This is a genomic window from Flavobacterium myungsuense (genome assembly GCF_042677265.1).
GTDB classification, from domain to species: domain Bacteria; phylum Bacteroidota; class Bacteroidia; order Flavobacteriales; family Flavobacteriaceae; genus Flavobacterium; species Flavobacterium myungsuense.
In genome coordinates this window covers 1-57,671 of the sequence record NZ_JBHTIZ010000005.1, presented here as the reverse complement: position 1 = coordinate 57,671, position 57,671 = coordinate 1, and the positions used below count along the sequence as shown (strand labels likewise).

Annotated in this window: 43 protein-coding genes and 1 tRNA gene (1 of these 44 running past the window's edge); 10 read left to right on the top strand and 34 right to left on the bottom strand. The window is 32.4% G+C overall.

Annotation, left to right across the window (positions count from 1 at the left end; translation table 11 throughout):
- Positions 1-406, bottom strand: partial view of an aminotransferase class III-fold pyridoxal phosphate-dependent enzyme gene (locus tag ACFQ0S_RS00685; RefSeq protein WP_379755528.1) — the beginning only. Its footprint begins 947 nt before the window's first position; the window shows 406 of its 1,353 coding nt (coding positions 1-406); it begins with the start codon at positions 404-406; its stop codon lies beyond the left edge, outside the window.
- Between the two features lie 341 nt (positions 407-747).
- Complete coding sequence (locus tag ACFQ0S_RS00680) at positions 748-2,205, bottom strand: CoA-acylating methylmalonate-semialdehyde dehydrogenase (protein ID WP_379755531.1); 1,458 nt, start codon at positions 2,203-2,205, stop codon at positions 748-750.
- Between the two features lie 210 nt (positions 2,206-2,415).
- On the opposite strand from ACFQ0S_RS00680, the gene ACFQ0S_RS00675 reads away from it, so the two are divergent.
- Together ACFQ0S_RS00675 and ACFQ0S_RS00670 are read left to right on the top strand one after the other, a co-directional pair.
- Positions 2,416-2,901, top strand: coding sequence for an Lrp/AsnC family transcriptional regulator (locus tag ACFQ0S_RS00675; protein ID WP_379755534.1), 486 nt, complete (start codon positions 2,416-2,418; stop codon positions 2,899-2,901).
- 505 nt (positions 2,902-3,406) lie between these two features.
- Entirely contained in the window at positions 3,407-4,456 is a 1,050-nt protein-coding gene (locus ACFQ0S_RS00670; protein ID WP_379755537.1) for a porin, read from the top strand.
- 76 nt (positions 4,457-4,532) lie between these two features.
- Here ACFQ0S_RS00670 and ACFQ0S_RS00665 read toward each other — a convergent pair whose 3' ends face one another.
- The 4 genes from ACFQ0S_RS00665 to ACFQ0S_RS00650 form a co-directional block, all read right to left on the bottom strand.
- On the bottom strand, positions 4,533-4,988 hold the full coding sequence (locus tag ACFQ0S_RS00665; RefSeq protein WP_379755540.1) for a hypothetical protein: 456 nt from the start codon (positions 4,986-4,988) through the stop codon (positions 4,533-4,535).
- 210 nt (positions 4,989-5,198) lie between these two features.
- Positions 5,199-6,509 carry a 30S ribosomal protein S12 methylthiotransferase RimO gene (gene rimO, locus ACFQ0S_RS00660; protein WP_379755543.1) on the bottom strand — a complete coding sequence of 437 codons (1,311 nt, stop codon included), beginning with the start codon at positions 6,507-6,509 and terminating at the stop codon, positions 5,199-5,201.
- A 180-nt stretch (positions 6,510-6,689) separates the two neighbouring features.
- Entirely contained in the window at positions 6,690-8,216 is a 1,527-nt protein-coding gene (locus ACFQ0S_RS00655; protein WP_379755546.1) for an OmpP1/FadL family transporter, read from the bottom strand.
- Between the two features lie 73 nt (positions 8,217-8,289).
- On the bottom strand, positions 8,290-9,348 hold the full coding sequence (locus ACFQ0S_RS00650) for a hypothetical protein (RefSeq protein WP_379755549.1): 1,059 nt from the start codon (positions 9,346-9,348) through the stop codon (positions 8,290-8,292).
- Between the two features lie 99 nt (positions 9,349-9,447).
- On the opposite strand from ACFQ0S_RS00650, the gene proS reads away from it, so the two are divergent.
- The 3 genes from proS (at position 9,448) to rpsT (ending at position 11,465) form a co-directional block, all read left to right on the top strand.
- Positions 9,448-10,926, top strand: a complete 1,479-nt coding sequence (proS, locus tag ACFQ0S_RS00645; protein ID WP_379755552.1) for a proline--tRNA ligase — start codon at positions 9,448-9,450, stop codon at positions 10,924-10,926.
- 79 nt (positions 10,927-11,005) lie between these two features.
- Positions 11,006-11,077, top strand: a tRNA-Glu gene (locus ACFQ0S_RS00640).
- Positions 11,078-11,213: 136 nt separating this feature from the next.
- Complete coding sequence (gene rpsT, locus ACFQ0S_RS00635) at positions 11,214-11,465, top strand: 30S ribosomal protein S20 (protein ID WP_151107904.1); 252 nt, start codon at positions 11,214-11,216, stop codon at positions 11,463-11,465.
- A gap of 50 nt (positions 11,466-11,515) precedes the next feature.
- Here the strand turns inward: rpsT and ACFQ0S_RS00630 are convergent, their stop codons facing one another.
- Entirely contained in the window at positions 11,516-11,926 is a 411-nt protein-coding gene (locus tag ACFQ0S_RS00630; RefSeq protein ID WP_379755557.1) for a response regulator, read from the bottom strand.
- Positions 11,927-11,931: 5 nt separating this feature from the next.
- The gene (locus ACFQ0S_RS00625; RefSeq protein WP_379755560.1) at positions 11,932-13,644 is read right to left on the bottom strand and encodes a PAS domain-containing sensor histidine kinase; all 1,713 of its coding nucleotides are present in this window, start codon (positions 13,642-13,644) and stop codon (positions 11,932-11,934) included.
- Positions 13,645-13,809: 165 nt separating this feature from the next.
- Here ACFQ0S_RS00625 and typA point away from each other — a divergent pair, with 165 nt between their 5' ends.
- The gene (typA, locus tag ACFQ0S_RS00620) at positions 13,810-15,606 is read left to right on the top strand and encodes a translational GTPase TypA (RefSeq protein WP_379755562.1); all 1,797 of its coding nucleotides are present in this window, start codon (positions 13,810-13,812) and stop codon (positions 15,604-15,606) included.
- A 73-nt stretch (positions 15,607-15,679) separates the two neighbouring features.
- Here typA and ACFQ0S_RS00615 read toward each other — a convergent pair whose 3' ends face one another.
- The 8 genes from ACFQ0S_RS00615 to ACFQ0S_RS00580 form a co-directional block, all read right to left on the bottom strand.
- Positions 15,680-16,600: an alpha/beta hydrolase gene (locus ACFQ0S_RS00615; protein ID WP_379755565.1), complete on the bottom strand. Its 921-nt coding sequence runs from the start codon at positions 16,598-16,600 to the stop codon at positions 15,680-15,682.
- Between the two features lie 11 nt (positions 16,601-16,611).
- Entirely contained in the window at positions 16,612-18,453 is a 1,842-nt protein-coding gene (locus ACFQ0S_RS00610) for a glycoside hydrolase family 13 protein (protein WP_379755568.1), read from the bottom strand.
- A gap of 11 nt (positions 18,454-18,464) precedes the next feature.
- Positions 18,465-20,912, bottom strand: coding sequence for a T9SS type B sorting domain-containing protein (locus ACFQ0S_RS00605; RefSeq protein ID WP_379755571.1), 2,448 nt, complete (start codon positions 20,910-20,912; stop codon positions 18,465-18,467).
- 49 nt (positions 20,913-20,961) lie between these two features.
- Complete coding sequence (locus ACFQ0S_RS00600) at positions 20,962-26,073, bottom strand: T9SS type B sorting domain-containing protein (RefSeq protein ID WP_379755574.1); 5,112 nt, start codon at positions 26,071-26,073, stop codon at positions 20,962-20,964.
- 30 nt (positions 26,074-26,103) lie between these two features.
- On the bottom strand, positions 26,104-28,392 hold the full coding sequence (locus tag ACFQ0S_RS00595) for a T9SS type B sorting domain-containing protein (protein WP_379755577.1): 2,289 nt from the start codon (positions 28,390-28,392) through the stop codon (positions 26,104-26,106).
- A gap of 16 nt (positions 28,393-28,408) precedes the next feature.
- Positions 28,409-29,245, bottom strand: a complete 837-nt coding sequence (locus ACFQ0S_RS00590; RefSeq protein ID WP_379755580.1) for an ABC transporter permease — start codon at positions 29,243-29,245, stop codon at positions 28,409-28,411.
- Positions 29,246-29,332: 87 nt separating this feature from the next.
- Positions 29,333-30,226 (bottom strand): ABC transporter ATP-binding protein, encoded by an 894-nt coding sequence (locus ACFQ0S_RS00585; protein ID WP_379755583.1) that lies wholly within the window; start codon positions 30,224-30,226, stop codon positions 29,333-29,335.
- 68 nt (positions 30,227-30,294) lie between these two features.
- The gene (locus ACFQ0S_RS00580) at positions 30,295-30,534 is read right to left on the bottom strand and encodes a hypothetical protein (RefSeq protein WP_379755586.1); all 240 of its coding nucleotides are present in this window, start codon (positions 30,532-30,534) and stop codon (positions 30,295-30,297) included.
- Between the two features lie 259 nt (positions 30,535-30,793).
- On the opposite strand from ACFQ0S_RS00580, the gene ACFQ0S_RS00575 reads away from it, so the two are divergent.
- Positions 30,794-31,852 (top strand): hypothetical protein, encoded by a 1,059-nt coding sequence (locus tag ACFQ0S_RS00575; protein ID WP_379755589.1) that lies wholly within the window; start codon positions 30,794-30,796, stop codon positions 31,850-31,852.
- A 95-nt stretch (positions 31,853-31,947) separates the two neighbouring features.
- On the opposite strand, the gene ACFQ0S_RS00570 is transcribed toward ACFQ0S_RS00575, so the two are convergent.
- The 12 genes from ACFQ0S_RS00570 to ACFQ0S_RS00515 form a co-directional block, all read right to left on the bottom strand.
- Positions 31,948-32,247 carry a type II toxin-antitoxin system RelE/ParE family toxin gene (locus ACFQ0S_RS00570; protein ID WP_379755592.1) on the bottom strand — a complete coding sequence of 100 codons (300 nt, stop codon included), beginning with the start codon at positions 32,245-32,247 and terminating at the stop codon, positions 31,948-31,950.
- Positions 32,229-32,465, bottom strand: coding sequence for a hypothetical protein (locus ACFQ0S_RS00565; protein WP_379755595.1), 237 nt, complete (start codon positions 32,463-32,465; stop codon positions 32,229-32,231). Before ACFQ0S_RS00565 ends, ACFQ0S_RS00570 begins: the two co-directional genes overlap by 19 nt.
- 214 nt (positions 32,466-32,679) lie before the next feature.
- On the bottom strand, positions 32,680-33,579 hold the full coding sequence (locus ACFQ0S_RS00560; protein ID WP_379755598.1) for a CfrBI family restriction endonuclease: 900 nt from the start codon (positions 33,577-33,579) through the stop codon (positions 32,680-32,682).
- On the bottom strand, positions 33,576-34,955 hold the full coding sequence (locus tag ACFQ0S_RS00555) for a DNA methyltransferase (protein ID WP_379755601.1): 1,380 nt from the start codon (positions 34,953-34,955) through the stop codon (positions 33,576-33,578). The genes ACFQ0S_RS00560 and ACFQ0S_RS00555 overlap by 4 nt, the downstream gene beginning before the upstream one ends.
- A 176-nt stretch (positions 34,956-35,131) precedes the next feature.
- Positions 35,132-36,190, bottom strand: a complete 1,059-nt coding sequence (locus tag ACFQ0S_RS00550) for a nucleoid-associated protein (protein WP_151108248.1) — start codon at positions 36,188-36,190, stop codon at positions 35,132-35,134.
- A 106-nt stretch (positions 36,191-36,296) separates the two neighbouring features.
- A complete protein-coding gene (locus ACFQ0S_RS00545) occupies positions 36,297-36,836 on the bottom strand; it encodes an IS1096 element passenger TnpR family protein (RefSeq protein WP_379755604.1) in 540 nt (179 codons plus the stop codon).
- Positions 36,837-36,969: 133 nt separating this feature from the next.
- Positions 36,970-37,362 carry a hypothetical protein gene (locus ACFQ0S_RS00540; RefSeq protein WP_379755607.1) on the bottom strand — a complete coding sequence of 131 codons (393 nt, stop codon included), beginning with the start codon at positions 37,360-37,362 and terminating at the stop codon, positions 36,970-36,972.
- A gap of 144 nt (positions 37,363-37,506) precedes the next feature.
- Positions 37,507-39,927 (bottom strand): phenylalanine--tRNA ligase subunit beta, encoded by a 2,421-nt coding sequence (gene pheT / locus ACFQ0S_RS00535; protein ID WP_379755610.1) that lies wholly within the window; start codon positions 39,925-39,927, stop codon positions 37,507-37,509.
- Positions 39,928-39,977: 50 nt separating this feature from the next.
- Positions 39,978-42,092 carry an ATP-dependent DNA helicase RecG gene (gene recG / locus ACFQ0S_RS00530; RefSeq protein ID WP_379755612.1) on the bottom strand — a complete coding sequence of 705 codons (2,115 nt, stop codon included), beginning with the start codon at positions 42,090-42,092 and terminating at the stop codon, positions 39,978-39,980.
- Positions 42,093-42,402: 310 nt separating this feature from the next.
- On the bottom strand, positions 42,403-43,473 hold the full coding sequence (locus tag ACFQ0S_RS00525; protein ID WP_379755614.1) for a serine hydrolase domain-containing protein: 1,071 nt from the start codon (positions 43,471-43,473) through the stop codon (positions 42,403-42,405).
- 250 nt (positions 43,474-43,723) lie between these two features.
- The gene (locus ACFQ0S_RS00520) at positions 43,724-44,143 is read right to left on the bottom strand and encodes a DM13 domain-containing protein (protein WP_379755617.1); all 420 of its coding nucleotides are present in this window, start codon (positions 44,141-44,143) and stop codon (positions 43,724-43,726) included.
- An 11-nt stretch (positions 44,144-44,154) separates the two neighbouring features.
- Positions 44,155-45,069, bottom strand: a complete 915-nt coding sequence (locus ACFQ0S_RS00515; RefSeq protein WP_379755620.1) for a hypothetical protein — start codon at positions 45,067-45,069, stop codon at positions 44,155-44,157.
- Between the two features lie 213 nt (positions 45,070-45,282).
- Between ACFQ0S_RS00515 and ACFQ0S_RS00510 the strand changes: the two genes are divergently transcribed.
- Positions 45,283-45,858, top strand: a complete 576-nt coding sequence (locus ACFQ0S_RS00510; protein WP_379755623.1) for a DUF1697 domain-containing protein — start codon at positions 45,283-45,285, stop codon at positions 45,856-45,858.
- A gap of 23 nt (positions 45,859-45,881) precedes the next feature.
- Here the strand turns inward: ACFQ0S_RS00510 and ACFQ0S_RS00505 are convergent, their stop codons facing one another.
- The 3 genes from ACFQ0S_RS00505 to ACFQ0S_RS00495 all read right to left on the bottom strand — a co-directional run bounded on the left by ACFQ0S_RS00505 (position 45,882) and on the right by ACFQ0S_RS00495 (position 50,385).
- Positions 45,882-48,113, bottom strand: a complete 2,232-nt coding sequence (locus tag ACFQ0S_RS00505) for a cation:proton antiporter domain-containing protein (protein WP_379755626.1) — start codon at positions 48,111-48,113, stop codon at positions 45,882-45,884.
- Between the two features lie 114 nt (positions 48,114-48,227).
- Entirely contained in the window at positions 48,228-49,574 is a 1,347-nt protein-coding gene (gene purB, locus ACFQ0S_RS00500; protein ID WP_379755630.1) for an adenylosuccinate lyase, read from the bottom strand.
- A 124-nt stretch (positions 49,575-49,698) separates the two neighbouring features.
- Positions 49,699-50,385: an SIR2 family NAD-dependent protein deacylase gene (locus tag ACFQ0S_RS00495; RefSeq protein ID WP_379755633.1), complete on the bottom strand. Its 687-nt coding sequence runs from the start codon at positions 50,383-50,385 to the stop codon at positions 49,699-49,701.
- Positions 50,386-50,451: 66 nt separating this feature from the next.
- On the opposite strand from ACFQ0S_RS00495, the gene ACFQ0S_RS00490 reads away from it, so the two are divergent.
- Positions 50,452-51,114, top strand: a complete 663-nt coding sequence (locus ACFQ0S_RS00490; RefSeq protein WP_379755636.1) for a TrmH family RNA methyltransferase — start codon at positions 50,452-50,454, stop codon at positions 51,112-51,114.
- A gap of 12 nt (positions 51,115-51,126) precedes the next feature.
- Here the strand turns inward: ACFQ0S_RS00490 and ACFQ0S_RS00485 are convergent, their stop codons facing one another.
- From ACFQ0S_RS00485 to ACFQ0S_RS00475, 3 genes are all read right to left on the bottom strand, one after another.
- On the bottom strand, positions 51,127-51,891 hold the full coding sequence (locus ACFQ0S_RS00485; protein WP_379755639.1) for a carboxypeptidase-like regulatory domain-containing protein: 765 nt from the start codon (positions 51,889-51,891) through the stop codon (positions 51,127-51,129).
- Positions 51,892-52,032: 141 nt separating this feature from the next.
- A complete protein-coding gene (locus ACFQ0S_RS00480; protein ID WP_379755642.1) occupies positions 52,033-54,000 on the bottom strand; it encodes a DEAD/DEAH box helicase in 1,968 nt (655 codons plus the stop codon).
- 100 nt (positions 54,001-54,100) lie between these two features.
- Positions 54,101-54,673 (bottom strand): non-canonical purine NTP diphosphatase, encoded by a 573-nt coding sequence (locus ACFQ0S_RS00475; protein ID WP_379755645.1) that lies wholly within the window; start codon positions 54,671-54,673, stop codon positions 54,101-54,103.
- 650 nt (positions 54,674-55,323) lie between these two features.
- On the opposite strand from ACFQ0S_RS00475, the gene ACFQ0S_RS00470 reads away from it, so the two are divergent.
- The gene (locus tag ACFQ0S_RS00470) at positions 55,324-57,408 is read left to right on the top strand and encodes a T9SS type A sorting domain-containing protein (protein ID WP_379755648.1); all 2,085 of its coding nucleotides are present in this window, start codon (positions 55,324-55,326) and stop codon (positions 57,406-57,408) included.
- Positions 57,409-57,671: the final 263 nt, after the last annotated feature.

Here is a 57,671-nt window from a genome sequence, read left to right as displayed (position 1 = left end):
TGTGTCTTCCAGAATATAATCGTGCAAGTTTTATCGCATTGTCTACAGATGAAGTTCCGCACAAAGTAAAGAAAGCTTTGTTTAAATCACCTGGACATATTTCGGCTAGTTTTTTTGCTAATTTGGCTCTGATTTCAGTAGTACAAGTAGGAGTTACAAAACTTACTTTTTGCATTTGATCTACAACAGCTGCGGTAACTCGTTGATCACCGTGACCAATATTCACTGATATTAATCCTGAAGAAAAGTCAATTATCTTATTCCCATCATAATCATATAAATAAACGCCTTCTGCTCTTTCTATAGCTATTGGATTAAGACTTGCTTGAGCAGACCATGAAAATAAACTAAATTGTTTACTATCATTTACTATTTGTTCTTTGTTTGAAATCAAGGTATCTATCATAATATTTTTAATTTATTTTAATAATTTCTTGCGGTGTTAATATTCATCTCTTATGAATCTCATTTATTTTGTTATCCATGATCGAAGATGCTATTATTTAGCTGTTCTTAATCGAATTAAATTAGAATCGAATTCAATGATTTTAAGATTTAATTGCTTACCAAAACTTTTAATTCTTAACGTGGCATTGACTTACATATTATTTAAAATTAAGGAAGAAAAAGTAGTGTAAATTAATGCGGAAGCCCACTGCTTTATTTCCTTCATCAAGAGCTAAAAAAAGGACAGCCTCATTATTCTCTATTCTTTCTTTTAAATATGATTTATGTTTTTCTTATTTTTTAACTCATCCAATTTACTCCAGCTTCCGGATTCCATTTGGTAGTCGTTTTCTTTTCTTTTGTAAAGAAAATTATGGAGCTTTTACCTGTAATATCGCCTGAGCCAAATCGTGATTCATTCCATCCTCCAAAACCAAAAGGCTCTCTAGGAACTGGAACTCCAATGTTTACGCCACACATTCCAGCAGAAGCATTCTCAGTAATATAATTCGCTAATCCTCCACTTTGAGTAAATACGGAACAGGCATTTCCGTATGGATTTGCATTTTCAATAGCTAAGGCTTCATCAATAGTTTTTACTCGAACTATAGTTAAAACCGGGCCGAAAATTTCTTCTCTAGCAACTCTCATGTCAGCCGTTGCGTGGTCTATAATAGTTGGTCCAACATAAAAACCATTTTCTTTACCTGGAACTATTGTATTTCGTCCGTCTAAAATAATTTTAGCACCTTGCTGTTCAGCTTCAGTAATATAACTTTCAATTCTTTCTTTTGAGGCTTGTGTAATAACAGCTCCTAAAGTTGTTCCACACTGAATTTTTAATGCGTCTCCAACCAATTTATCTAAAATAGCATCACAATTACCAACAGCGATTAGTGTTGCAGCTGCCATGCATCTTTGTCCTGCACAACCACTCATTGAGGCAACTATATTAGAAGATGCCATGTCAGGATGTGCATCTGGTAATAAAACAATATGATTTTTTGCACCACCCAGAGCAAGTACTTGCTTTAAATTCTTGCTGGCTCTTTGGTATACTGTTTTTGCTACTTTAGTCGATCCAACAAAAGTAACCGCTTTAATATCTGGATGGTCACATATATTTTCTACAGTAGATTGAGTGCCGTTAATTATATTAAATAGTCCGTCCGGTAATCCAGCCTCTTTAAGCAATTTAGCAATATATTGACTACTGATAGGAACTAATTCTGAAGGCTTTAAAATCATTGCGTTTCCAAGCGCGATTGCATTGACTAGAGTCCAGTGTGGTACCATACTCGGAAAATTAAAAGGAGCAATAGACGCAACTACTCCAAGAGGATGCCTTGTTGAGGAACAGTAAACACCCTTACTCACTTCCATATTCTCACCATTTACAAATTGAGGAAGCGAACAAGCAAACTCGGTAAGTTCAATAGCTTTGTCAATTTCGGCTTTAGCTTCACTATGTATTTTACCGTTTTCTTGGTATATAATTTCGGTAAGTTCTACGCTATTTTTTTCTAATAATTGTCGGTATCTGTATAAAACCTGAACTCTTTCTTTTAGAGTTACTTTTTGCCAAGATTTTTGGGCTTTTTGAGCAGCAATTACAATTTCATTCAAGTCATCCATAGAAGATTCTTTGAAATTTGATAATTCTCCACCATCTAAAGGTGAAATGACAGAATGAGTTTTTGTAGTACTTCCTGATTTAAAAGCTCCGTTAATAAAGTTTTGTACTTCGTTATATTTCATGATAAATAATTTTAAAATTCAAATATACAATATATTGCAAAATTAAAACAACTTATTAGTAATAATATTAAAAAAATGAATAAATTTACAAATAATATGGTATTTTTAAATTTATTTACAAAAAAAGGCATTAAATAATTTAACTCTAAAATTAAAACAATATAAAAGTAATTGTTTTATTTATTATTTTTATGGCAAACAACAAACAATATGAGTGTTCTTAACGACGATTTAGATTATCAAATCTTAAAACTATTACAAAAAGACGGAAGAATGTCTTTTACCGAAATTTCTAAAGAAATAAATGTAGCTGTAAGTACAATAAGGCATCGATACATTAATTTGATAGAAGATGGGACAATAAAAATTATAGGTAGAGTAGACCCTAATAAAATTGGTTTTAATGCTTATGCCAGTATTTTAATTTCAGTAAAGCCAAAAACGTATTTGAGTACTATTTTTGAGGAACTAACCAAGTTGCCTGAAATTAGTTTTCTTGCATTAGTATCTGGTGGTTTTGATATTGAAGCTGATGTTATGTGCAGGGATATGGAACATCTTAATGCTCTATTGGCAGATAAAATACATGTTCTAGAAGGTGTTTTTGATACCAAAACCAATATGTACATGAAAATTTATAAAGTAGCACAACCTGATTTAGAATTAGCTAGAATGTCGAATTTGCCTAAGGAATAGCTTCTTATTTATTAATAATTAAAAATGCGATAATTCATTTGAGTTGTCGCATTTTTTTTTTACAATTTCGTGTTTTATTACTACTGTAAAATGTTGTATTGACAACAGATACAAATTTTTCTTAATTTTTAAAGCTAGGATTTCTTACGAATACTAAAACTCCATATTAATATAACTGTTAGTTTGCTTCGAAATTTAAATAACTGAGAAAAATACTGTAAAAGTTATTTAGTATATCTTCATAATTATTGTTTGCCTATCTCTAAAAATAAATAAAAATCACAAAATATTTATTTATTCACGTTGTCATATTGTTATTTTTTATTTTTTTAAATACTTATACCCTATTTTTTATAGGGTATATTTTAAAAATTAATAAAAATAACTAAAAATACCCCCTAAAAATGATATGTTATTATAAAAATATTTATGTTTGTCATGTGATTAACAGTTTTTAACGCTGTTTTCACATTAACAAAAAAAACATTAACTAAAACAATTAAAAATGAAAAAAGTATTACTTATTTTAGCTTTAGCGCTAACGACAAGCATGACATTTGCACAGGATACACCGTTAGAAATTTCTGGTTCTGGTGATTTGTATTACAAGTATGACTTATCTAAAAATGCAAACATTGGTACAAGTTTTGCAACAGATCAAAACTCAGCTTCTTTAGGAATGGTTGCAATTGCTTTAAAGAAAAAAACAGGAAAAACATCATTTGTAAGTGAGGTTTCTTTTGGGCCTAGAGGTGCAGGTCAATCTATACCAGATGTAGGTGGACAATCTTTCCACATTCAAAACTTATATGCTTCTTATGCGGCTACTGAAAAATTGACTTTGACTGCTGGTTATATGGCTACTTTTGTTGGGTATGAAGTAATTTCTCCTTTAGGGAACTTAAATTATTCTACTTCTTATTTGTTTACTAACGGACCATTCCAAAACGCTGGGGTTAAAGCTAACTATGCTTTTTCTAGTAAAGTTGGTTTAATGGTAGGTGCATTTAATGACCAATGGAATGTATATAAAGCTAATCCCGCTTTTGGATTAAATGCTTTTGGTGCTCAATTGTCATTAGCTCCAGTTGAGGGGTTAACGGCTTATATCAACTTCTTAGACGGATCTGCATCTGGAACTATTATTGATTTGACAGCAGCATACCAAATTACAGAAAAATTCAAATTAGGGGTAAACGCAGCTGATTATTCAGGAACAGCAGATGATACTGGATACAATGGTTTTGCTGTATATCCATCATATGCTTTTTCAAAAACTTTTGGTTTAGCTTTACGTGCTGAGAATTTTACAGCTAAAAAGAACTCTGTATATAGTGCTAATGGTTTTTCTACTGGAGTAACAGGAGATGAATCAGTAACTGCTTTAACATTATCTGCTAACTTGAAATCAGGAAACTTAACATTTATTCCTGAATTTAGAATGGACAGTGGTTCTAAAGAAATGTTTTCTGATTCTGATTTTATTACAACAGGTAATACCATGGCTACAAAATCTGCTTCACAAGTTTCTTTAGCAGTAGTTTACGGTTTCTAATTGAAATAAACTCACAAAAAAAAAGTTCCAAATCATAACGATTTGGAACTTTTTTTATTCAAAAATTTATAGATTTTTATTTTCCAGAAAAGGCTTCAAACCTTTTTTTTCTTTCTTTAATCAGTTCAGTATACTTTACTTTCTGATTTTTATACAATAAATACATTATTTTTATATCAGTTGCATCTGCCTCAGCTTGCATTTCTTTCATCTTGTCCTCTTGTGGCATTTCCTTTTTTCTTAAAACCTCACTTTTCTTAACGCTTTCGGTCATTATGTTTGAAATAGCAATTTCCTGAAGTTCGTCTAACGTTAATTCTTTTTTTAGGTTTTCCATTATTTTCCCAACAGTAACTGCAACTGGAACCTCTTTTGGAGCTGATTGATTATTTTGATTTGGCATCCCCATTCCGTTATTCATTTGGTTCATTCTGTTTGGGTTGCCCATACCATTATTACCAAATTGTGCAGAAACAGTATTTACAGCTAATACTATACAGCCAAAAGTTACTATTTTTTGAATTGTTTTCATATTTAAAATTTGAATTGATTATTATTGAGTTTATTTTTAACACATAGAAACATAGATTTTGTTAGTTAAAAAAAGACACTTCTCTTTATTTTAAGTATAGCATAGCTAAGTAAAAAAATGACATTTTCTTAAAAATTTCTATTTTTCTATGAATCTATGTGTTTCAAAAAAATGTCAGTAAAACTGAGGTTTATGAATTTACTAAATGTCCTACGAAATTAATATAGGCTCTCCATATAAGTCGAACTCGGTAGCTTCAATAATTTTTATCAATACAAATTCACCCGTTTTTACATAATGTTTCGAAGCATCTACCAAAACTTCATTGTCAACATCTGGGCTATCAAATTCGGTACGTCCTACAAAATGACTACCTTCTTTTCTATCAATAATACATTTAAAAGTTTGGCCCACTTTTTCCTGATTCAAATCCCATGAAATTTGCGATTGTAATTCCATAATCTCATTAGCACGAGCTTGTTTTATTGCATCAGGAACATCGTCTTCTAATAAAAAAGCATGTGTATTTTCTTCGTGAGAATAGGCAAAGCAACCCATTCTGTCAAATTTCATTTCTTGAACAAAGTCTTTTAGAATATTAAAATCTTCCTCAGTTTCACCCGGATATCCTACAATTAAAGTGGTACGAATGGCCATTCCCGGAACTGCTTCTCGGAAATCTTTTAATAGTTTAGTAGTTTTGGCTTGCGTAGTTCCTCGACGCATCGATTTTAAAATAGAATCGGATATGTGCTGTAACGGAATATCAATATAATTACAAATTTTAGGCTCACGTTTCATGATTTCTAAAACATCCATTGGAAAGCCAGTAGGGAAGGCGTAGTGTAAACGAATCCATTCGATACCTTCTACTTTTACCAACGCTTCGAGTAGTTCGCCTAGATTTCTTTTTTTATAAAGATCTAAACCATAATAGGTCAAATCTTGCGCAATCAAAATCAATTCTTTTACTCCGTTTTTAGCCAAGCCTTCAGCTTCTTTAACTAATTTTTCAATAGATTGTGATACGTTTTTCCCCCGCATTAACGGAATGGCACAAAAACTACAAGGTCTGTCGCAACCTTCAGAAATTTTTAAATATGCATAATTTTTAGGTGTAGTAGTTAATCGTTCGCCTAACAATTCGTGCTTGTAATCGGCACCCAATGCTTTTAAAAGTTGAGGTAACTCAGTTGTGCCAAAATACTGGTCTACATTCGGGATTTCTTTTTCTAGATCGGGTCTGTATCTTTCAGATAAGCATCCGGTTACAAAAACTTTGTCGACTATACCACGTTCTTTTTTATCAGCATATTCTAAAATCATATTTACTGATTCTGCTTTTGCATTATCAATAAATCCGCAGGTATTAATGACTACAATATTGCCTTCTTCTTCGTGTACTACATCTTTTCCACTGGCACGCAATTGTCCCATTAATACTTCGCTGTCGTATACATTTTTAGAACATCCTAATGTAATAACGTTGATTTTATTTTTCTTTAACGATTTGGTTCTCATAGACTTAAAAATTGGAGTGCAAAATTACGCATTTTATCATTAGAAGTACTAGGATTTGGGAATAATTATGAAGCTATTTCCGTATCTTCCCTAATAATTACTAAAGCTATTTTTCATTTGAAGCCAAAAAAAAAAGACCATTACAATTAGTAATGATCTTTTCTTAGCATTCAATTGTTTTTATAATTCAAACAAAAGTGTCATTACAATGTTGTTGTTTTTTGTTCTAAAATTTGCTCCATCGGTAAAACCTTGTGAGAAGAATGATTCTTGAGCATTTCTTTGTGCATGAGAGTAGGCCAAATCGAGTTTAGTATTTCCGAAATTGTATCCTAAACCGCTAGAAAATCCAGTTAAATCTCCAATAGTAGTGCCGTTTTTATAAGGACTTTTTTCGTTTCTAAAACCGCCTCTTAAACTCCATTGTTTGATTCGGTATTCGGCTCCAATTCTAAGTTCACTTGCTACATCTAAAGTATTTCCTAAAATTTGGTTTGCAACTTGAAATTCGTTTTTAGGAGTAAAAATAGTATTGCTATAATCTCTTCGGGTATAATCTAAACTGATTAATCCTTTTTTACCAAAAACATAGGCTAAACTTCCTGTCCATTTGCCAGGGGCTCTTAAGCTGTAAGGTTGGTAAGCAATTATTATATTAGAATCAGGTGTTGTAGAGGATAAATTTGGATTCGGCGGATTTCCATAATTAAAACCTGTAGAAGTTAGGGTTTGTTGTAACTCGTCAAATAAGCGATACCATGTAGGCGATTGATAGGCTAATCCTGCTCTAAATTCGTTAGTAATTTTTGCTATTGCACCTAAGTTAAATGAGAAACCCGAACCGTACGTGTATAATTCATTGTCAAAACGTAAACTGCTAACTCCAGTATTTGTGCTATTAGAATTGTTTTCATAAAAACGACTTGATTGTCTCAAATCTGTAAAATGTGAATTTAAATTCAAACCTAAATACAATTTGTCTTTATATTGAGTGGCAAAATTAAAGTTTAATTTCCCATTATATCCAGAAGACTCAACAAAATTTCTTTGATTGTATGTGCCAGAAGGAACATTAGAACTATATGTGTCATTGTTAATATTGGAAGGATTATCAGGATTAATGATATATGCATTATATCCTAAAAAAGCTTGTTGGTCTATATAACTTAGATCTTCGTAATTAGAATTTTCTAAAACGCTTAACGGTATTCCTCTTTGCCCAATACTAGGGTTTGGGTTTGCAAAGCTTAAAAAATATTTATCGATTGAATTATTTGGGTTTCTACCTGCCGAAAATAAAGAATTGTTAAAATTATTTACATTTTCGTAATTAATAGAAAGGGCTAATTTCTTCCAATTATTTTTTGGGTTGTAATCATTAAAAACAAATACTACACCTGCCTGGTTTAAGACGAAATTAGAATTACTGGTGTTTGTTAAAGTTTCAAAATAATTAGAATTATTTTTAATATTAAAATTACTAAAGGTAAAACCCAATTGATTGTTAGAAAAAACCGCTGATCCTGCAGGGTTTACATTTATTGCAGAAAAATCTCCTCCTAGCGCTCCAAATGCACCGCTCATAGCCTGAAATCGAGCTGTTCCGTTTAAATTGTCTTTAGAATAACGCAATGCATCTGCAATACCTTGAGAAAAAATAACAGTATTAGTAAATACCATTAAAATAAGTACAATTACTTTTTTCATAAATTATATTTTTCTGATAGTTAATCGATTTAAACAATTGTTAAACCTATATGGTACTTTTTATTTGTGTTTTTTATCTTCTTCCGCCACCAGAGGATCTTCCGCCTCCGCCTCCATAACTTCCACCACCGCTAGAAGATCTTCCGCCACCTCCACCGCCATAACTACCTCCGCCACTGCCACTACTTGATCTTCCTGAAGAACTTGGAGTATAAGTACGGGTAGGTGTGCTGTTTTGATTACTTGGATTGTTGTATGTTCTTGTAGTATTATTTTCAGTTCTAGTAGGAGCAGAATTAGTATTGTTTCTTTGTGGATTAGTATTCTCGTTTGGCGTATAGATGTTGTTTCTTGTATTTGAAGTATTATTTCTTGTCGAATTTGAATTGTTTACTCCTCTATTATTAAAATTAGGAGTAGACGATCTATTAATGGAACTTCTATTTGTATCATTTGAATTACGATTTCTACCGCTATTATAATTATACGTTCCGTTTGAACTCCTGTTTGTTACATCTCTTCTGCCATTTGCAGGATAATAATGGGTATTGTTCCATCCGTTTCCGTACCAATTATTCCATCCATTATTCCAACCCCATCCACCGTTCCAACCAAAACCATTATTCCAGCCCCAACCACCGTTCCAACCAAATCCGTTATTCCAGCCCCAACCGCCGTTCCAGCCCCAACCACCATTCCAGCCAAATCCCATGCCCCAATTACCTCCAAACCAAGGATCCCATCCCCAGCCTAAACCCCAATTGGAAGTGTAAATGTTTATATTAGGATTGCTCACATTGCTTCCCCAGCCACCAAAGCTGTTTATGTTTTGGTTCTCGTTTTGTTGAGAATTTGAAATGTTTGAGTTGTAATTTTCAACATCAGTAATAATTTCAGGCTGACTATTGTCATTTTGTAACGAATTAAAATAATTCTGATACTCATTATTTTGAGAACTATTTTGTGCTACTTGTGTATCATTGTATCTTGGTTTTTCTGAGTTGCCATAGATACCATCACTATCATAATAGGAAGTGTTTTGATAAGAACCACAAGAAACCAATACTATACTAAAGAATCCAAATAATAAGTATATGGAAATTTTTTGGGTAGAAAAATAATTAGTTTTCATAACAATGGGTTTTTTATTGTTGGACATTACAAAATTAGTTAGTTTTGCCAAACTATTTAGTTAAAATAAGTTAAACAATATTTGTGCCAAATTATTTATATGAGTAAGAACCTTACTACACGATCAGAAGATTATTCGAAATGGTATAACGAACTAGTTGTAAAAGCAGATCTTGCTGAAAACTCTGGTGTAAGAGGCTGTATGGTTATTAAACCCTACGGTTATGCTATTTGGGAAAAAATGCAAGCCGAATTAGACCGGATGTTTAAAGAAACAGGGCATAGTAATGCCTATTTTCCATTGTTTGTTCCTAAAAGTATGTTTGAAGCCGAAGAAAAGAATGCTGAAGGATTTGCAAAAGAATGTGCAATTGTTACCCATTACAGATTAAAAAACGATCCTGATAAACCAGGAAAATTAATGGTCGATCCAAATGCAAAATTAGAAGAAGAACTTATTGTTCGTCCTACTAGTGAGGCTATTATTTGGTCTACTTATAAAGGATGGGTCCAATCGTATAGAGATTTACCTTTACTAATAAATCAATGGGCAAATGTAGTGCGTTGGGAAATGAGAACCCGTTTGTTTTTGCGAACTGCAGAATTTTTATGGCAAGAAGGTCATACAGCTCATGCTACTAAAGCCGAGGCAATAGAAGAGTCTGAAAAAATGATGCAAGTATATGCTGATTTTGTCGAAAACTTCATGGCAATTCCAGTGATAAAAGGGTTAAAAACTGAAACCGAACGATTTGCAGGTGCAGAAGAAACCTATTGCATAGAAGCGTTAATGCAAGACGGAAAAGCATTGCAAGCAGGAACCTCACATTTTTTAGGGCAGAATTTTGCAAAAGCATTTGATGTAAAATTTGCCAATGCTGAAGGAAAACAAGAATATGTTTGGGGAACCTCTTGGGGAGTTTCGACTCGTTTGATGGGAGCTTTGGTTATGACTCATTCAGATGATAAAGGTCTGGTTTTACCTCCTAATTTAGCGCCAATTCAAGTGGTTATTGTACCCATTTTTAAAACAGATGAAGAATTAGAAATCATTACAACTGTTGTAAATGAATTAGTTTTAGCATTTAAAAAGCTTAAAATAGCGGTAAAGTTTGATAATAGAACGACCCAAAAACCAGGTTTTAAATTTGCCGAATGGGAATTGAAAGGGGTTCCAGTTCGTATTGCCGTTGGTCCAAAAGATTTAGAAAATGGAACTTTTGAAGTGGCAAGAAGAGATACATTATCTAAAGAAATTATTTCAAAAGAAAATATTGTTACCTATATTTATGATTTATTAAATCAAATTCAGAAAGATTTGTTCGACAAAGCATTAGATTATAGAGAGAATCATATTACAGAAGTGAATTCTTTTGAAGAGTTTAAAGAGGTTTTAGAAAATAAAGGAGGTTTTGTTGCTGCGCATTGGGACGGGACAGCAAAAACAGAAGAGAAAATAAAGGAATTAACGAAGGCTACAATTAGATGTATCCCTTTAAATAGAGTAGAAGAGACGGGTAAATGTGTTTTTACTCAAGCCGAATCTTCTGGTAGAGTGCTGTTTGCGAAAGCCTACTAAAAAAAAAATAAAAAAAATTACATCTACTATTGTACGATTAGAAAATAGTTGTATTTTTGCATCCGCATTAGAGAAGTATGGCCCGTTCGTCTATCGGTTAGGACGCCAGGTTTTCATCCTGGTAAGAGGGGTTCGATTCCCCTACGGGCTACAAAATTTCATTTTTTTGAAACTAAATAACTAGAAGAATAATGGTTCGTTCTTCTAAATTAGAATAAAATTTTATTCTACATTAAATGAGTTTATTCTCATTAAGAACTAAAAAATAATTAAGAAAAAAGAATAAAATGGCAAATCATAAGTCGGCATTAAAGAGAATTAGAAGTAACGAGAAAAGAAGAGTATTAAATCGTTATCAGCATAAAACTACTCGTAATGCAATTAAAGCGTTAAGGTTAGCTACTGATAAATCAGATGCCTCAAGTAAATTGTCAAGTGTAATTTCTATGATTGATAAATTAGCTAAGAAAAATATCATTCATGATAATAAAGCTTCTAATTTAAAGTCTAAATTAACTAAGCATGTAGCTAAATTGTAATTTTTACAATTTCAAGATAATAAAAACTCTCCTTTTTGGAGAGTTTTTTTTTATATCAATGATTTTAAATTTTCTAAAACCTCTTTAGTAATTGGTTTAGAAATAAAATCAATAACCATAGGATAGGTTTTAGATTTATTAATGTCTTCTGGGTCTATGGTTGATGAAAGAACAATAACTTTAGTATCTTTAAAAAACGAAGTATATTCCTCATTATAAAAGTGATCTAGAAAATCCCATCCATCCATAACAGGCATGTTCAAGTCAAGAAAAACAAGTGTTGCATATTTGTTTATTTTTTCACCTAAATTATTAAGCTTTAAATTGTCAAAATAATTTAAGGCTTCTTCTCCGTTTTGAGCGGTAATTATTTCTTTAGAAAATGAAGCTTTCGAAATCACCATTTTGCAAAGCATTAAAGTAATTGGATCATCATCTACACATAAAATCAAATCGTGCATTTTTATTATTTTTTAAAAGTTAATGTAAACGTAGTTCCTTTGTCAACTTCGCTCTCTATGCTTATTGTACCTCCCATAGATTCTACTTGTGATTTCACTAAATAGAGTCCTAATCCTTTACTATCAGAATAATTATGAAATCTTTGATACAATCCGAAAACTTTGTCTCTATTTCTTTCTAAGTCTATACCAATTCCGTTGTCTTTAAATATGAGTATTATTTCATTGCCAACTTCTTTTGAAGATACAAAGACTCTAAGAATTCTTTTTGGAGATCTATATTTAATGGCATTGGTAAATAAATTCAAAAGGATGCTTTCTAGATACGATTTATTTACATTTAAAATAGTGACTTTTTCGAGTTCTATTTTTAATATGGGTTTATGCAAACTTATTAAAACACTTAATTGGTTAAAAACATTTTCAAAAACATCTTTAATTAAAACTTCTTCTTTTTCTATAGATGGATTATCTTTAATAATGATAACTTTCATCAAATCATCAATGGTTTCATTTAATAAATGGGCAGATGTTGAAAAGCCATTCAGTATTTCCTTTAATTCTGGATTATCAATAGGGATGTCGTGTATTAAGGTTAATAATCCTGTTAAATTAGATAAAGGCGCTCTTAGGTTATGAGAAGTGATATATGAAAACTGTTTCAAGTCTTTATTGTTCCTGGTTAATTCTCGAATTAGATGTTCTTTTTCTTTTTCTTGTTTCTTCTCTTCAGTAATATCTCTTTGTATAGAAATCCAATGTGAATGTTCTCCTTCTTTATTAGTAACTGGAAGCATAGAAAAGTTTACCCAATATTCATCACCGTTTTTCTTATGATTTAAAGTTTCAAATTTAAATTCTTCTTTTCCTCTTAAAGCTTTTGAAAGATTACCAATTTGATTTTCAACCGATTTCCTACCCATAAAAACAGTTGGAGTTTTGCCAATAACTTCATTAGATTGAAATCCTGTCATTTGAGTAAATGCAGGGTTGACAAAAACGATTCTTGGCACGGCTCTATTCGACTTGTCTGATTCTGTTATAATTACGGCATCTTTTGTCTGAGTAATAACGGTTTCTAAAAGTTTGAGTCTTTGTTCTTCTTCTTTTTGTTTGGTAACATCTTGTATGGCTCCAATCATTCTAATCACATTGCCATTGTCGTCTTTTACAAGAAATCCCCTGTCAAATACATATTTATAGTTGCCGTCAGCACATTTAAAACGGTACTCATCCTGCCACTTCTCAGTTTTTTGTTCTATAAATGAGTATAATTTTATAGACATTTTAATACTGTCTTCAGGATGAATCCGATCAAACCACCATTTGGATGTTTTTCCTACATCGTCAGCTTTATAACCAAAGATTCCCTGTATTCCTTTGTTCCAAACAAAATCATCTTCAATAATCTTCCAATCCCAAATAGTATCACTTGTTGCTTTTGCAACAATATCGTATCTTTCATTCGATTTTAAAATCTCATCATTACTTTTTTGAAGAGATTCAAATATTCTTCTGTTTCTAGAATCGTTTTTAGAAAGCACATATTTAAATATAATTCCCGCCAAAAAAATGAAACCCAAATCCTTTGAGAAGCTATAAATAAAGAGATTAGATGGAAAATAGAATAATTTATTTAAAAACAAATTACTCACTAAAGCAAGCGACACAGAAAAAAGGATAAAAAGTAAGGTTATTTTAGTTGCTTTGTTTTTCATTACTCAAATATAAAAAAAATATTGCAAATTTATTAGGTATTTTTTAAAGTTATCCAATTTTATTTTGATAAAATCATGTAAGAAGTTAACATACGGTAACTAATAAAAATCAAAGGTTTATTATATCAAAATAAAGTGTACCTTTGCACCCATTAAAAATAACAGATGGAATCTATTAGAAATATTGCAATTATTGCCCACGTCGATCACGGTAAAACCACTTTGGTTGATAAAATTATGTATCACTGTCAATTGTTTCGTGATAACGAAAATACTGGTGACTTAATCCTTGATAATAACGACCTAGAACGTGAAAGAGGTATAACAATTACATCTAAAAACGTTTCGGTACAATATAAAGGCACAAAAATTAATATTATTGATACTCCTGGTCACGCCGATTTTGGTGGCGAAGTAGAGCGTGTATTAAATATGGCAGATGGCGTTTGTTTATTAGTTGATGCTTTTGAAGGACCAATGCCACAAACGCGTTTTGTTTTGCAAAAAGCACTTGACCTTGGGTTAAAACCTTGTGTGGTTATTAATAAAGTAGACAAAGAAAACTGTACTCCTGAAGAAGTTCATGAAAAAGTCTTCGATTTGATGTTTGAATTGGGTGCTGAAGAATGGCAATTGGATTTCCCAACTGTTTATGGCTCAGCAAAAAACAATTGGATGTCAGACCATTGGGAAAATGTTACAGACAATATTGAAGCTTTGTTGGACATGGTAATTACTAACGTTCCAGCTCCAAAAGTTTCTGAAGGAACGCCACAAATGCTAATCACCTCTCTAGATTTTTCAGCTTTTACAGGTCGAATTGCGATTGGTAGATTAGAAAGAGGAATCTTGAAAGAAGCAATGCCAATATCTTTAGTGAAAAGAGATGGTACTGTAATGAAATCAAGAATTAAAGAATTACATACTTTTGAAGGTTTAGGTCGTAAAAAAGTGCAACAAGTTGTTGCTGGTGATATCTGTGCAATTGTTGGTGTTGAAGGTTTTGAAATTGGTGATACCATTGCCGATTTTGAAAGTCCTGAAGCGCTTCAGACCATCGCAATCGACGAGCCTACAATGAGTATGTTGTTTACCATTAATGATTCACCATTTTTTGGAAAAGAAGGTAAGTTTGTAACTTCAAGACATATTCGTGACCGTTTGACTAAAGAATTAGAGAAAAACTTAGCGATGAAATTGGGTGAAACTGATTCTGCCGATAAGTTCATGGTTTTTGGTCGCGGAGTACTTCACTTGTCAGTTCTTATAGAAACCATGAGAAGAGAAGGGTATGAGTTACAAATTGGCCAGCCACAAGTTATCATCAAAGAAATTGACGGTAAAAAATGTGAGCCAATTGAGGAATTGACTATCGATTTACCGGAATCTCTTTCTGGTCGTGCTGTTGAGTTTGTTACTTTACGTAAAGGCGAAATGTTGAGCATGGAAACAAAAGGAGAACGTATGGTTATAAAATTCAACATTCCATCACGTGGAATTATTGGATTGCGTAACCAATTGCTTACTGCAACTGCTGGTGAAGCTATTATGGCACACCGTTTTATAGGATATGAGCCATACAAAGGAGAAATTTCTGGACGTAACAAAGGGTCATTAATCTCTATGGAAAAAGGAAAAGCAATTCCTTACTCTATCGATAAATTACAAGATCGTGGTAAATTCTTCGTTGAACCAAATGCTGAAATCTATGAAGGTCAGGTAATTGGAGAAAACTCACGTGGCGATGATATGTGTGTAAACGTGACCAAAGAGAAAAAACAATCTAACGTCCGTTCTTCTGGAAATGATGAAAAAGCAAGGATAATTCCACCAATTATTTTCTCGCTTGAGGAAGCATTAGAATACATTCAAAAAGATGAGTATGTTGAGGTTACACCTAAATCTATTCGTTTAAGAAAAATATACTTAACAGAGACCGAAAGAAAGAGATTTAAAATCTAAATTTAAATTTTTATCATAAATGAAAACCATCACAGCGTAAGTTGATGGTTTTTTATTTTTCATGAATTATTTTTTATTTTGCTAATAAAAACTCGAATGGAATATCCAGCCTCTTATGCCATGATTGTTCTGAATGACTTTCTCCGGGAAAAAAAATTGTATTCCAGGACTTATCTGAATATTTTTTCGAAATCATTATTTTATTGACTTTTTCTTGCGAAGGTTTGTATAAACTATCTAAAGTTTGATCGCCATAATCAAAGTATATTTTATGATTTTTAGGTTTTGGTAAATGTTTGTTTAGGTATTTAATTATGGCATCAGGTATAGGATTGTTTTCGTTTTGATAAATTCCTGTCCAATGTGTAGAAAGACAAGCAGCACCTCCAAATACTTTTGGATACTCGCAAATGGCATAAAGTGAAATTAGTCCCCCCATGCTAGAGCCCGCTATAAAAGTATTCGATTGATTGGAATAGGTATTAAAATTTTTATCAATAAAAGGTTTTAATTCTTTGACTAAAAATTTTAAGTAATTATCTGAAATAACTTTAAACTCGGTATCTATTTTCTTTCTTTTTAGTAAACTTTCTGAAATAAAATTCTTTTGTGTTACATCAAAAGTTTGAAAAGGTTTTTGTGGAAAATATTCTGGATGCCGTTTTAAACCGTTGTTCCATATCCCTACCACTATAAATTTTTTGGTTTTTTCTTCTACAATTAACTTTCCTGCAACTTCATCAACTTCCCAAGCTTGTTTGTTCCATGAGCTTTCTGCATCATATAACATTTGTCCGTCATGCATGTATAGCACTGCATATTTTTCAGTATTAGAATATCCTTTTGGTAACCAAACATCAATATTTCTTGCGTCTACAAATTTCGATTTAAAGTTGTCAAATCGCATAACTTTACCAGAAGTTACTTTTACTTGTTGTCCTATAGTTGCTATAGAAAACAGTAGTAATGTAATTAATGTTGCTATTATTTTCATTATAAAGAATACTATTTATTTAAATCTAGAATTAAAGCACTTCTTGGAGCTATTTCTAAAGTTTTTTGTATTGTAATCTCCCGGTCATTAATAATGTCTTTCGCAGTAAATGTTTCAGGAATCATTTTATAATATTTTTTCATATCAAGAAGTACTTTTTCTTTATTTTTATTCAAAATAACCATTACTTTTTGATTTTCATTATATCTAAAATAAACATAAACATCATTTTTTTCTGGAGCATAGTGAATAAATTTCCCATTATGAATTACTGTCGCAGTTTTTCTCCAATTTAATAGTTTACTAAGGTATTTTTGAGCTTCTAGTTCTTTTGCATCCAGACCTTTTTCGGTAATAGCATTTTTTGTATCACCTTCCCAACCTCCAAATAAATCTGCACGCCTCTGGCCGTCATTTCCTGCTTTTTCGTTAGTAAATAATAATTCTGTTCCATAATACAACTGAGGAATACCTCTCATGGTTGTGTATAAAGTCATACCTAATTTCCAACTCTCGAAATCGTTTTTGATTCTAGTATAAAATCGATCCATATCATGATTATCAGGAAAAATCAATAAATTATTTGGGTTTGCATAGTGATAATCTTGCCCCATACCTTTATAGAATTCTTTCCAAGTAGATTCCCAATCATTGTTTGTTGACAATGATTTGATTAGATTATCGGTTAATGAAAAATCCATTAAAGTTGGTAAAAAGCATCTATAGCCATCAGCATTAATCTTATCTTTTTGCCAATATGCCGATAACTCAGTGACATTAGTCATTTCTTCTCCAACTATGTTAAAGTTTGGATATTCGTCCATAATTGTTTTAGTCCAATTAGACAAAAAGTCTTTATCAGCATATGAAAAAGTATCTTCTCTAAATCCAGAAAGATTTGCATATTCTATCCACCAAATGGTGTTTTGAGTTAAATAACTGGCTACTAATGGATTTTTTTGGTTAAGGTCTGGCATGTGTCCGTCAAACCAACCATTAGTATACTCTTCTCTGTCTTGTATTGTCGCATATGGATCTAACAAAGTCGATTTTATATGGTTTGTTCTCTTTTTACTGTCTTGAAAATTCATCCAATCTTTTGTTGGAACATCTTTAATAAAATAATATTGTGAACCACAATGATTGAGTACTACATCCCAAATTAAACCTATATTTCTTTTTTTGGCTTCTGAAACTAAAGTTTTAAATTCTTCATTTGTTCCAAATCTTTCATCAATTTTATAAAAATCGGTTGCAGCATACCCGTGGTAGGAATAATTTGGCATATTGTTTTCTACAAGTGGCGTATTCCAAATTTGAGTATATCCTAATGATTGTATATAGTCTAAATGATTTATAATACCTTGAATGTCACCACCGTGTCTGCCACTTTCATCGTTTCGATTTGCTTTTTCTATACTTTTTGGTGTATTGTCATTTTTTGGATTTCCATTTGCAAATCGATCAGGGACAATTAGTAAAATAGCATCTTTTGTGGAAAAACCAATTCGGTTGGCACTATTTTTTTCTCTGTTTAATAAAGGAAAACTCTTTGTTATTTTTGTTTTTCCATTTTTTTTAAATTCAATTTTAGCATCACCAGGAATTGTATTTGAATCGATATCAATAGTAACAAATAAATAATTAGGGCTTTCTACTTTTTCGGTTTTTAAGATTTTTACTCCTGAATAATTTATAGAGGGTTCTAAATCCTGTATAGCACTGCCGTAAACTAAAAGTGTGATTTGTTTTGTTCTCATTCCAACCCACCAATTAGGAGGGTCAATACGTTCTATTTGAGCATGAAGGTTAAGAGAAATAAAAATAAAAATATACTGTACCGTTTTTTTCATAATTTATAGTTTTATCGTTTTAATGAAAAATGGCCTTTTATGGTTTTATTGTTTTCTAGATTTATAACATACCAATAATCGTCTGACGTAGAAGGATTACTATTGTAAGTTCCGTCCCAACCTTTATCTCTTGCATTCATTTCATATAAAAGTTTTCCTTCTCGATTAAAGATTTGAATAAATGATTTTCTGCTAAAATTAGAACCAACACCTTTTAAATTCCATAAGTCATTTACGCCATCGTTATTAGGAGTAAAAAATTTTGGTACTCCAAGTACTGAGATGATTTTTGGACCAAATACGCCACAACCATTTAAATCTTTTACATATAATTCATAGACTCCGGCGGGTACATCTGTAAAAATAGGAGACGATTGAAAATCATTACTTTTGTAGAGACTAAAGACATAATCTCCTGTTAAATCTTCTTCTAAAAGTACTTCAACAGTATTCGATTCAGAAAAGTCTGAAACTATTACATCTGTAACCATTGCTATTTCTGAGGAAGTTACTGTTATGGTTCTCGTTTTAAAACATCCAAATCGATTAGCAACATCAACAGTGTAATTTCCCTCTCGGTTTACCCTAATAGCGTAAGTTGTTGAATTAATTTTTACTCCATCGCGATACCAAGTATAATTAAAATTGGATGAATTAGTTTCTAATTTTCCTGCATTGATGGTTATAAATCTATTAGGTATATTTGAACAAACTATATTTTTTTCATCATCTTGAGTTTCAATATTTGGAAGTTTATTTACTATTAATTGAACTTCACTCACACTGGTGCAACTACCAGCTTCATCAATTCTAATAAAAACAGATGAGTTGTATGCAATAGGAATTGTATAATTTGTTGGTGTAGTAATGCTATTTTGTTTTATTAATGCATCGCTTTGAGTTGAATAGAATGTTTTAATTTGAGTTGGAGTTACAACTAAGTTTGCATTATCAAGATTAAATGTTGTAAAACCATCTTCTTTATTTAAAACATCACATTGTTCTAGTGGTTTTAAATTTTGGCTAGGAATAATTTTTACATTTAAAGTCAATTCACTTAAACTAGCACACCCCGTTGCAGCATTTGTAACTCTCCCAACAATAGTTTCAGGATTTGAAGTATTATTAAAAACAGTATTTAATGGATTTTTGTTTTGTTCTTGGGTCTTATTTTTAAAATAGGTTACAGTTAAATTTGGGTCAGAACTTGTAAACGAACTATTGTAATCGTTCAAGTTAAATAGTGATAGCCCATCTGGATTTAAACCAAAATCACATTGAGAACCACTTGCTTTAATTTTAGTTGGTACAGGAATTACTATAAGATTAATCTCTTTTGTATCTGTACAAGTTCCGTCAAAAGCTTTAATGAATATGGGTTGCTTATTGGGACTTGTATTTGGGAAAAATTGTGATAATTCATTCAAATCCACATCGGCATCATTTTGACTAATATAGTATTTTACAGTTAATGCTGTTGTATCTTCATTGTCAAAAATAGCAGTTGTAACTTTGGACAAATCAAAAATTGCCAATCCATTGGTATCATTTCCATCTGAGCTATCATCACAAGTAGATGCTTCGTTTTTAGGGAAATTTACAGGGTCATTTACTTTAATTATAAATGTAGTGGTATTAAAACAACCAGTTATTGTATTTTCAATCCTTACAAAAATAGTTTGGGGGTTAGACGTATTTTTAAAATTTGTAGCGTTTTTTATTTCCTTTACGTTTGTAAGAGCATCATTTTGAGAAGTATGATAACTAACAATGACATCACTTTGAGTTCCTATGATTAAAGGGTCGTTTTGTTTTAAATTAAATTCGCTTATAAAATCCTGAAATCCATCGGTATCACATTGTTTAATATCAAGTGCTACACCAGTTGGCACATCAAATGTTGGTGGTGTATTAAAAGTTGCCGAACCGCTCCATTCCAATTTAAAGTTACTCGATCCCGTTGGTCTGTCAATTACTATAAAATAAGAATCTCCAGCAGATACGGTAAGCCATTTCACAAAACTATTTCCGTCGGGACCAGGACCTTCAGAATCATCATTTGAGGCAGCATTCATTCCAGTAAAATTATTGGGTTGATTTATAGATTCAGGATTTGTAGTCGAGCATCTTATGGCTTTACCAATTGCACCACATGTTACGTTTGGACCAAAAATAAAAAAATCGAAGTCTTCATTGATATCCGTACTTTCAGGAATGAGAGTAAATCCTAATGTTCCAGTTGTTTTTATAGAAAGCTTTAGCCATATACTATTATTTTCTTCGCCTTGACAACTATTTGATGATGCAAATAATTCTTGTTTCCCAATTCCAGAGGCTGTTAAACCTTCAAAGCCACTATTTCCACAAACAATAATAGCTTTTGAACAATCATTTTGTGAAAATATTTTAGAAGAAAAAACGAGTATAAGAGCTAAAAAGGGTATTTTAAAATTTGTCATAATTATGTATTGCATTCTAATTGTATTATAAAATAGGGTAATTAATTTTTTATCTTTTGAGACTGAAATGGCCTTTAACAATTTTATTATTTTCAAAAGTAACAACATACCAATAGTCATCAGAAGGTAGTATTTCTCCGTTATAAATTCCATCCCAACCTTTATCGATAGCGTTTAGTTGTTTTAGTAACTTTCCTTCACGATTAAAAATTTCGACTTTAGCTTTTGAATTAAATTTGTCACTAATTCCTTTAATATTCCAAGTATCATTAGAACCATCATTATTGGGTGTGAAGAATTTAGGAATTCCTAAAACTGATATATCAACAGGGCCAACTGTACCACAACCATTTTTATCTTTTACATAAACTTGTAAAATTCCTGAAGGCGCATTAAGAAATAGAGGCGAAGTTTGAAATCCTTTTTTTAGGTCGATGCTATATTCATAATCTCCAATACCGTCAGCAATAATTTCAATAATATTTGAGTCTAACAAATCGGTAACTTTTACATCCTTAATTGATGCTATATCTGATGAAGTAACATTTATAGTTCTTGTTCTAAAACAACCCAATCTATTGCTTACATCGACAGTATAAGTACCCGGAATACTTGTAATTAAATTAGTCGAAGTTTCGTTAGGAATTTCTATACCGTTTCTATACCATTTGTATTTAAAATTTGCAGTAGGAACATTATTAAGTATTCCAGATTCTATGGTAACCTTAAAGTTAGGTAAATTTTCACAAACCATGGCAGTATAAGAACCGTTTTCATTTAAATCAATTACAGGTAAAGGTTCTACAACAAATCGTAAAATACGTTGAGCAATGCAACTTGTATTTATGGTACTAGAAACTTTTACTTTGATGTTTTGTGAATTGGAAATAAACGGGTTAGGCAAAGGGCTTGGCAGTAAATTTCCAAGAGCATCAGCATATTCTACTTTTATTTGTGTTTGATTTTTAACAATTGTGGATTCAAAAGTAGAGGTGTCATATGCGATAATGCCATTTTGATCTTTAGGATTTGGCTCGTCATCACATATTTCTAGTAGATTGGCTGGTAAAGGAAAAGCTTCAGGTAAAACGTCTGCAATAAATTGAATAGTTTTTTCGGCTGCACAAGGTCCGTCAGGATCTTTAGATAGGGTACTAAAAGCTTTTACAGTAATTGTTTTTGTTCCTTTTACTACTATAGGGTTGGGAAGTGGGCTAGATAGCGGATTGCCTAAATCATCTGAATAGGTTATTAATACATTTGTTTGCCCTTTTAAAATAGAAGATTGAATATTTGAAGTGTCAAATGAAAAAAATCCTTGTCTGTCCGCACAACGTCTAATAATATTATCTGAACTAATTTCATTAATTACAGGAATGGTTTCTACATATAATTTTATATAAGGACCAAGAGCTAAACAATCATTTTGTATTGTACTTTCTACTCGAATCCAAATTTCTTGTACGTTAGAATAGCCAATATTTCTATAATTAAAAATACTAATTGGATCTGATGGATTTTGCGATATTTCTAAGGAATTCCCATTTAAATCAGTTTCAGCACTAGCGTCATTTAAATTTTTATAATACTTAATTGAAGTATTTGGCAAAAGGGCATTTACAGCCGATGTAACACTACTAAAATTAAACGAAGTAATTCCGTCAGTATTGCTATTGTTTGTATTATTATTTCCGTTTATATCTAGAAAATCATCACATTCATAAAACTCTTTCAAAAATGTGGAAGGAATTTGAGTTGCTGTAACTACTGCATCAATTCTTGCAACCCTAAAACATTGATTTTCATCTTGAACTCTGGTCCAAACCGAAGTATTTCCACTTAAATATTGTAATGGATTTGTAATTTGTAAACTAGTATCTCCATTTTTTGCTGCTATTGGAGATTTAAAGTAGGTAAATTCTTCATTTTGATAATTGGAAGAAATAAAATTTTCGTTTTGAGTTAAATTGATATTAGCAAAACCATCGGAAAGCGCATCGTCATCACATTGTTTTAATGTAATTGGAGAGTTCACAATTGGTAAATCATAAACTATTAATTCAACTTCATCAGAAATTTGAATGCATGAGTTTACATCTTTCAGTAATTTAACTCTATACTTAAAACCTTTCATTGCAGCTGTAATGGCAATAATTTTTAATGATTTTGTTTTGCTTCCTGTATAAGAAACGCCATCAACAATATCATTCCAATTGCCTGATTCTAATATTTGCCACTGATAACTATCTATTGGAGAAGTTTCTATTGTTGCAATTGCATTTTGTAACTCACAAGTAGGGATAATAATTGGCTGTGAAATTATAGTAATATTTGCAAATGTTATGTAATTTAGATTAGGAAGTACTGCATACCCTAGAGCATTGTTAACAACTCCTTTGGAATTTACTTTTGGAGCAGTATTTCCTAATAATCCATCTCCATCATCATCTAAATTACCTGATTCTATGGTGTCTAGACAGCCATCATTGTCACTATCTAAATCTAAATAATTATTCGTCTTATCACTGTCAGTGTCGGCAACAGTGTAGTTTAGAATTCCAGAATCTGTAAAAGTTTCAATAGAATTAAACAAACCGTTATCTCCAAATGATTTACCACTAGTGTCAATAACTCCATCTAAATTCGAGTCGGTAATGTTATTTCCAGATTCGGTTAAATCATAAATTCCATCATTGTCGCTATCCAAATCTAAATAATCAGGAACCTCATCTTTATCGGTGTCAGCGGGTGTCAAGCCGCTAAGAAAAGTATCGTCTAATCCATCTAGATTTAAATCAATTTTAGAAGGAGTAGTGAAATTTTTACCTTGCAATTCAATGTTATCAGGAATACCGTCATTATCACTATCTAAATCCATAAAGTCAGAAACTCCATCTAAATCAGAGTCTTTTTCAGAACAAGTTTCAGTTAATTTAAAAGTTGCTTTATTCGCACTTAATTCTGATAAGTTTTTGTGCGTAAATGATATCGATGTGGTTTGAAAAGATTGAAATTTAAAATCACCGGTGCCCGCTTTTAATGGATTTGAGCTGTTAAAACGGAATCGAATTTCGAAGGATGAAAATTGCGTTATTCCACTTTCATAAATACCGTCATAATTAGTGTCAATAAGTAATTGGTTTGACGGATTAATAACAGTAATGGTTCTTTCTGAATCTGAGTTTAGAATAAAATCACCACTATCATTCAATAAATCTGTTGTATTTGCAGTATTTACATATTCGAATAAAATATTTGTAGCTACAGGAAATATTTTTTTAAAGGAAATTATACTGTTTTTATCCTTTGAAGTTTCGGTAACAAAATCGCCTGATATTGTTCCTGAAAATGGAGCCAAAGCCGGTAGAGTTCCAGTTGTAGAAATGTTTAAAGTACTATTATCCGAAAGGTCAACATCTTTATTGCCTAGTGATTCATTGCAATTGGTAACACCATCGTTATCAATATCTATATCTAAATTGTCATTTACGATGTCATTATCTAAATTTGTTGGACAAGAACTCACAGGGATTTTATCAGAATCTAATTTAGTTCCACAATCTGAAATGGTAGCTTTTACAAAATAATAACCAGGTTTTGTGGGAGTATATTTGCTCTTTGTAGCTCCTGAAATAGGCAAATCATTATAGTACCATTGAAAAACGTCAAAAGCACTTAAGGTATTCACAGATAAAACTTTATTAGGAATGCAGTCCTCCTTTGTTGCATTCAATAAACTAAAACTCACTTCTGGTTTAAAAGTAAAACCCGAATAAAATCCGCCAAAAGTAGCAGCATCGCTCGTACCATAAGCTGCTAAATAAAGCTGACCCGATGAAAAAGCACTAATATTTCCGGTTAAACCAGTAATGACATAGGTTGTATAATTGGAGTTTCCGGTGACTGATGTTGGACCTGAAATAGTGATACCGGGTAAATTATCTAGTGAGGAAATAGAGTAAGGCGTACCATTTACTTCAAAATTCAAACTCGATCCTGTTTGAGTTATTAATGTAACACGACCTCTATATATTCGTGTTCCTATTTTTTCTATAAATGGGATATTATCAATAACATTAGGGGTTTCGCAAGTTAACGGAGGAACAAAAAATAATTCTTGATTGGCATAAAGCGTATTTGGATCATCACTTCTATCACCAACAGTTTGATAGGCAAATACATTTTTGGAGGAACGTACGTACAAATTTCCAAGTGAACTAAAGTCATTTCCATCTAATGCAACATATTCTCCTGCGCTTAAAACATAATTTGCAATTGAATTTCCGTTGAGGAAAATTTCAGTATTATCTTCGTTTGCAACTAATAATATTCTTTCAGCTTCTGGTTGTCCTATACTCTTTATAAATATGTATTCTTTTCCAGTTCTTTCAGCAGAAACAATTTGGTCAAAACCAAGATCCAAATTTTGTTTAGCATTTGATCCGGCAAACGAACCGCAATTCAAAGCTATTGGTTTATCTGAAGTGACTAAAGAACCAATTAAACCATCTCGATTTTTTTCTTCTGGTCCTTCAACAGCCATAACGAAACTTTCACCTCGATTAAGAATTATTGGTGAAGGAGTATTTCCTGCTGTAGCATTATTTATTAAAGAAACGCCAGACTTTATATCAGAAAATTGAATTTTTGTATTGTTTTCGGTTGCAAGAACCGCTACAAAAGTGTAGTGATTTGCTGTGTAAGGATTTGCCTCTGTATTCAATAAGGCTCCAATTCTAAATACTGTACCTAAAGCTGCCATTCCTTTAGATACAAGCGCTCCAGATTGATTTCCAAGACCAGCAATTATACGTGCCGATACATAAATTAAATCATCGGCTTCTACAGTAAATCCTTTATTCGTTAGTATTTTATTTACTGAACTTTTATCAACGATTAATTCAGTATTAGTTCCACTGCCAATATTATAAACATAAGGTGTGGCTTTAGAAACAGTACCGTCAAAAAGCGTTCCTCCTAATTGTGAGACTTTAAAATTAACGGGAGTAGAACTAGGAGTGGATATATATAAATACTGTTCTTCAGCTATAGAAGATACTTCAGACGAACTCCCAAGGGGTGGTATATAATGTGTCTTGCTAAATTGGGAAAAAGCAACAGTGGTTAATAAAATAAAAAATAGTAGGATATTTCTTTTCATGCTATAAAAATAATACTTTAATGACTAATTTCACCTTTTTAGTGTAAAATGTCCTTTAATTATTTTAATATTCCCAATATTAATTACAAACCAATAATCGGAAGATGGTAAATCTACCGAATTAAATTTGCCATCCCAACCTTTATTTATTCCACTAAATTGGTAAAGAAGTTTACCGTATCTGTCAAAAATACTAATTTCAGATTTTGGAAATACATTTATATTTTTAATAAACCAACTGTCATTAATTCCATCTCCATTTGGAGTAAAATATCTTGGATAATTCAAGACATAAAATTTTTTAGAAGTAATTCCGCAGCCATTTTTATCTTTAACCCAAGCAGTATATATACCCGGAGAAAGATTTTCAAATACAGGGCTGTCTTTATAAAGTAATCTATCTAATGAAAATTCGTAATTACCTGATCCTGAAAATTCTATTGTTGCAGAATTAATTTCTTGAAAATCATTAGTATTTATATTAGTAATAGTTGCTTTCCCAGAACCTTCTACAATAAATTTTTTATTGGCAACACACGTATTTTTATCTGTTATTGTAACTGTATAAATCCCGGGGGTAGTAACTTCGGTAAAAAAATCTTTACTGCCATTACTCCAATCAAAACCAATATATTTTTTGTCTACTTCTAATTTTTTAGAAGTAAGCTCACATAATTGCACCTTCTCATCGGGTAAGTCTTCGAAGGAATTTACAAATAAATCTAGTGCAATTATTCCGTAACAATCAGAACCATTTACAATTCGAGCATAAATTCTCATTTCATATCGAATTGTATTTTTATAAGTGTTTGGCAACACATTATTTTCTAATTGCGCATCATTTAGTGTTTCATAATACTCAACAACCAGTCCTGAAGGTAACCCCGCTAAAACAATAGGAGTAGCGTTATTCAAATCGAATCCATAAAAACCATCTATTTTTCCATCTAAATCACAACTTTCTAAATCTCTAGATTTCGGAACTGAATTGTTCGAGAGTTTTAAATCTATAGTGGCTACATTAGCACAACCAAAAGTATTTTTTACACTTGCATAAATAGTTTTAGGAATGCTTTCATATGTATTAGGATTTGAAATGGCTTTTGATGCATCTTGATTTTGAGCATCAGTTATTTCTTCATAATAAACAATATTAGAAAGATTACTATCATTATTAGTTATGATTTTAGTTACTTTTGATAAGTTAAACAATCCCGAACCATCTTTATTTTCATCACATTGAACTATAGTGGTATTTGTTAAAGAAGGAAGTGGCGAAAACTCTATAGTAATTTCACCAATCGATTTGCAAATGGTTGCTCCTAATGACACTTCAACTCTATAAATTCCCGCATCTGCAACTGTATAGGTTGGAGAAGTAATTCCAGTATCGACATCATTCTTAAACCATTTGTAGGAGTTAGTTCCAGGTTCTGTAGCATCTAAAGGAAATGTATTGTTTTGACAAACCGGATTGTTGGTTACAATTAATTGATCTGGTCCCAAGTCCTTTTCAAATTTAAAACTACCACCACCCAAGAATATAGCCGAATCGTATAAATTATTTCCTTGATCGGCAACAACTAATTTAATGTGATAGAGCTTACCTGGAATTACAGTTGCTTGAGCTTGCATTATTGTAGTTTGACCATTAAAATTTGTTGGATGTTCATTTCCGTTAAATCCCCCAAAATAGCTCTCATTTGCTTCTGGACAAATGGTACCTAATCCTCTAACGGTATTTACTCTAACTGGAATTGTAGTATTTGGTATTAAAGCTAAATTTTGATAGGCATTTGTACTACCAACTTCTTTTAATAAAAAAGCAAAACCATCTGTAAAGTTGCATTGATTAGACCTTGGGTCAGTTAAATATTGTTCAGAAGAAAAAATATAATCAAAACTAATTTTGTTAGACAATGATATAAAATCGAACTCTAAAACTGTAGCGTTTATGGAGTTGCTAACTCCTAGAGCATTCTCTAAATCATCATCGCCAGACCATGAAGTGTCGCCATCACTTAAAATAGAATTATTTGGTCCAGATGCCGAAACGGCTTTGCCAGTACTTAGAACCACACCATCGGCAAATGGAAAATTACTGCCATTAGCTGTAAAATAGCCAAAACTTTGTTGACTACCAAAATTGCCACCACTAACAGAAAAGTTTGATACATTGGCACACGGACTGTTAATTAATCTATTTTCGACAAGATCTTGTGCAGTAAAATTATCAGTTACAGTAATGTACTGACCAAAAGTTGTAGTTGAAATGCAACTAAAAATAAATATAAAAAAAATGTTCCTAAAAAACCCCATAGCATCTGCAAAGATACTATAAATCTCTTTTTTCTAGTAATTTATAAGACATTAACATAAAAATAACGGTCCACGCTAATACAATGAGAATGCTGTACCAATGCACACTATAATCTTTAATGTTTTCGATACCCATTTGTGTTCCTATACTTTCTATGGCAGATAATCTAGTGATAGGTTCTACAATTAAATTTGACATCGCTTCTAAAGGAAAAAATTGTGAAATATAAGCTGAGACATTGCCTTCTGGAAATAGTTTAAATGATAAAATTCCTTTTGCAATTCCTTCTATAATATTCCAAACCATCAAAAAACCCAAGGCAAAAGCCGAACGTTTTACTAGAATTCCCAAAAATAAACAGAACGAGAAAAACCCCACTAGTTTAATAAAATAGGCTAAAATATATTCAAGACCAGAAAAAATAATACTAACTTCATTATATGACGAAAAGTATAATCCTAAAATAAGCGACATAAAAAAAACAAAAACCGTCGAGGCTGCTGCAAATAACACTACGGTTAAAAATTTAGAAAGTATGAATTCTTTCTTGCTCATTCCGTCTATTAAGTTTTGTTTTAAAGTGCCATAACTGTATTCATTTGCCATCATCGAAACGATTACAATAGCAAGAAAAAGTTTTAAAATTGCCGCAATATAGGTGTTAAAATGCCAAATAAAAGGAAAGTTGAAAATTCCCATTTCAGCCAAATGAAATTTTAAAAAGCCAATATCGAACTTTATAGAGGCTATTAACGCAATAAATGAAAGTACAATAAAATAGGAAATAGTCAGCACTCTACTGGCTCTGTTTTTCCATATTTTTTGTAATTCTATAGCTAGTAATCTTTTCATTAATTTTTAATTAGGATTTGTTTTTAATTTGAATTTTGTCATTACAATTTATAATTGCTATTGACATTGCTATTGAAATTATTGCTACTACTTCTTTGTCAATTCTAAAAATTGCTCTTCTAAACTGTTTTTGCGTTTAACTAAGTGGTTTAAAAAAATGTTTTTCTCAAATAAATAGCGGTTTAATTCTGATGCTTGCAGTGGAGATTTTAGATAAACTAATACTTTACTATTTTCATCAATTACTTTTTCTATTGCCGGATGTTGCAACAAAACAGATTTTAGAACACGATTATCATCACTTTCTAATTCAAAAAAACCTTCATTACTTGTCATTTCGTTTACCCTGCCAGAATATAATATTTCGCCTTTGCGTAAAACCAACACATGAGTACATACTTTTTCTACTTCGTCTAATAAGTGTGATGCCAATAAAATAGTTGTTCCTTGCGCTGCGATTTGTTTGATAATATCCCGAATTTGATGAATCCCTTGTGGGTCTAAACCATTAGTAGGTTCGTCAAGAATTAAAATTTCGGGGTCGTTTAGTAGGGCAGAGGCAATTGCCAATCGTTGTTTCATTCCTAGCGAGAAAGTACTGAACTTGCTGTTTTCTCTTTCTAATAAACCAACTAATTCAAGTTTTTCGTATACTTTTACAGTATTGATGTCTTTAATTTTACAAACCAATTCTAGATTTTCTCTAGCCGTCATGTACGGATAAAAATTAGGACGTTCTATAATTGCACCTACTTTTCTTAAAGCTTCATGGGTTTGCATAGTGCCTCCAAACCAACTGTAGTCACCTGATGTTTTATTGACAACGTTTAAAACAATACCTAATGTAGTCGATTTACCACTTCCGTTTGGGCCTAAAATTCCGTAAACATTGCCTTTTTGTATTTCTAGAGAAACGTTTTTTACCGCATGAACTGAGCCAAAACGTTTGTTGAGATTTGTAATCGAAAGAATAGTTTCCAAATTTTCGTCGTTTTATTTTTATAGGACGAACAAGATAGGGAATTGTTACCTTAAATGGAAACTAAATTTTAAACCAAATGATGTTTTTTTTGATAAAATAGTTCTAAAGTTTGATTAATGTCTTTCAATTCAGGGGTTAAGAAAATTTTTCGTCCTTTTTCATCATTAGTCAATTCTATTTTGCAAGTACAACATTTAAATTCTTTAAAATGATTAGTTATATTTCTAGTGGTTACAAAACGATGTCCAAAAAAGCAACACCATAGTTTCCTCCAAATAAAAACGGTCTTGGTTTTAGAATTTGACATACTGCAGAAATGTTATTTTGTGAGGTAAACTTACTTAAAAGTATGACGAACAGCAAACTACATCGACTAAGTACTTGTTTTTTGCAAAAACATATAAATAAACTTACAAACAGGTTTGTTTTCAAAAAACTGATAAACAGTAGTTTAGAGCTGCTGGGTTTTTATAATTGGAATAAAATAACTCTTTTGAAATAATCAACTTACTTTAGTTTCAATACCATTTTAATTTTATTGTAAGTTTGTATAAAATTGAATAGTAATGAGTGAGCCTTTAATGCTTTTAAAGAAACCATCTTATCCTGTTAATAGTTCATTAATGGAGTATTTAGAGCGTTTTGATCGCAAATCGAAAGTTTCAATTAGTTATGATGATTTATTGCGTTTTTCTGGTTCGGTAAATGTTTACGATGCTGAAAACCAAGATACTTTGTGGATTCGGGTTTATTATACTGAATTTGAAAGAGCCGAAATTGATTTGACATTAAAGAAAATTTATTCGCTCTTGCATTCTGATGGTAATTTAGGGATTATTAAGTTTTTGAACGTAGATTGTATAGACTACTGTACATTCGGAAATTCTAAGCCTTTCCGAATAAAAGTAAGAAACATTCTCAACGATAATTATACTCATTTTTACATCAAGAAAGCTGATGCATCAAGAATTTATGGTTTAGAATTAGAGGACATTCTTTCGCCTGATAAAATCAATTTTTTAGTGTTTAACGATACACTAATAGAAGAGCATATTATTGGAATTCCAGGCGATGTTTTCATTAAAAAGCATTTAAAAAAATGTACCGAAACCGAGAAAGCTCAAATTGCAAAAGAGTTCGTCAAGTTTAACGAGCGTTGCATGATTAGGTTGTTAGGTGATATGCGCGCTTATAATTATGTTATTGTACCAATCCACGATTTTGATCATATTGTTTTTAAAATTCGCCCTATAGATTTTGACCAACAATGCTACGAAGGAAATTTTAAAGTGTACAGACCGCAGTTTTTTAAAGAAAATTATCCAATGGTGCAATTGGTAAAAGGAAAATTAGAAGAAAGTTCAATCGAGCAATATAAAAATGAGGAACGAGCTGCTCTAGCAAAGCGAATTCACTCAGCCGAAAATCGTGTCGAACTATTAATAGAAATTATGGGAAATGATTCAATTGCCCCTGAAGCCAATTTGAAACAATTAAAATTAGAATTGTATCGTTATACCAATGACATCAATTTTAAAAAAGCCAAATCTATGGGAAATGTTATGAAAGCTGCCTTTGGATTTGTAACTCGAAATTATAAGAATACAAATGCATTTGATAGGTAAAGTGTTTTGTATACTTTTTTGTTAAAGTCAAATAAATAGAAGAAAATTTTATCTAAAAACTAACAATATAATTAGGTGGATTTTTTGTAAAGAATTTATTTAATCTTTCTATTTTTTATATCTTGTCGATTATCCCAAAAAGATAAAATTTCAATTCTATTTCCATTTATTTCATAAAATATGAGATAATCTTTCATCGAAATTACACGGGTAAATTTATTTGAAGTCAATCTCCCGATTTGCTCAGCTTTTGAAAGCGTTTTTAATAAATCTTCGACTTCGCTTAGGATTTTTAAACTATAATTTGAGTTTCCATTTCTATTAACATAAAACTCAAGTACATTTGATAACTGAATTTTTGCTAGTTTTGACCAAACTATTTCTTTTTCAGCCATTGCTTCATTTCTGAAATTACTTCTTCATTTTTAAAGAACTGACCGTTTTTAATGTCACTTTTTCCTTTCTCTATAACAGATTGTTGTTCAGAAGATAATTGAAATAGTGCCTGTTCAGAAGAGTCAAAGATGGTTTGAAGAGCATTAAGAAAATTCAAATCTTTTGAATCTTTAATTCTTAAAATTAAATTCTTCTTTATCTGTGAAGTCATGTTCATATCGATTCATTTAATTACTCAAAAATAAAGATTTATTTTTAATTAGTAGATTTTTTAGGTCTAATTATTTTAACTAACGTTTTACATCTTTTCTAAGTAACTGATTTAGAATAACTTACTTTTATTTTAGCACTTATGTTCATTTGAAAACCAAATGTTCAATTTAGCACTGAACCGCCACTTTTGCCAAACCCGTGTTAGGCGTTCGTTGTTCTTATTTGTCAAGCAATTCGCTTAATATTTTGTCCAAATGCTCGTCTAAATTTCCGTTGAATTCTGTGTGTGGAATGCCAAGTTCTTTTAAAATTTGTCCAAATCGTTTATAGCCATTTTCGTCACGAAGTTCTACCCATTTTACATTTAGTCTATCAGCTTCTCTTTTGTTCAAGTCAGAAAGTTTATCTGATACAAAAACGTTGCTTTCTCTTGCAAAAATTGCGTCTGCACTTTCTGGATTTCCACGTCCCATCATTTTAACTTCGCATCGTGAGTAGGTGTCGCCATTGATTAAATAAAAATCAACTTCTCTAATGCTTGATGGAATTTTACTTTGGTCAAAATGTTCAAAAGGAACACTATAAACTTTACAAAGCGATGCCATTAAATATTTTTCTACTCTTTTACCTGCTGTACTCCAAAGTCCACCACGAAGTGCTGAACGCTTTACTGCAAGTGTGTTTATAACAATTAAACTTTCATTTATATTAAGTTCAACGCTTACTCCTCTAAATTTAATTGTCAATGTTAAATCAATGTCGGGTTGTGCCTCAATTAAGTTGCTTATTGATTGATAAAGCACATCATAATGTTCGTTTGAAGCGTCAATTACAATTTCTTTTGATGCTGAATTATACATATTCGTAATAGTTTTTTTGTTCAAACCAGAATTGATTGCAATTTCATCTGAACTCAATTTACTATTCAAAAATGTTTGTTTATACCAGTCAACTGTAACGTCTTTATTTGCAAATTTTGCTTCTATAACTTTTTTGAAAAAGTCAATGGCAAATTGTAGAAATTCAGCATTAATCAAAGCAACAACTTCAATTCTATAATCTTGTCCTTTGACAAGACGTTTTATAATGTTTTTTACTACTTGGTCTGTTAATGTCATTTTGCTATTTCTTTGAATTGTTCTAACGTTAAAAATTGTGTTTTGCGTTCATTAAAAATGCCTTGCGGTTTTGACTTGGCTTGCATATATTCAAAATATTTTTGCTCCTGTTCTGTTAAGAAAAATAATCTATCCAATGCTTTTGCTGTTTTTCCAACAGTCCCACTTCCGCCAAATGGGTCAAAAACTAAGTCGCCTTTGTAAGAATAGTATTGGATAACTCTTTTGCAAAGTTCAACTGGAAAAATTGCAGAATGTACCTTGTCAAAACAAGGGTCAATTTTCCAAACATTTGTATTTTCATATCCGTCTGCTACTTTGCTTTCTAAAACAGTTTTATAGTCATAACTTCTAATATTCCAGTCTAAAAGTTTTTCTGTTGTTTTTCGGTAAACCATTAAATATTCTGTTACACAATTAGGTTTGTAACCTAATGGTTTTCTATGTTGCATAAAACCACCAATGCGATTTTTTACACTTGCTTCGGGTTTTAGCCAAACTATATCGTCTATAAATTCCCAACCGTTTTTTACTAAATATGGATGCAAGTCAAAAGGTATTCCGTATCTTTTGCTTGAATGAGAACGGCTAACCCTCGGAATAATAATTGGAGAAGTATTTACAATTAAAAAACGTCCTTCTTTTGTAATTCTATGTGTTTCCTTAAATACTTTTTCTAGGAATTCCAAATACGCTTGATAGCTTGGATATATTGAATAATCTCTTGCGTTGTAATAAGGTGGCGATGTAAAAGTTAAATGGACACTTTCGTCAGGCACAAACTCCAAAGCCTTCAAAACATCAGCATTTACAACAGTGTTTTTTAAATACTCATAAGTATCGGTGTGCGGCAGCACACCGATACTTTGATTATCTTTTGCAAAATATTCTTTGTAAATAACTGTCCTAACCATTTCGTTAGGGTGATTTATTAAGGGTTTTAAATGTTCTTTCACATCTTCGTCTTTTTCAAAGACTAAAAGTCCACGAATAGCTTGGCAAACAATTTTTGGGTCTTCGTCTGTCAAAAATTCAAATAAAAGTGGTTTATTATTAACGCTTCTTTGTCTGCCGATAGATGAAATTATTTCACGTCTTACACTTGTGTCGGTTTCAATTTTATAAAGGTCTGAAAGTTTAGCTATGTCTGTTTTACCGTTTAATTTTCCAATGTTTTTTACTGCATTTAGTCTTACTTGATGATGTTGATGTGTCAAAAGTTCGTACAAAAATGAACTGTCAAAATTAGATGGAAGTTGTCCCAAACTTTCAAGAATGAAGTTGATTGTACCAACGTCACGTTGATTTTTCACAAGGTCGGCAATGTCACCATTTCCCTTATGTTTAAGTTCCTTAATTTGTTCTTTCGTTATCATCTATTCTTTATGTTTTGTCAATGGTCAAAGGTAATCAATTTTAAAAGAATTTGGTTTGTCTGTCCGCGAAGTTTTGATTGTTGCAATGTCGCCCTACAATGACGCCTAACTTGCAGATAGTGATTACAAAATCAAACTTATCTACCTTTATTTGGGTGTATAAGTATGACAAATATTTAACTCTTCTGCTCCTTATTAAAGTAAACCAAATAATAATACATTTGTTTTTCTTCGTCCCAGCCTTTTTCTACATATTTTTCAGCACTTTCGGGATTAATAAAATCCATTTTTATTTGAATGTGAGTGTCTAGATTAATCACGTTTTTAATCGATTTTCTAGCATCAGAAACCGCTGCATTAGCTATTGGAAAGGTCGTAATATCTTCAATGCTGTATTTCTCCCCTTTATCTACTTTATAGTTTTTAAACTCCGGAATCAAATCAGGATTGTCTAATACTTCGTTCAAGAAATTGGTTTCTTCAAACTGGTCGTTTTTAGCAAAATAGTTCACAGATCGGTTCATGAACATTACTTCTTCTTTCTTGTCTTCGGCTGGGAAAACAACATCTTTGGCAAATCCTTGACAGAATTTCAAGTACTTTTTAGTAATGAAATTTTCGTCTTCAAAAGCATCTACAGAAAGGAAATGTTCCAACCAATATCTCGCATCATAACGGTTGCTATCAACAGTAAGAATCTTGTAGCCTTCTTCTTTTTTATGGTTAAATATGATACAGCCTTTATCTAATTTATTCAGGTTGATTCCGTGTTGTAAAATCATTTCTAACGACGTCTCTTTTTCTTCAAACTGTAAAAAATCAGATTGTATTTCGCTTTTAAAAATCCCTATAGCATCTACAACATTGTTATCAATATTTAAATTGGTCAAATAGGTTACATACACTTCGCCATTTTTAATATGAGGATGATTCGATTGCTCGAATAAATGCGTTGTTATATTTTTAGAAACCGCATGAAAATTACTTGGGTTTGTAAAAATTTCTGAAGCATATTTATACATGTCATTGTAATCTAAATCTACTTCATGTGCAAACTGATAATAATTTTCCTCTTTTTCCCGAAAAGGTTTAAAGAAATATTCTTTAATTAAGGGAACAATCTCATCATTTAGAGAGTAGGGTTGTTCTGACAAGAAAATAGCTTCATTGCGGCTTTTATTTCCAACGCGATGTATGGAAAGTGTTTCGATGTGGGTATTGTATAAGTTTATCATTTTTTTTAATTTCAGAATAAAGAACCAAGATAAAAGACATTATAGAAGTCTCCCATCTTGGTTCTTATTTCTTTATTCTATTTTCTATTCTCTATTTTCTGTACTTTTAATTCCAATTTTCTTCAAAGCCATAATCTTCAAAGTTTTCGCCACCATCAAGCATGTCTAAATCTTCTTCATCAAAATCATCTTCAAATTCGCCATAAATATCATCGTTCATATCAGCTTCAAAATCTTTTTCAGGAGCGTCTAGTGGCATTATTCCATGCGAAAAGAGTGTTTCAGGATACACATTTCCAAGTGTTTGTTCTTCTATTGCAGCTAATTCAACAAGAAATGTCCACATGTTTAGAAAATCATAAACATAAATGATTTTGGTGTTTTCTTTGTTTAAAATTTCTGACAAAACATAATCACTCATTATTTTTTGTTCGCCTGGAACATCGCCAGTATCAAAAAGCGAAATCTCCTCGTCCTGATTCCATTTATCATCACAAGTATAAAAGGATGCAATTTCTAGACCATCAAACCCAAATGCATTTACAATAGCGTTATGTAAATCTTCTAAAGTATCGTCTTCAAGTATAGCAATGTCTCTGAAAACATCGTCTTCGGTATCGAGAATTACTCTAAATTTATAAACCATAATCGTATTTTTTGTTGAAAAAGCAAATGTAAAATATAAATTCTGAATTTTAGTTTTTTAGACTGTTGGATTTTTAGAAATAAAATTTATTAATTCTTAAATAGTATGAGTTGGAAATGGGAGTATATTCAATTTACTTTTTTACTTCATTACAAAGTCCAATAATTTGATGTAAAACAGTATGAACTTCTGTTATGGCTTTCAATAGTTCTTCATCAAAAGCTTTAGAAACTACTAATGCATGAAGCGTTTTGCTTTTAGCTAGTAAATTTTCTGATAGTGTTAAAATTTCTTTCGTTCTATACTCCTCCGGAATGTCTAATTGAAGTAAATTGTTGGCTTTGTTCATTAATTCTTCGGAGCGCGATTTTAGGGGTTCTATATTTCCTTCTTCGGCTGGATGAAATGTTTGTGTAACAACAACTTGTAAATCATTTATTGCAGTCCATTTATCAATAGTAGTTTGCGCCGTTATAGAAGTAGCTAAACAAAGGAATACAATTAGTGAAACTATCTTTATTTTCATTAGATATAAATGCTAAACATTAAATAAAGGTAATGATTTTTTAAATAGATATAAAAAAGGAGTATTAAATCTTTAAATAGAAGATGCAAAAAAAATCCCTAAACTTAAAATTCAGGGATTTATTATATAATTTATAATTTGATTTTATCTTAAACTTGCTCCAAGTTCTGCAATAAAATTCTTTTGCAATTTAGTCATAACTTTATCAATTTGCTCGTCTGTTAGTGTTTTTGAGCTGTCTTGAATGGTAAAACTTACGGCATATGATTTTTTCCCTTCAGGCAAATTTTTCCCTTGATATACATCAAAAAGATTAATATTCTTCAACAATGTTTTTTCTGATTGACGAGCAATTTTATAGATTGAGTCGAAAGGAATATTTTCATCTAGTAATAAAGCTAAATCTCTTCGCACTTCTGGATATTTAGGAATATCTGTAAATTTAATTTTGTTAGAAAGTAGTTTTAAAACCAGAGCCCAATTAAAATCGGCAAATAACACTTCTTGCTTTACATCAAAATGTTTTAAAATCGTTTTTTTAATTGTTCCAAATTCTACTACTATTTCATCACCTACAGCTATCGCAATTCCTTCGGCAAAAACATCAGATTTAACAGGTTCATTTTTGGTTTTACAAATTCCTAATCTAGAAAGTATTGCTTCAACATAACCTTTGAATAAAAAGAAATCTGTAGCTTTTTCTGGACTTGTCCAACTTTCCTCCGTTCGATTTCCAGTAACAAAAAGTGTTAGATGTTTTTGTTCCTCATAACCTGTTGAGAAATTATGATATGATTTTCCGAATTCGAATAATTTTAAATCAGAATTTTTACGATTAATATTATAGGAAACGGCTTCTAATCCTGAGAATAATAGCGATTGCCTCATAGCGGATAAATCGCTACTTAAAGGGTTTAGCATCATTACATTATGCTCTTTTTGCAATAGCTCAGATAGTTCGACATAGTCTGGTGAAGTCAACGAATTGGCCATCATTTCATGAAATCCTAATGCGTTTAGTTGTGTTCCAATAATATTTTGAACTTTATAATCTTCGGTTCTAGCCGAGTTGGAAACAGTCGCATTTAGTTTTTTAGTAAAATTGATGTTGTTGTATCCGTATACTCGAAGAATTTCTTCAATAACATCAACCTCTCTTTGTACATCAACTCTATAAGCCGGAACAGTAAGTCCTAATCCACCATCGGTAACACTATTAACTTTAATATCAAGCGATGCCAAAATCTTTTTAATAATTTCTTTTGGTAATTCTTGGCCTATTAATTTTGTTGTTTTTGCAAAATTTAAAAACACTGGAAAATCAGCTATTTTTTTAGGATATACATCTATGATATCCGATGTAATTTCGCCCCCAGCTACTTCCTGTATTAGTAAAGCGGCACGTTTTAAAGCATATTCAGTAATTGCAGGATCAACTCCTCTTTCAAATCGAAAAGAAGCATCAGTACTTAAAGTATGTCTTTTGGCTGTTTTTCTTACACTAACAGGATCAAAATAAGCACTTTCTAAGAAGATATTTATAGTGTTTTCAGTAACCCCCGAATTTTTTCCGCCAAAGACTCCAGCTATGCAAAGCGGCCCTTTGTCGTCGCAAATCATTAAGTCTTCTTCGTGTAAGCTACGTTCTATGTCATCAAGAGTGGTAAACTTTGTTCCCGTTGGTAGCGTTTTTACAACAATTTTGCCATTAATTTTAGAAGCATCAAATGCATGTAGAGGCTGTCCTAATTCATGCAAAACATAATTAGTAACATCTACAATATTGTTTTTAGGATTTAATCCAATTGATTTTAAACGGTTTTGCAACCATTCTGGTGACGGTTTTACGGTAATACCCGAAATGGTTACTCCGCAATATCTAGGAGCTAGTTTTGCGTCTTTAACGGAAACATCAATTTTTAAAGTACGTTTGTCTACCCTAAAATTACTAACAGAAGGCGTAATCAATTCTACATTTACACCACTTTGAATAAGTCCTGCTCTTAAATCTCTAGCCGTTCCTAAATGACTCATCGCATCAGCGCGGTTAGGGGTTAATCCGATTTCGAATATTTCATCATTTTCAATTTTAAATACTTTTGCAACCGATGTTCCAGATTTTAATGCAGCGTCTAAAATCATAATACCTTCATGACTTGTTCCTAGACCCAATTCGTCTTCGGCACAAATCATTCCGTGACTTTCTTGATCCCTAATTTTTCCTTTTTTTATAACAAATGAATCTCCGTTTTTATCGTAAAGAGTAGTTCCTATGGTGGCAACAGGTACTTTTTGTCCTGCTGCAACATTACTGGCGCCACATACTATTTGAACTGGAGTTCCATCGCCTAAATCCACAGTTGTTACTTTTAATCGGTCGGCATTAGGGTGTTGCTCACATGTTAGAACATGACCTACAACAATTCCTTCTAGACCTCCTTTTACCGATTGGTATTTTTCAACAATCTCTACTTCAAGTCCTAAGTCAGTTAATAATGCTGCAGTTTCGTCAGATTTCCAATCAATTTTAATAAATTGTTTTAACCAGTTGTACGATATTTTCATGTTACTTTTAATCTATTTTCAAGTTGCCAAAGATAATTATCAATTATCATTTAGCTAATATAATTCCAAATATTTTTCTTTTTTGTCAATTCAATAAATGCCAATCTTAAAGCAGCATGTTCTGGTTTTAACATAGGCGCATCATCTTTTAAAAGTTTTATCGCATGATGCCTTGCGAGCAATAAAATGTCTTTGTCTCGAACGATATCAGCAATACGCAAGTTAAGTACGCCACTTTGTTGGGTTCCCATTATATCACCAGGTCCTCTTAACTTCAAATCTACCTCGGCAATTTCAAATCCATCATTGGTGCGACACATGGTTTCCATTCGGGTTTTACTGTCGCTTGATAATTTATGCGAAGTCATTAATATACAATAACTCTGTTCGGCTCCACGACCCACTCGACCTCGCAATTGATGCAGTTGTGAAAGTCCAAAACGCTCGGCACTTTCTATTATCATAACACTAGCATTAGGGATATTTACACCTACTTCAATAACTGTTGTAGCAACCATTATGTTTGTTTTTCCCTCTGCAAAACGTTTCATTTCAGCATCTTTATCGGCAGGTTTCATTTTGCCGTGAAGAATTGAAATAGCATATTGAGGAAGTGGAAAATCTCTAGAAATACTTTCATAACCGTCCATTAAGTCTTTAAAATCCATTTTTTCAGATTCTTGAATCAGTGGATAAACAATATAAATTTGTCTGCCTTTGGCAATTTCGTCTCGAATAAATTTCCAAGCTTTCAATCGGTTACTGTCAAAACGATGTACGGTTTGAATGGGTTTTCGCCCAGGAGGCAGTTCATCAATAACTGAAATATCCAAATCTCCATACAAACTCATGGCTAATGTTCTCGGAATAGGGGTAGCGGTCATTACTAAAACATGAGGAGGTATAGCCCCACCACCTTTTTTCCACAATTTAGAGCGTTGTTCTACGCCAAACCGATGCTGTTCATCTATAATGGCTAAACCTAAATTTTTAAATTGTACTTTGTCTTCTAGTAAGGCATGCGTTCCAATAATTATATGCAAGCTACCGTTTTCTAGACCTTCATGAATGATCTTTCTTTCAGAAGTTTTAGTTGAACCAGTAAGTATTTTAATATTGATATCTAATGATTTAGCTAACTCACTCAATCCTAAAAAATGCTGATTGGCTAGAATTTCTGTTGGAGCCATTAAGCACGATTGAAAACCGTTGTCTAGTGCCAAAAGCATACTCATAAAGGCTACAATGGTTTTTCCAGAGCCCACATCACCTTGCAACAATCGGTTCATTTGGGCTGGATTTCCCATGTCGTTTCTAATTTCTTTGAGGACTCTTTTTTGTGCATTGGTCAAATCAAAAGGCAAATGGTTTTGAAAAAACGTATTGAAATAATCGCCAACTAGCGAAAAAGGATGTCCTTTTATTTTTTGTTTTCGGATGAGGTTCTTGGTAATCAGTTGCAGTTGAATGAAGAACAATTCTTCAAATTTCAAGCGGAATTGAGCCTTTGCTAAAGCATCAGAACTTTTTGGGAAATGGATGTTAAAAAGTGCCGATTTTTTTGAGATTAACTTTAATTCATCAATTAAATAATGTGGTAAAGTTTCAGAAAATAGATCTTGGGTTTCCTGAAACAATTGTTGCATAAGCTTATTAACCACTCGATTAGAAATGCCACGATTCGTCAAGGTTTCTGTAGATGGATAAACGGGTTGCATAGCAGAACGTAAACTTTGCTCGTGTTCCGAAAGCAATTCAATTTCGGGATGTGACATACTGAAAGCGCCACCAAATAAAGCACATCTTCCAAAAATTACGCAAACTTCATTGAGTTTTAAACTTTCTTTAATCCATTTGATGCCTTGAAACCAAACCAATTCTATTTGTCCAGTATCGTCAGTAAAAGTTGCAACCAATCGCTTTTGATTTTTGCCAAATTCTACGGTTTTGATGTGAATAATTTTACCGATTATTTGTACATCTGTCGCATTGTTTTGCAATTCATTGATTTTGTAATAGCGCGTCCTGTCAATGTATCGATTAGGAAATAAATGTATTAAATCTTCATACTTATGAATTCCCAGCTCTTTTCGGAGTAGCTCCCCACGATTGGGGCCAACACCTTTAAGATATTCGATGGGAGTTTGCAAGAGATTATTGGACATTTTAAATTTTTTAGAAAAGAGAATTAAGAGAATAGATTATAGAATAGAGATTTCTCTGATCTATTCTCTTTGTTCTATATTCTTTTATCTTTTAAAAGCGAAGATAGTTTTTTGTTTGGAAATTAGAAAATGGAAGAAAGGAGATTATTCCTTCTATGCGAATGGATAAGTTTAATCAGAGCAATCATTAAAAGTATAAACCATTAAGAGATTTAAGAAAGTTAAGACAAAAAAAAGCTTTCGAGATGAACAGGTAAAGCCAACTTAATTTTCTTAATGGTTCAAAAAAATCAATATATTTATATTCCTACTAATTAATCACAGCATTTATTTTCTCCCAAAGCGCATTATCAAAACCAGATACCGCAAAATAGGGGTCCTTGGGGTTAGCGGCGTCACCCATTCGTACAATAACCATTTTTTTGCTTGGCACTACATAGATACGCTGGTCGCTGGCTCCCATTGCGGCATACATATCCGCTGGCGCATTGGGCACTAAGGAGCCTGGATAAACCGTTTGTTCACTCGGAATCATGTATTTTGTTTTGCCGTTCAACCACCACAAATAGCCGTAGGAAGGATTGATATTTTGAGAAGTAGCCGTACTTTCATTAAAAAAGATTTCGTTAATAATTTGCTCATTATTCCATTTTCCTTTGTTGAGCGCTAGAAGACCAAATCTTGACATGCTTCTAGTCGTGCTTTGATAGATGGTGAATATAGTACCGAAATTCCAAAAGCCATCCATCCCTATTTTGTTTTTTAGTTTTTCGTTGAAATAGGTTTCAAAAGGTTTTCCGCTGGCGTCGGCGACTACATCGGTCAGTTTCTGAAAGACATTACCATAAGCCCATCTCGTTCCGGCATCAGCAATATAGGTTAGATTGGGTTTTACAATCAATTGTTTGGCATCATCAATTCCAGAAGTCATGGTCAATAAGTTTCTAACGGTAATCAGGTTCTCTTTGGCCAAGGGCATGTTGGTCCATGCGGTTCCTAAATAATCGGAAGCTTTGTTGTTTATAGACAATAGACCCTCTTGTTCCGCTATGCCTGTTGTTGTGGCTACCAATGTTTTGCCGGCACTGTTCCATTCCCAAGTGTCTGTTGCCGTGTGACCGTTAAAATAGTCTTCCATGACAATTCTTCCATTAACCAGTATTATGAACGATTTGGTATTTTTGTCGATTAGAAAATCTTTTAAGGGTTGCACCGCACTTTCATTCCAACCTAGACTAGAGAGTGATTTCGTTTCCCAACTGGAACTTGTTGTTGGGAAATACATCGATTCGGTTGGTACAGATTGATTCGTATCGTCAATGTTGCTGCAACTTGAAATGGATAGGGATAGCAGGATAAAAAGGGTAAAAGACTTTATCATGGTTTTTGGTTTTTATTTGCTTGTTGGACATTGTTTTTAATAAAAGGTTTAAAAAGTGTTTGATTTTTTGTGAACCTATTTGATGAATTATAATTTTTAAAAAAAAGTATTCAACAGTTCGGGTATTGCCGAAGGCGGGGATTTTTAGCGCTAAAGTTCATAAATATCCCTAATGTTCAAATTAGCACAAAAGTTTCTAAATATGTGTTTCGGCCGCGCTTTTGGCAATACTTTATTGTGTGCAGTTTTTTTATGGTACTAATGTTGCGTAACCAAAATTCACATTAAAGTCCACGCACCAAACTACAACGTATTTATATACAGTAAAGTCCGTATTTGCTGGTAAATCATAAATATAATTTCCGTTTAATCCTTTTATGTCACCTAAGTTTATAAATCCTTCATTCACATTGGATAAATTTGAAACCAAATAAATATCCAAGTCTGGACCTGAATCAGATTTGAAATCAGTAAAGTTTAATTTAGTTTTTTCTTTGTTAATCGTTACATTTCCGCTTGTGGGATGAGCAGAATTAACAAATGAACCTTTAAATACTGTATTTTCAATTGGTGTTGTAACTACTTCATCATCCTTAGAACATGAAATGAGAAATGTAGACATAAGCATTAAGCATATTATCTTTGTGCAGGCATTTTGAATTGTTTTCATATTATTTATTTTTAAAATTTAACTTTATATTCTAAATTAACTATAAAACTCCGTGTCAGTCCGTCTGGTCTTGCATCTCTTACCACAAAAGGAATTCCTACATTTAGTTGTAAATCACTTTTACTATTGATTTCATAATCGAGATAGGCATTGCCGTTTAGCGTTAGTCCTTGTGAACCTTTTATTTCATTTTCAATTTCTAAATCATCTGTGTATTTATCATTGGACAAATGAAAAATCGGCAATAAACTGGGCGTAATTCTAAATTTTTCTCCCAACTTCATAGGATAAGAAACCCGTAGCAATACATCGCTGCTTCGTTTGAATTGATTGGTCGATTGAAAGTCGCTAATTTTTGAATTTATCGGATAATTTTCAGCCAAAAATTCGTTTTTATTTTGGCTCAATGGTTGTTGAAAAGCAAGAACTATTTGTAATTTCTTAATTTCATAACCTGCCCCAAAAATCAAGTCAAATGTTCCTAAACTACTTTGGTAATCCATTGGCAAAGCAATATTATTTTTCTTTTTGTTCCCAGCGGTCAAGGGAATTTTTGTACCAAGAATAAGTTTTAGTTTTTCATTTACTTTATAATTTCCTGTTAAGTAAATGTCTGAAATACCGAAATTTGAAATTCCATTGCCACTTTGAGAAAGGGAAGTGATTTTTGCATCAATCCCAAAACTATTTGTAACTTGTCTGTTGTATTCAATATAATTCCCGAAAATAGATATAGAATTATCTGCACTTCCTAATGAAACACCCACTTTTACTTGATTTGTACTTTTTATTATAGTGTCGCTACTATTTGGTTTTATGCTATTTATTGTGCAAAATCCTGCATCGCTACAACCTTGTGCATTTGCGTAATAAGTTGTCAAACTTAAAATGAATATTGTTAAAATTTTAAAACTTGTCTGTATCATATTTTTTAGTTACAATTATTTTGTTGTGGTTGCTGTCCTAAAATTGCACACAACTTGTACATACTCGATATAAACTATAGACTATCACCCCATTTATGTAGAGATTAACGCTACTCACTAGCACATCAGTTTCAAATATACTATTTTTTTCAAACAGTTGCATTTTATTCTATACCGCAATCAGTATATTTGAATACTCTTAAATACCTTTTCATGACAACCCATCTTGCACTGCTGCGCGGCATCAATGTTTCTGGTCACAACACCATCAAAATGGAGGCACTCAAAGCCGCGCTTGAGGGCATAGGGTTTCAAAACGTGCAGACCTACATCCAGTCGGGCAATGTTTTTGTGGATACGCCCGAAGAGCAACCTGCCAAGGTGGGCTTTCTCATCAAGCAGGAAATTTTCAAGGTTTTTGGGCATGAAGTTCCCGTTGTGGTTATTGGCAAAGAAGATTTAGAAGCCTGTTTCCGAAACAATCCTTTTTTGAAAGCGACTCAGGTAGATACCAAGAAATTGTATGTAGCTTTTATCTCGACGAGCTTGCGAAGCGACAGCATCAACGACTTAAAGATGAGTCAGGTCAAACCCGATGAAGCCCATATAGATGGGAGTAGAATATACATCAAATATGCTGTGGGAGCTGGAAAAACGCGATTGGAACAAAAATATATTGAGAAAAAATTGAATGTTACCGCCACCATCCGCAATTGGAATACTGTTTCTCAATTGCTAGAAATGGATAAAGAAAGAGAGTTAAAAAAAGAAATAAACAAAGATAAATGAGTAAGAGTACTATCGGTATATTACTAATTATGAACCAATTCTGCTAATAACTTTTTATCGCCAACAATCCACAGAATATCATCTTTTTCTAAAATGATATCCGATTCAGGATTTAAAATTCTATTGCCTCTTTTTTCGATACCTACCACAAGTCCATGAGTTTGTTCTCTTACTTTAGAATCTCGAATCGTTTTTCCAATATAAGCTTCGTTTTTTAATTCTATTTGGCGTAAAACAATTTCTGGCTCTAGAACAGATGTTGGAACTTCAATTTCATGTTGTTCTAAATATTTTTTGAATGCGTTGACTTGAATATCGTTTCCTATGACACAAATTTCATCGCTAGGAAATAATCGGTCATTTCTTTTGGGGATATGAATCATTATTTCTCCTCTTTTTATTGAAGCTATATTAATTCCTAATTGTTCTCTAATCTTTAATTCTTTTAAAGTTTTTCCAATGATATTAGACTCTTTTGCGATTTCAAAATAAGCCATGTGCCCGTCCCAGGGCGACAAATCACTTCTGCTTCTTTTTGCTTTTGTAATCTCTCTATCATTTAAGTTGGTTAAAAAATGATTTTCTATTTTATGATATTGAGCGTTTAATTTTTTACGAAATAGAAAATAAGTTACAACTGCTCCAATTAATGTAAAAATAGCAGCTATTGGTGAGAAAAATATGTTTAACAAAAAGCCAATAAAAAACAGCGTTAGTAGGAATCGAAATAGGATCATCATTACAATTGGGCCTCGGTATTTGCGCTCTTCCATCAATAGATCTACTTCTGCTATAGCTACTCTGCGTAGGGATAGTGCCCATAAAAACGGAGAAAGTACTGCTAAAGTTATTAATGCACCTAGGGCATTTCCGTATTTAAAATTAACTACCAGCGGTAATATAAATTGTGATGAAAGTAAAATAATAGCTACAATGATTACAGAAACAAAAATAACTTGAAAAAGAAATGCGTTTAGCACTTTTTGCCAGTTGCTGACTGATTTTATAGATTGCGTATTTGCACTATACCTTTCAATATTTTTGATCCATTTTCTCGGCAGTTTTTTGGATAATATTTCCGAAAAAGGAGTTGCCATTTTTATCATAAAAGGAGTTGTAAAGGCTGTAATAGCAGAAACAGCAACTACTATAGGATATAAAAAGGAGCTTGTAACATTTAATGTAATTCCTAATGATGCAATAATAAAGGAAATCTCACCAATCTGAGATAAACTCATTCCGGTTTGTACAGATTCTTTTAGAGGCTGACCTGAGAGTAAGGCACCAATAGTAGAGCTTATCGATTGCCCAAAAATCGTAACTAATGATAATACAATAATTGGTATAATATGTTCATACAAGGCACTAGGGTCTATTAGCATTCCTACAGACACAAAAAAAACGGCCCCAAATAAATCTTTAACAGGTTTTACTATATGTTCAATATGTTCTGCTTGAGTTGTTTCTGCAATAATTGATCCCATAATAAAGGCGCCAAGGGCAGGAGAGAAGCCCGCATTTGTTGCTAAGATTACCATTAATAAACAAAGGGCAATTGAAATGATGAGAAGCATTTCATCTGTTAATAAATGTTTTGCTTTTTTAAGTAGTGTAGGGATAAAGAAAATACCTGCAATAAACCAAAGCATTAAGAAGAAACCTAGTTTTAAAATAGACAGTATTAGTATCCCTCCTGAAAACTGCTCACTTACTGCAATGGTAGATAACAATACCAACATTAATATAGCCACAATATCCTGTACAATGAGCGATCCAATAACAATTCCAGCAAATTTTTGAGCCTTTACACCCAACTCATCAAACGATTTTAAGATAATTGTTGTAGATGATATTGATAGAATGACTCCCAAAAAAATACTGTCCATTGTAGTCCAATCCATCCATCTGCCAACTAAATAGCCCATTAGCAAAATAGAAGTTATTTGAGTAATAGCAGTAATAGATGCTGTTCCTCCCACTTTCATAAGTTTTTTAAAACTGAATTCTAATCCTAGGCTAAACAATAGAAAAATCACTCCAATTTCAGCCCAAACCTCTACACTCTCAATATCTTTTACGGATGGAAAAAAATCAAAATGGTTGCCTGCTAAAAACCCCGCTATCAAGTAGCCTAAAACTAATGGTTGCTTCAGCTTTTTAAATAGTAAAACTGCAATTCCTGCAGTAATTAGGATTAATCCTAAATCACTAATAAGCGGTTTTAAATAATGTGATGCTTCTGTTATTTCAATCATGATTCTGTATGTGCAACGATTATTGAGATATTCAGATGAAATTCAAAGTAGTACGGCTAATTTAAAATAAAATAATCATAATAAGAATAGTTTTTAAAATTAGATATTTAAATTTTAAATTCCCAAAAAATTACTCGGGGTAATTTGCATCAGTTCAGTTTTAATGTCATCCGAAACGTCTAAAGTGGCTATGAAGTCATGAATCGCTTTTTTATCAATTGCTTCATTAGTTCTTGTTAAACCTTTCAAAGCTTCATAAGGATTTGGATACCCTTCGCGACGCAAAATAGTTTGAATCGCTTCGGCAACAACTGCCCAATTCTTTTCTAAATCTTCATGGAATTTAGTTTCGTTTAAAAGTAATTTGTTCAATCCTTTTAAAGTGGCTTCAAAGGCAATAATGGTATGACCCATTGGCACACCAATATTTCTCAAAACAGTACTATCAGTCAAGTCACGCTGCAATCTCGATAAAGGTAATTTAGCGGATAAATGTTCGAAAATAGCATTAGCAATTCCTAAATTTCCTTCTGAGTTTTCAAAATCAATAGGATTTACTTTGTGTGGCATGGCTGACGAACCTATTTCTCCAGCTTTTATTTTTTGTTTGAAGTAGTCCATAGAAACATACGTCCAAATGTCTCTGTCTAAATCAATTATAATTGTATTTATTCTTTTTAGGGCATCGAAAAATGCCGCAAAATGATCGTAATGTTCAATTTGTGTCGTGGGGAAGGAGTGATGCAATCCAAGAGTTTCTTCCACAAAATGGTTGCCAAATTTTCTCCAATCTATTTGTGGATATGCCACATGATGTGCATTGTAATTTCCTGTAGCACCTCCAAATTTGGCTGCAAACGGAATGTTAAATAACAAACGCATCTGTTCCTCTAAACGTTCTACAAAAACACCAATTTCTTTACCTAAACGAGTAGGAGATGCAGGCTGACCGTGCGTTCTTGCCAGCATCGGAATATCACGCCATTCCATGCTCAACTCTTTTAATTTTGAGGTTAATGTGATAAGCGATGGCATGTATACTTTCTCAAAAGCTTCTTTGGTCGAAAGCGGTATAGCGGTATTGTTGATGTCTTGCGAGGTCAACCCAAAGTGAATAAACTCTTTGTATGTAGACAAACCCAACTTTTCGAAGGCGTCTTTGATAAAATATTCTACAGCTTTAACATCGTGGTTGGTTACTTTTTCAGTTTCTTTTATCCATAAAGCATCTTCAGTAGAGAAATTTTTGTAAATGGAACGTAAACCATTAAAAAGGTTTGGATTTACAGTGGCAAGTTGAGGTAACGGAGCTTCGCATAAAGCAATGAAATATTCAATTTCAACCAATACGCGGTATTTGATTAAAGCCTCTTCAGAAAAAAATGGTGAAAGTGCAATAGTTTTGTTTCTATATCGTCCATCAATAGGAGATACAGCGTTCAATTCGTTTAATGTAGTCATTGTTGTGTTGTTGTTTCGAGTGAACAAAGATAATAGATTTCAGATAATAGATTTTCAGATTTTAAATTAAAATTGTAATTGCCATTGCCATTTTCATTGTTATTGAAATTGACTTTTGTCAATGCTATTTATTTAGTTCTTTTTGAACGATTTTCATCCCTTTAGAGCCAGTTGTTGCAATAATTTTAATGTCATTGGGAACATCGTAGATTGTTGCAGGTTTTGGATCAATGTAATAAATTGGAATTGGAGTAGGAGCAAAATGTATCAAACTCGCAGCGGGATAAACTTGTAACGATGTACCAATTATGATAAGGAAGTCAGCTTTTTTTACAATAGCAACGGCCTCTTCTAAAGCAGGAACCTCTTCTCCAAACCAAACGATATGAGGTCGTAAGGGATTGCCTTTGTCATCTGAATCAGTAATTGATAAATCGTCTTGCCAATCTAAAATATAGTCGTCATTTTTAGTGCTACGAACCTTTAACAATTCGCCATGCAAATGTAAAACATTCGTACTTCCTGCTTTTTCGTGTAAATTATCTACGTTTTGAGTGATAATAAATACATCGAAATCCTTTTGTAATTCAGCTAAAATTTGATGTCCTAAGTTGGGTTGTACTTCTTTCAGCTGGCGTCTTCTTTGATTGTAAAAATCAAGTACTAATGTTCGGTTTTTATGCCATCCTTCTGGGGTTGCCACATCTTGCACGTTATGGCCCTCCCATAGTCCGTCGCTGTCTCGAAAGGTTTTAATTCCGCTTTCGGCACTAATACCAGCACCAGTTAAGACTACTAGTTTCTTTTTCATCAGACAAAATTCATTTGGTTATAAAACTACTGTTTTTTACTATTTTTACCAAAAAATAATCGGCTAATGATTGATATTGATTATCTTAATTATTTAGAAAACTTTCTGACTGAAAATAGAAAAGAACGATTTCTGAAAGTACTACAAAACCGAACCAAGCATTTTACGATTGTAGTAGAAGATGTTTTTCAAATGCACAATACCAGTGCAGTAATGCGCAGTTGTGAAGTTTTTGGTATTCAAGAGTTAAATGTAATTGAACAACGATTTGGGAAAAGAATCGATAAAGAAATTGCGATGGGCGCACAAAAATGGGTCGATATTAGAACTTTTGATAGTGTGTCAAATTGTGTCGATACGATGAAAGAAAAAGGGTATCAAATAATTGCTACTACACCACACGAGAACGACTGCTTATTGGATAATTTTGATATTTCTAAACCCAGTGCTTTATTTTTCGGAACCGAACGTGATGGTTTGTCTGAAGAAATCTTAAAACGCGCCGATGGATTTCTTAAAATTCCTATGGTGGGCTTTACGGAGAGTTTAAATATATCTGTTTCGGCAGCTATAATTATTCAAAATCTCACAAATCGATTGCGTAATTCAACTGTAGATTGGCATTTGTCTGAAAAAGAAGTTTTAGAAAAACGCTTGTCTTGGGCTAGAAATTCTATTAAGGATATTAAGCGAATTGAGGAACGATATTATGGAGAAAAGAAGAAATAGCTTAAATGAGAATTAATTTTTCTTTAATACTTTATATTGTTCATAACACTGACTAATAGCATCCATAATTTGTAAATCATTGGCTTCTTTTACAAACGCTTCCGAATAATTACAACGTTCTAAAATTTCTGCTATTTCATTTTTATCTATTCCAAGAAGTACCGAAACCATTTCTCTATCATATTTAGATTCTAGTAAGGTTTTTACATTGTTGTCTTTTTTCATTTCTTTAAGACGCTTGAGTTCTCTTGGCTTTTTCCCGAAAAAATTATACAACATATCAGCAGGGTTAAAAATAGAACCCATAACTCTATTAAAAGCATTTGGAGAATATTCGCCAGCTTCATATCCTTGTTGTAAGCCAGAAATGCTATACCTATAGTTTTCTCTTGACGGAATTAATTTCGAATCTACTTCTAAATAACCGGTTAAATTATAGGGCATAATAATAACTTCTTCAAGCGCAATGGCTTTCTCGGTCATTTGAATTTTTGTAGTCTTATTTTTTATCCAGTCGTTTGTTACTCTAATTTTTATAGATTGAAATCCTATGTAGGAAACATGTAGGGTATCATTTACAGTAGCTTCAATTTCAAAAAATCCCTTTTCGTTGGTATTGGTGCCTCTAGATTTATTTAGGTTTATGACGTTTACATTAGATATGGGAAGTAATGTTTGATCATTTTGTATAGTACCAGAAATTTTTTGGGAAGTTGTTGCTTGAGAAAAGCAATTCAATGACAATATTATAAAAAAAAAGACTATTAAATATCTCATACGGTGTTTAAAAAGTTAAAAGTAATAAAACACGATAAGATATTGAATAGTCATCTTTATAATTATAAGAAAATTAACAAAAGATTTAATTTTCAATTCCATAATTCCCCTCTACTTTGGAGAGGGACTAGGGGTGAGGATTTAGCTTTTTCTTGGTCTTCTTTCTTTTGGAGTATCCGACGAACCTTCTGAACGTCTAGGAGCTCTATTTGAAAAACCATCTGTTCTAGGTGCATCCGATCTTCTTGGCGCTCTGTCTGATGAAAAACCGCCTTCACGTCTAGGTGCTGATGAACCTCTAGATTCGCTTCTTCCTCCAAAACCACCTTCACGTGGTGCTCTTTCAGAAAAACCGCCTTCTTTTCTTGGTCCAAAACCTCCGCTTCTAGGAGCTGAATTCCTATCGCTTCTAAAACCGCCACCGCCGGAACTTCTTCCGCCACCAAAGCCACCAGAGCTTCTTCCGTTATGATCGCGTCTTCCGCCACCATCATTTTTAGAAATCTCAACGTTGATTCTACGTCCTTCTAACTGAACATTATTCAACACATCCATTACTTTATCTGTAAATTCAGGATTGGTGTTAAAGAAAGAGAACCCTTCTTTTACATCTACTTTAAATACGTCATCACGACCTAAGTCTAACGTTTCTTTTAGATAATCTTTTAAAGTCATCCAATCGAAATTGTCTCTAGAACCAATGTTTACAAAATAACGAACTGCTCCGCCATTGTTGTTTTCTCTTGGTTCTCTGTCGTCACGTTCGCGTCTGTCAGAACCCGAAGATTGAGAAGATAAATCTCTTGTTTTCTTGTAGTAATTGATGAAACGGTTGAATTCAACTGAAACCATTTTCTTAATTAACTCTTCTTTAGATAAGCTTTCTAAAACATTATTGATTGCTGGAAGATAATTGTCAATTTCGTGATCTACTTCTGTATCTTTTATCTTGTTAGCCAAGTGCAACAATTGAATTTCGCAGATTTCTATTCCAGATGGAATTGTTTTTTCTTCGAATTTCTGTTTGATGATTCTTTCTATAGAAGAAATTTTACGAATTTCACTTTTCGTTACAATAACAATAGAAGTTCCTAGTTTCCCAGCACGACCGGTTCGGCCCGAGCGGTGATTATAGGTTTCTATTTCATCTGGCAATTGATAGTTTACTACGTGAGTAATGTTATCAACGTCAATACCACGAGCAGCAACATCAGTAGCTACTAACATTTGTATTTGTCTGCCTCTAAATGATTTCATTACTGAATCTCGTTGTGCTTGCGATAAATCGCCATGCAAAGCAGCAGCATTATAACCGTCTTCGATTAATTTTTCAGCCACTTGTTGCGTATCTCTTTTAGTACGACAAAATACTACAGAAAAAATATCTGGATTAGCATCTGCCAAACGTTTCAAAGCTTCATAACGGTCTCTTGCATTTACCAAGTAAAATTCGTGAGAAACGGTAGCCGAGCCAGAGTTCTTAGCTCCGACAGTAATTTCTAAAGGATTGTGCATGAATTGTTTTGCAATTCGTGCTACTTCTTGTGGCATGGTTGCTGAAAACAACCACGTACTTTTTTCGTCAGGTGTAGTCGAAAGGATATTTACAATATCTTCGTAGAAACCCATATTCAACATTTCATCTGCTTCATCAAGAATACAGTAATTAATTTGAGAAATGTTGACCAATCCTCTGTTAATCATGTCTTGCATTCTACCTGGAGTTGCTACAATAATTTGTGCACCTCTTTTGATGTCTCTAGCTTGATCCGTAATACTTGCACCACCATAAACCGCCACCACATTAATACCTTTTTCGTATTTTGAGTAGTTTTTAATCTCATTTGTAATTTGCAAACATAGTTCGCGAGTAGGTGATAAAATTAACGCCTGTGTATTTCTGTTGTCAGCATCAATCTTTTGAATCACTGGAAAACCAAAAGCTGCCGTTTTCCCTGTCCCTGTCTGAGCCAACGCAACTAAATCTGTGTCTTGTTCCAATAATAGGGGAATCGCTTTCTCCTGCACTTCGGTCGGATTCTCAAATCCTAGATCGATAATCGCACGCTGTAGCGATTCACTCAATCCTAATTGTTCAAATTTGTTCATATGTATTTTTAAAATTTGGTGCAAAAGTACGCTTTAAAAACCATATAATCTAACAGAAAACCTAGATTTAATAATTTAATACTATTTGACAATCAGCAAGTTAGTTTTTTAAGTAGTCAATGAGTTGCTGCGTAGCCTTTCCGCGATGGCTGACTTTGCCTTTTTCTTGAAGAGAAAATTGCGCAAATGTCTTTTTAAAACCATCAGGCTGAAAAATAGGGTCATACCCAAATCCTTGATTTCCAGTTTTCTCAAAAGTGATTGTTCCTTTTGCAATTCCAGTAAAAAGGTGCTGGTCTCCGTTGATATTTAATGCAATAACTGTTTTAAATTGTGCAGTGCGATTGGGTTTATCTTTTAAGTTTTGTAGCAACTTATTCATATTATCATCATCGCATTTTTGTTCTCCGGCATAACGCGCTGAATAAACTCCTGGTGCTCCATTTAAGGATTCCACTTCTAAACCAGTATCATCAGCAAAGCAATTGTAACCATACTTTTGAGTAACATAATTGGCTTTTAAGATAGCATTGCCTTCAATTGTATCGGCAGTTTCGGGAATTTCTTCATGGCAGCCAATATCTGAAAGGCTTAATAACTCAATTGTATTAGGAAGCATACTCTGTACTTCGTTAATTTTATTTGTATTATTTGTAGCAAAAACAATTGTCATGTCTATAAGGTATAGGGTTTATTTTAAATATGAGGTTGAATCTTTAAAATTTATGATCCAGTAATTTTTAAATTGGGATACTCTAAATTGTATGCTATTTAACAAATTTTATTCAAATATAGTTGATTTTAAAACATTGTGTATTATTAGTTTTGATGGTAATTTTTTGTCAGTTCTTTTTTTTATAGAAATGCGTATCAAGCACAAATGAAATTTCATAAATTAATAATCCTTGATACATTTTTTGCTCTGTTTTACTTAAAAAAAGACCCTTTTAATAATTTCGATTAACATGATTGATTTTACAATTTCTATAAGCTATTAATTTTTGTGTTTACTGTGTAACTTATAATTTTTCAATGTTTTATGACAATTCAATTTTAAATTTAATTCACTAAGTTCATAATTTATGGTTTGGGTAAATATTAATTTTGCAATAAAAAATTTACAAAAAAATGCAAGAATTTGGCATTTTGTCGAATATTTAGGTTAGTTGACTGATTTTTTTTTATTTCTTGAAATTTTATGGTTATTTTATAGCTATTATTATAAAAATCTAAAATCTTGAATAATTTTCAGGACTAATCACTTTTTATATAATGTAAAAAAATTAAATTGAAAATTAATAGTAACCCCAACAAAATTATTTTATGAAAAATTTTTTACTTATCGGTTTGTTCTTTGTAAGTACTTTAAATAGTATTGCAAATAATTACATTGAATCTGCTGTAAGCAATTCAAATGAATCTACAGAAACGTCTACACTTGCATGTACATCATGTACTAAATTGATTGTTTCACAATGTGGTGCTACTTTAGCATCTGTAACTACAACTATACTTGCTAGACCTGTTACTGGCGCAACAGACTATAGATTTGAAATTACCAAAGGATTAGCTGTTACGGTAATCACCACTGGTACAAATAGATCTTTTAATTTAGGTCAATCTGCTGGACTTGCTGATTATAATACAACATATAGTGTAAAAGCTGCTGCTAGAATAGGTGGAGTTTGGGAAGAGTATGGAGATGCTTGTACGGTTACCACTCCTGCTGCACCAGGTCTTACTAAAGTAGTAGGCAGTCAGTGTGGTATTACTTTAGCAAATGCCAGCACTCCGGTTTTAGCCGATGAGGTATTTGGAGCTACAACGTATCGTTTTGAAGTTTCTAGCGGAGCTACAGTTTTAGGAACCGTTGATGCTGCAGCTAGAACTTTTCAAATGACTCAAGTTCCTGGATTAGCTTACAACACTCAATACAGTGTGCGTGTATCAACAAATAACAATGGATTTACCTATGGCACTCCTTGTAATATTTCAATACCGGCAAGCAATACTCAAACTAAAGTAATTGCTGGCCAATGTGGAGTAACAGTTCCTTTAGCTACATCACAAATTAATGCAGATGAAGTTTTTCAAGCTACAGCATACAGATTTGAAGTTACTAATGGTTCAACTGTTCGATTTGTTCAAAATGTAAATCGTTTTTTTAATCTTGGCCAGTTGTCTGGAGGTGCTGCCTATGGAACAACTTATTCTATTCGTGTTGCAGTTGTATTTGGGGGAGAATTACAATTGTATGGACCAGCTTGTACAGTTACTTTGCCACCACTTACTAGGTTAATTAGTTCACAATGTAATGCTAATTTATCATCTGTTGCTGCACCTATATGGGCATCACAAGTTCCTTCTGCAAGTGCGTATCGTTTTCAAGTAACTAAAGGTGCTTCTGTAAATGTTTTTGAAACAACCAATAGATTTTTTAATCTAACTTCTTTACCTTCAGGAGTAGCTTCATACAATACAACTTATACTATCAGAGCGGCTTACAGATTTAATGGAACATGGTTGCCGTATGGTGATGCGTGTACATTAACAACACCAGTAACTGTTACATCAACTAGATTAATTGATTCTCAATGTAACGGATCAATAGCTTCATTTAGCACACCTATTTTAGCGAATGAAGTTTTTCAAGCTACATCTTATAGCTTTGAAGTTACACAAGGATCAAATGTTAATGTTGGACAATCAAATACAAGATCTTTTTTATTATCTACAATTCCTGGTTTAGTATACGGCGTTCCGTGTAGTGTTAGAGTTGCTGTTACTTTTAATTCAGTATTGCAACCTTACGGTACTGCTTGTGTTGTTACTCCTCCAAGTACAATTGGTAATACACAACTTATTACTTCGCAATGCGGAGGTACATTAGCAACAGTTAATTCACCTATTTTAGTTAACCAAGTCTATTTAGCTTCTGATTACCGTTTTGAAGTTACGAACGGATTAAATGTAAGGACCTATGAAACTACGTTAAGATATTTCTTATTGTCTCAATTAGTTGGTGGAGGTGCTCCCAGTACAACCTATGCTGTAAGAGCAGCTGTAAAATTTAACGGAGAATGGCAAGCATTTGGACCTTCTTGCAACGTAACAACGCCAGCTGCACCAATTAGCAGAATGAATAATAGTTTAGTAAATACTAACTTTACTGTAAAAGCATTCCCAAATCCTTTTGCTTCACAATTTAAATTAGATATAGAAAGTGCTAGTGATAGCGTTGTAGAACTTAAAGTTTACGATATGATAGGTCGTCAATTAGATGTTCGTAAAGGAACTGTATCTGAATTGTCTTCTCAAGAAGTTGGTGCAAGTTACCCAAGAGGGGTTTATAACGTATTGGTTTCTCAAGGACAAAATGTAAAATCTATCCGTATGATTAAGAGATAATAACATTTATTTAATATTAAATAAAAGGTTTAAAAATAAATTTTTGATGTATAAAAAGTAGTAAGCAAATGTTTACTACTTTTTTTTTAATTTAATATTCAGAAACAGTTTATAATCTTATTTTTTGAATTCAATATGAGATAAATTTACGTCATTAAAAACTTGTTTTTAAAAGTTTTTGATACTGTACAAAAAAAGTGTGTAAAGTTAAAAATTTGTAATTTTAAATTACTAACGATAAACTTACAGACTAATGAACTTTA

Bases quoted from the DNA above. Each gene is read 5' to 3' on its own strand.
- ACFQ0S_RS00680 (WP_379755531.1), bottom strand. From the start codon at position 2,205: ATGAAATATAACGAAGTACAAAACTTTATTAACGGAGCTTTTAAATCA.
- ACFQ0S_RS00675 (WP_379755534.1), top strand. From the start codon at position 2,416: ATGAGTGTTCTTAACGACGATTTAGATTATCAAATCTTAAAACTATTA.
- ACFQ0S_RS00670 (WP_379755537.1), top strand. From the start codon at position 3,407: ATGAAAAAAGTATTACTTATTTTAGCTTTAGCGCTAACGACAAGCATG.
- ACFQ0S_RS00665 (WP_379755540.1), bottom strand. From the start codon at position 4,988: ATGAAAACAATTCAAAAAATAGTAACTTTTGGCTGTATAGTATTAGCT.
- rimO (WP_379755543.1), bottom strand. From the start codon at position 6,509: ATGAGAACCAAATCGTTAAAGAAAAATAAAATCAACGTTATTACATTA.
- ACFQ0S_RS00655 (WP_379755546.1), bottom strand. From the start codon at position 8,216: ATGAAAAAAGTAATTGTACTTATTTTAATGGTATTTACTAATACTGTT.
- ACFQ0S_RS00650 (WP_379755549.1), bottom strand. From the start codon at position 9,348: ATGAAAACTAATTATTTTTCTACCCAAAAAATTTCCATATACTTATTA.
- proS (WP_379755552.1), top strand. From the start codon at position 9,448: ATGAGTAAGAACCTTACTACACGATCAGAAGATTATTCGAAATGGTAT.
- rpsT (WP_151107904.1), top strand. From the start codon at position 11,214: ATGGCAAATCATAAGTCGGCATTAAAGAGAATTAGAAGTAACGAGAAA.
- ACFQ0S_RS00630 (WP_379755557.1), bottom strand. From the start codon at position 11,926: ATGCACGATTTGATTTTATGTGTAGATGATGATCCAATTACTTTAATG.
- ACFQ0S_RS00625 (WP_379755560.1), bottom strand. From the start codon at position 13,644: ATGAAAAACAAAGCAACTAAAATAACCTTACTTTTTATCCTTTTTTCT.
- typA (WP_379755562.1), top strand. From the start codon at position 13,810: ATGGAATCTATTAGAAATATTGCAATTATTGCCCACGTCGATCACGGT.
- ACFQ0S_RS00615 (WP_379755565.1), bottom strand. From the start codon at position 16,600: ATGAAAATAATAGCAACATTAATTACATTACTACTGTTTTCTATAGCA.
- ACFQ0S_RS00610 (WP_379755568.1), bottom strand. From the start codon at position 18,453: ATGAAAAAAACGGTACAGTATATTTTTATTTTTATTTCTCTTAACCTT.
- ACFQ0S_RS00605 (WP_379755571.1), bottom strand. From the start codon at position 20,912: ATGACAAATTTTAAAATACCCTTTTTAGCTCTTATACTCGTTTTTTCT.
- ACFQ0S_RS00600 (WP_379755574.1), bottom strand. From the start codon at position 26,073: ATGAAAAGAAATATCCTACTATTTTTTATTTTATTAACCACTGTTGCT.
- ACFQ0S_RS00595 (WP_379755577.1), bottom strand. From the start codon at position 28,392: ATGGGGTTTTTTAGGAACATTTTTTTTATATTTATTTTTAGTTGCATT.
- ACFQ0S_RS00590 (WP_379755580.1), bottom strand. From the start codon at position 29,245: ATGAAAAGATTACTAGCTATAGAATTACAAAAAATATGGAAAAACAGA.
- ACFQ0S_RS00580 (WP_379755586.1), bottom strand. From the start codon at position 30,534: ATGTCAAATTCTAAAACCAAGACCGTTTTTATTTGGAGGAAACTATGG.
- ACFQ0S_RS00575 (WP_379755589.1), top strand. From the start codon at position 30,794: ATGAGTGAGCCTTTAATGCTTTTAAAGAAACCATCTTATCCTGTTAAT.
- ACFQ0S_RS00570 (WP_379755592.1), bottom strand. From the start codon at position 32,247: ATGGCTGAAAAAGAAATAGTTTGGTCAAAACTAGCAAAAATTCAGTTA.
- ACFQ0S_RS00565 (WP_379755595.1), bottom strand. From the start codon at position 32,465: ATGAACATGACTTCACAGATAAAGAAGAATTTAATTTTAAGAATTAAA.
- ACFQ0S_RS00560 (WP_379755598.1), bottom strand. From the start codon at position 33,579: ATGACATTAACAGACCAAGTAGTAAAAAACATTATAAAACGTCTTGTC.
- ACFQ0S_RS00555 (WP_379755601.1), bottom strand. From the start codon at position 34,955: ATGATAACGAAAGAACAAATTAAGGAACTTAAACATAAGGGAAATGGT.
- ACFQ0S_RS00550 (WP_151108248.1), bottom strand. From the start codon at position 36,190: ATGATAAACTTATACAATACCCACATCGAAACACTTTCCATACATCGC.
- ACFQ0S_RS00545 (WP_379755604.1), bottom strand. From the start codon at position 36,836: ATGGTTTATAAATTTAGAGTAATTCTCGATACCGAAGACGATGTTTTC.
- ACFQ0S_RS00540 (WP_379755607.1), bottom strand. From the start codon at position 37,362: ATGAAAATAAAGATAGTTTCACTAATTGTATTCCTTTGTTTAGCTACT.
- pheT (WP_379755610.1), bottom strand. From the start codon at position 39,927: ATGAAAATATCGTACAACTGGTTAAAACAATTTATTAAAATTGATTGG.
- recG (WP_379755612.1), bottom strand. From the start codon at position 42,092: ATGTCCAATAATCTCTTGCAAACTCCCATCGAATATCTTAAAGGTGTT.
- ACFQ0S_RS00525 (WP_379755614.1), bottom strand. From the start codon at position 43,473: ATGATAAAGTCTTTTACCCTTTTTATCCTGCTATCCCTATCCATTTCA.
- ACFQ0S_RS00520 (WP_379755617.1), bottom strand. From the start codon at position 44,143: ATGAAAACAATTCAAAATGCCTGCACAAAGATAATATGCTTAATGCTT.
- ACFQ0S_RS00515 (WP_379755620.1), bottom strand. From the start codon at position 45,069: ATGATACAGACAAGTTTTAAAATTTTAACAATATTCATTTTAAGTTTG.
- ACFQ0S_RS00510 (WP_379755623.1), top strand. From the start codon at position 45,283: ATGACAACCCATCTTGCACTGCTGCGCGGCATCAATGTTTCTGGTCAC.
- ACFQ0S_RS00505 (WP_379755626.1), bottom strand. From the start codon at position 48,113: ATGATTGAAATAACAGAAGCATCACATTATTTAAAACCGCTTATTAGT.
- purB (WP_379755630.1), bottom strand. From the start codon at position 49,574: ATGACTACATTAAACGAATTGAACGCTGTATCTCCTATTGATGGACGA.
- ACFQ0S_RS00495 (WP_379755633.1), bottom strand. From the start codon at position 50,385: ATGAAAAAGAAACTAGTAGTCTTAACTGGTGCTGGTATTAGTGCCGAA.
- ACFQ0S_RS00490 (WP_379755636.1), top strand. From the start codon at position 50,452: ATGATTGATATTGATTATCTTAATTATTTAGAAAACTTTCTGACTGAA.
- ACFQ0S_RS00485 (WP_379755639.1), bottom strand. From the start codon at position 51,891: ATGAGATATTTAATAGTCTTTTTTTTTATAATATTGTCATTGAATTGC.
- ACFQ0S_RS00480 (WP_379755642.1), bottom strand. From the start codon at position 54,000: ATGAACAAATTTGAACAATTAGGATTGAGTGAATCGCTACAGCGTGCG.
- ACFQ0S_RS00475 (WP_379755645.1), bottom strand. From the start codon at position 54,673: ATGACAATTGTTTTTGCTACAAATAATACAAATAAAATTAACGAAGTA.
- ACFQ0S_RS00470 (WP_379755648.1), top strand. From the start codon at position 55,324: ATGAAAAATTTTTTACTTATCGGTTTGTTCTTTGTAAGTACTTTAAAT.